This is a genomic window from Bacillus sp. K2I17 (assembly GCF_002209985.1).
In the GTDB taxonomy this organism is placed as follows: Bacteria; Bacillota; Bacilli; order Bacillales; family Bacillaceae_G; genus Bacillus_A; species Bacillus_A wiedmannii.
Genome location: NZ_NJGF01000025.1, coordinates 1 through 56582, shown reverse-complemented (window position 1 = coordinate 56582; position 56582 = coordinate 1). Strand labels below are relative to the sequence as shown.

The 56582-nt window shown below is 31.2% G+C and carries 74 protein-coding genes and 2 pseudogenes (1 of these 76 running past the window's edge); 35 read left to right on the top strand and 41 right to left on the bottom strand.

Annotation, left to right across the window (positions count from 1 at the left end; all coding sequences use genetic code 11):
• The 6 genes from CER22_RS22960 to CER22_RS22940 all read left to right on the top strand — a co-directional run.
• Positions 1-84: the end of a hypothetical protein gene (locus CER22_RS22960; RefSeq protein ID WP_085313600.1), read on the top strand. It extends 123 nt beyond the left edge of the window; the window shows 84 of its 207 coding nt (coding positions 124-207); its start codon lies off the left edge, out of view; it ends in the stop codon at positions 82-84.
• Positions 85-151: 67 nt separating this feature from the next.
• Positions 152-334, top strand: a complete 183-nt coding sequence (locus tag CER22_RS22955; RefSeq protein WP_085313601.1) for a hypothetical protein — start codon at positions 152-154, stop codon at positions 332-334.
• 64 nt (positions 335-398) lie between these two features.
• Positions 399-554, top strand: coding sequence for a BH0509 family protein (locus CER22_RS32645; protein WP_142293540.1), 156 nt, complete (start codon positions 399-401; stop codon positions 552-554).
• A 71-nt stretch (positions 555-625) separates the two neighbouring features.
• Positions 626-1402, top strand: coding sequence for a ParA family protein (locus tag CER22_RS22950; RefSeq protein ID WP_085313602.1), 777 nt, complete (start codon positions 626-628; stop codon positions 1400-1402).
• Positions 1399-1689, top strand: a complete 291-nt coding sequence (locus CER22_RS22945) for a hypothetical protein (RefSeq protein ID WP_085313603.1) — start codon at positions 1399-1401, stop codon at positions 1687-1689. The genes CER22_RS22950 and CER22_RS22945 overlap by 4 nt, the downstream gene beginning before the upstream one ends.
• Positions 1690-1762: 73 nt before the next feature.
• Complete coding sequence (locus tag CER22_RS22940; protein ID WP_088609671.1) at positions 1763-2047, top strand: hypothetical protein; 285 nt, start codon at positions 1763-1765, stop codon at positions 2045-2047.
• A gap of 25 nt (positions 2048-2072) precedes the next feature.
• On the opposite strand, the gene CER22_RS33720 is transcribed toward CER22_RS22940, so the two are convergent.
• Entirely contained in the window at positions 2073-2195 is a 123-nt protein-coding gene (locus CER22_RS33720) for a hypothetical protein (protein WP_256943726.1), read from the bottom strand.
• Positions 2196-2344: 149 nt separating this feature from the next.
• Here CER22_RS33720 and CER22_RS22935 point away from each other — a divergent pair, with 149 nt between their 5' ends.
• The 3 genes from CER22_RS22935 (at position 2345) to CER22_RS22925 (ending at position 4968) form a co-directional block, all read left to right on the top strand.
• Positions 2345-2971, top strand: coding sequence for a hypothetical protein (locus CER22_RS22935; RefSeq protein WP_088609670.1), 627 nt, complete (start codon positions 2345-2347; stop codon positions 2969-2971).
• A gap of 86 nt (positions 2972-3057) precedes the next feature.
• A complete protein-coding gene (locus CER22_RS22930; RefSeq protein ID WP_000235453.1) occupies positions 3058-3426 on the top strand; it encodes a hypothetical protein in 369 nt (122 codons plus the stop codon).
• 93 nt (positions 3427-3519) lie between these two features.
• Positions 3520-4968: a DNA cytosine methyltransferase gene (locus tag CER22_RS22925; RefSeq protein WP_088609669.1), complete on the top strand. Its 1449-nt coding sequence runs from the start codon at positions 3520-3522 to the stop codon at positions 4966-4968.
• 307 nt (positions 4969-5275) lie between these two features.
• Here CER22_RS22925 and CER22_RS22920 read toward each other — a convergent pair whose 3' ends face one another.
• The gene (locus CER22_RS22920; RefSeq protein ID WP_088609668.1) at positions 5276-6817 is read right to left on the bottom strand and encodes an SIR2 family protein; all 1542 of its coding nucleotides are present in this window, start codon (positions 6815-6817) and stop codon (positions 5276-5278) included.
• Between the two features lie 414 nt (positions 6818-7231).
• On the opposite strand from CER22_RS22920, the gene CER22_RS22915 reads away from it, so the two are divergent.
• From CER22_RS22915 to CER22_RS22885, 5 genes are all read left to right on the top strand, one after another.
• Positions 7232-7507: an ArsR/SmtB family transcription factor gene (locus tag CER22_RS22915; protein ID WP_088609667.1), complete on the top strand. Its 276-nt coding sequence runs from the start codon at positions 7232-7234 to the stop codon at positions 7505-7507.
• 18 nt (positions 7508-7525) lie between these two features.
• On the top strand, positions 7526-7783 hold the full coding sequence (locus CER22_RS22910) for a hypothetical protein (protein WP_088609666.1): 258 nt from the start codon (positions 7526-7528) through the stop codon (positions 7781-7783).
• Between the two features lie 2 nt (positions 7784-7785).
• On the top strand, positions 7786-8229 hold the full coding sequence (locus CER22_RS22905; RefSeq protein ID WP_088609665.1) for a hypothetical protein: 444 nt from the start codon (positions 7786-7788) through the stop codon (positions 8227-8229).
• Between the two features lie 655 nt (positions 8230-8884).
• Positions 8885-9820, top strand: a complete 936-nt coding sequence (locus tag CER22_RS22890) for a tyrosine-type recombinase/integrase (protein WP_088609662.1) — start codon at positions 8885-8887, stop codon at positions 9818-9820.
• A 195-nt stretch (positions 9821-10015) separates the two neighbouring features.
• Positions 10016-10741, top strand: coding sequence for a SprT-like domain-containing protein (locus tag CER22_RS22885; protein ID WP_088609661.1), 726 nt, complete (start codon positions 10016-10018; stop codon positions 10739-10741).
• A 415-nt stretch (positions 10742-11156) separates the two neighbouring features.
• On the opposite strand, the gene CER22_RS22880 is transcribed toward CER22_RS22885, so the two are convergent.
• From CER22_RS22880 to CER22_RS33180, 4 genes are all read right to left on the bottom strand, one after another.
• A protein-coding gene (locus tag CER22_RS22880) for an IS3-like element ISBce15 family transposase (RefSeq protein ID WP_088609675.1) occupies positions 11157-12517 on the bottom strand; the annotation gives its coding sequence in 2 pieces (ribosomal slippage) (positions 11157-12061 and positions 12061-12517; 1362 coding nt in all).
• A gap of 381 nt (positions 12518-12898) precedes the next feature.
• Positions 12899-13243: a DNA cytosine methyltransferase gene (locus CER22_RS22875; protein ID WP_088609660.1), complete on the bottom strand. Its 345-nt coding sequence runs from the start codon at positions 13241-13243 to the stop codon at positions 12899-12901.
• 36 nt (positions 13244-13279) lie between these two features.
• Positions 13280-13990, bottom strand: a complete 711-nt coding sequence (locus CER22_RS22870) for a DNA cytosine methyltransferase (RefSeq protein ID WP_088609659.1) — start codon at positions 13988-13990, stop codon at positions 13280-13282.
• A gap of 75 nt (positions 13991-14065) precedes the next feature.
• On the bottom strand, positions 14066-14242 hold the full coding sequence (locus CER22_RS33180; RefSeq protein WP_179211927.1) for a hypothetical protein: 177 nt from the start codon (positions 14240-14242) through the stop codon (positions 14066-14068).
• A gap of 185 nt (positions 14243-14427) precedes the next feature.
• Here CER22_RS33180 and CER22_RS22865 point away from each other — a divergent pair, with 185 nt between their 5' ends.
• The 5 genes from CER22_RS22865 (at position 14428) to CER22_RS22840 (ending at position 17119) form a co-directional block, all read left to right on the top strand.
• Entirely contained in the window at positions 14428-15276 is an 849-nt protein-coding gene (locus CER22_RS22865) for a hypothetical protein (protein ID WP_088609658.1), read from the top strand.
• 466 nt (positions 15277-15742) lie between these two features.
• Positions 15743-15979, top strand: coding sequence for a hypothetical protein (locus CER22_RS22855; protein ID WP_088609656.1), 237 nt, complete (start codon positions 15743-15745; stop codon positions 15977-15979).
• 85 nt (positions 15980-16064) lie between these two features.
• A complete protein-coding gene (locus CER22_RS22850; protein ID WP_088609655.1) occupies positions 16065-16319 on the top strand; it encodes a hypothetical protein in 255 nt (84 codons plus the stop codon).
• A 222-nt stretch (positions 16320-16541) separates the two neighbouring features.
• Positions 16542-16802, top strand: coding sequence for a hypothetical protein (locus CER22_RS22845; RefSeq protein WP_088609654.1), 261 nt, complete (start codon positions 16542-16544; stop codon positions 16800-16802).
• A 62-nt stretch (positions 16803-16864) separates the two neighbouring features.
• Complete coding sequence (locus CER22_RS22840) at positions 16865-17119, top strand: hypothetical protein (RefSeq protein WP_088609653.1); 255 nt, start codon at positions 16865-16867, stop codon at positions 17117-17119.
• Positions 17120-18364: 1245 nt separating this feature from the next.
• Here the strand turns inward: CER22_RS22840 and CER22_RS22825 are convergent.
• A complete protein-coding gene (locus CER22_RS22825; protein WP_088609651.1) occupies positions 18365-18751 on the bottom strand; it encodes a hypothetical protein in 387 nt (128 codons plus the stop codon).
• Positions 18752-18904: 153 nt separating this feature from the next.
• Positions 18905-19546 (bottom strand): DUF3967 domain-containing protein, encoded by a 642-nt coding sequence (locus CER22_RS22820; protein ID WP_142293539.1) that lies wholly within the window; start codon positions 19544-19546, stop codon positions 18905-18907.
• Between the two features lie 399 nt (positions 19547-19945).
• Here CER22_RS22820 and CER22_RS22815 point away from each other — a divergent pair, with 399 nt between their 5' ends.
• Genes CER22_RS22815 through CER22_RS22805 form a run of 3 tightly spaced genes read left to right on the top strand, consistent with a single transcriptional unit; the run spans position 19946 to position 21971 of the window.
• Positions 19946-21211, top strand: coding sequence for a Y-family DNA polymerase (locus CER22_RS22815; RefSeq protein ID WP_088609649.1), 1266 nt, complete (start codon positions 19946-19948; stop codon positions 21209-21211).
• On the top strand, positions 21208-21549 hold the full coding sequence (locus tag CER22_RS22810; protein WP_088609648.1) for a YolD-like family protein: 342 nt from the start codon (positions 21208-21210) through the stop codon (positions 21547-21549). Before CER22_RS22815 ends, CER22_RS22810 begins: the two co-directional genes overlap by 4 nt.
• A gap of 47 nt (positions 21550-21596) precedes the next feature.
• Positions 21597-21971, top strand: a complete 375-nt coding sequence (locus tag CER22_RS22805; protein ID WP_088609647.1) for a hypothetical protein — start codon at positions 21597-21599, stop codon at positions 21969-21971.
• A 220-nt stretch (positions 21972-22191) separates the two neighbouring features.
• On the opposite strand, the gene CER22_RS22795 is transcribed toward CER22_RS22805, so the two are convergent.
• Positions 22192-22443 carry a hypothetical protein gene (locus CER22_RS22795; RefSeq protein WP_088609646.1) on the bottom strand — a complete coding sequence of 84 codons (252 nt, stop codon included), beginning with the start codon at positions 22441-22443 and terminating at the stop codon, positions 22192-22194.
• Positions 22444-22526: 83 nt separating this feature from the next.
• The gene (locus CER22_RS22790) at positions 22527-22766 is read right to left on the bottom strand and encodes a helix-turn-helix domain-containing protein (protein ID WP_088609645.1); all 240 of its coding nucleotides are present in this window, start codon (positions 22764-22766) and stop codon (positions 22527-22529) included.
• A 245-nt stretch (positions 22767-23011) separates the two neighbouring features.
• On the opposite strand from CER22_RS22790, the gene CER22_RS22785 reads away from it, so the two are divergent.
• Together CER22_RS22785 and CER22_RS22780 are read left to right on the top strand one after the other, a co-directional pair.
• A complete protein-coding gene (locus CER22_RS22785; RefSeq protein WP_088609644.1) occupies positions 23012-24085 on the top strand; it encodes a Rap family tetratricopeptide repeat protein in 1074 nt (357 codons plus the stop codon).
• A gap of 677 nt (positions 24086-24762) precedes the next feature.
• On the top strand, positions 24763-25407 hold the full coding sequence (locus tag CER22_RS22780; protein WP_256943725.1) for a hypothetical protein: 645 nt from the start codon (positions 24763-24765) through the stop codon (positions 25405-25407).
• A gap of 116 nt (positions 25408-25523) precedes the next feature.
• Here the strand turns inward: CER22_RS22780 and CER22_RS22775 are convergent, their stop codons facing one another.
• Positions 25524-25703, bottom strand: coding sequence for a hypothetical protein (locus CER22_RS22775; RefSeq protein WP_088609642.1), 180 nt, complete (start codon positions 25701-25703; stop codon positions 25524-25526).
• A 356-nt stretch (positions 25704-26059) separates the two neighbouring features.
• On the opposite strand from CER22_RS22775, the gene CER22_RS22770 reads away from it, so the two are divergent.
• Together CER22_RS22770 and CER22_RS22765 are read left to right on the top strand one after the other, a co-directional pair.
• On the top strand, positions 26060-26671 hold the full coding sequence (locus tag CER22_RS22770; RefSeq protein WP_088609641.1) for a recombinase family protein: 612 nt from the start codon (positions 26060-26062) through the stop codon (positions 26669-26671).
• Positions 26672-26712: 41 nt separating this feature from the next.
• Positions 26713-27309 carry a hypothetical protein gene (locus CER22_RS22765; RefSeq protein WP_088609640.1) on the top strand — a complete coding sequence of 199 codons (597 nt, stop codon included), beginning with the start codon at positions 26713-26715 and terminating at the stop codon, positions 27307-27309.
• A 121-nt stretch (positions 27310-27430) separates the two neighbouring features.
• Here CER22_RS22765 and CER22_RS22760 read toward each other — a convergent pair whose 3' ends face one another.
• Positions 27431-28237, bottom strand: a complete 807-nt coding sequence (locus CER22_RS22760) for a hypothetical protein (protein WP_088609639.1) — start codon at positions 28235-28237, stop codon at positions 27431-27433.
• A gap of 91 nt (positions 28238-28328) precedes the next feature.
• Here CER22_RS22760 and CER22_RS22755 point away from each other — a divergent pair, with 91 nt between their 5' ends.
• The 9 genes and pseudogenes from CER22_RS22755 (at position 28329) to CER22_RS22715 (ending at position 33761) form a co-directional block, all read left to right on the top strand.
• The gene (locus tag CER22_RS22755; protein WP_088609638.1) at positions 28329-28511 is read left to right on the top strand and encodes a hypothetical protein; all 183 of its coding nucleotides are present in this window, start codon (positions 28329-28331) and stop codon (positions 28509-28511) included.
• A gap of 160 nt (positions 28512-28671) precedes the next feature.
• Positions 28672-29382 carry a hypothetical protein gene (locus tag CER22_RS22750; RefSeq protein WP_088609637.1) on the top strand — a complete coding sequence of 237 codons (711 nt, stop codon included), beginning with the start codon at positions 28672-28674 and terminating at the stop codon, positions 29380-29382.
• Positions 29383-29400: 18 nt separating this feature from the next.
• Complete coding sequence (locus CER22_RS22745; protein ID WP_088609636.1) at positions 29401-30642, top strand: glutathionylspermidine synthase family protein; 1242 nt, start codon at positions 29401-29403, stop codon at positions 30640-30642.
• A gap of 56 nt (positions 30643-30698) precedes the next feature.
• Positions 30699-31211, top strand: a complete 513-nt coding sequence (locus tag CER22_RS22740) for a hypothetical protein (protein WP_088609635.1) — start codon at positions 30699-30701, stop codon at positions 31209-31211.
• Positions 31212-31228: 17 nt separating this feature from the next.
• Positions 31229-31612: a hypothetical protein gene (locus tag CER22_RS22735; RefSeq protein WP_256943724.1), complete on the top strand. Its 384-nt coding sequence runs from the start codon at positions 31229-31231 to the stop codon at positions 31610-31612.
• Positions 31613-31817: 205 nt separating this feature from the next.
• Positions 31818-32114: a hypothetical protein gene (locus CER22_RS22730; protein ID WP_088609633.1), complete on the top strand. Its 297-nt coding sequence runs from the start codon at positions 31818-31820 to the stop codon at positions 32112-32114.
• A 24-nt stretch (positions 32115-32138) separates the two neighbouring features.
• Positions 32139-32368: pseudogene (locus CER22_RS22725) on the top strand (hypothetical protein).
• Positions 32369-32652: 284 nt separating this feature from the next.
• A complete protein-coding gene (locus tag CER22_RS22720; RefSeq protein WP_088609632.1) occupies positions 32653-32928 on the top strand; it encodes a hypothetical protein in 276 nt (91 codons plus the stop codon).
• 374 nt (positions 32929-33302) lie between these two features.
• Positions 33303-33761, top strand: a complete 459-nt coding sequence (locus CER22_RS22715; RefSeq protein ID WP_088609631.1) for a hypothetical protein — start codon at positions 33303-33305, stop codon at positions 33759-33761.
• Positions 33762-34100: 339 nt separating this feature from the next.
• Here the strand turns inward: CER22_RS22715 and CER22_RS22710 are convergent, their stop codons facing one another.
• From CER22_RS22710 to CER22_RS33175, 29 genes and pseudogenes are all read right to left on the bottom strand, one after another.
• Positions 34101-35645, bottom strand: coding sequence for a PcfJ domain-containing protein (locus tag CER22_RS22710; RefSeq protein ID WP_088609630.1), 1545 nt, complete (start codon positions 35643-35645; stop codon positions 34101-34103).
• Between the two features lie 69 nt (positions 35646-35714).
• A complete protein-coding gene (locus CER22_RS22705) occupies positions 35715-37790 on the bottom strand; it encodes a DNA topoisomerase (RefSeq protein ID WP_088609629.1) in 2076 nt (691 codons plus the stop codon).
• Positions 37791-37837: 47 nt separating this feature from the next.
• Positions 37838-37963, bottom strand: coding sequence for a hypothetical protein (locus tag CER22_RS33715; protein WP_256943723.1), 126 nt, complete (start codon positions 37961-37963; stop codon positions 37838-37840).
• Between the two features lie 16 nt (positions 37964-37979).
• Positions 37980-38744 carry a hypothetical protein gene (locus tag CER22_RS22700; protein ID WP_088609628.1) on the bottom strand — a complete coding sequence of 255 codons (765 nt, stop codon included), beginning with the start codon at positions 38742-38744 and terminating at the stop codon, positions 37980-37982.
• Between the two features lie 292 nt (positions 38745-39036).
• Positions 39037-39237: a hypothetical protein gene (locus CER22_RS22695; protein ID WP_088609627.1), complete on the bottom strand. Its 201-nt coding sequence runs from the start codon at positions 39235-39237 to the stop codon at positions 39037-39039.
• A gap of 65 nt (positions 39238-39302) precedes the next feature.
• On the bottom strand, positions 39303-39485 hold the full coding sequence (locus CER22_RS22690) for a hypothetical protein (RefSeq protein WP_088609626.1): 183 nt from the start codon (positions 39483-39485) through the stop codon (positions 39303-39305).
• Positions 39486-39663: 178 nt separating this feature from the next.
• Positions 39664-40152, bottom strand: coding sequence for a hypothetical protein (locus tag CER22_RS22685; protein ID WP_088609625.1), 489 nt, complete (start codon positions 40150-40152; stop codon positions 39664-39666).
• Positions 40153-40216: 64 nt separating this feature from the next.
• Positions 40217-40774, bottom strand: coding sequence for a hypothetical protein (locus CER22_RS22680; protein WP_088609624.1), 558 nt, complete (start codon positions 40772-40774; stop codon positions 40217-40219).
• 60 nt (positions 40775-40834) lie between these two features.
• Positions 40835-41227 (bottom strand): hypothetical protein, encoded by a 393-nt coding sequence (locus CER22_RS22675; RefSeq protein ID WP_256943722.1) that lies wholly within the window; start codon positions 41225-41227, stop codon positions 40835-40837.
• Positions 41228-41435: 208 nt separating this feature from the next.
• Positions 41436-41636, bottom strand: coding sequence for a hypothetical protein (locus CER22_RS22670; protein WP_088609623.1), 201 nt, complete (start codon positions 41634-41636; stop codon positions 41436-41438).
• 23 nt (positions 41637-41659) lie between these two features.
• Positions 41660-43288, bottom strand: coding sequence for an LPD25 domain-containing protein (locus CER22_RS22665; protein ID WP_088609622.1), 1629 nt, complete (start codon positions 43286-43288; stop codon positions 41660-41662).
• 2 nt (positions 43289-43290) lie between these two features.
• Positions 43291-43554: a hypothetical protein gene (locus CER22_RS22660; RefSeq protein ID WP_000532996.1), complete on the bottom strand. Its 264-nt coding sequence runs from the start codon at positions 43552-43554 to the stop codon at positions 43291-43293.
• A 17-nt stretch (positions 43555-43571) separates the two neighbouring features.
• A complete protein-coding gene (locus CER22_RS22655) occupies positions 43572-44207 on the bottom strand; it encodes a restriction endonuclease (protein ID WP_000924385.1) in 636 nt (211 codons plus the stop codon).
• Positions 44208-44292: 85 nt separating this feature from the next.
• A complete protein-coding gene (locus CER22_RS22650) occupies positions 44293-45159 on the bottom strand; it encodes a hypothetical protein (protein ID WP_088609621.1) in 867 nt (288 codons plus the stop codon).
• A gap of 17 nt (positions 45160-45176) precedes the next feature.
• A complete protein-coding gene (locus CER22_RS22645) occupies positions 45177-45422 on the bottom strand; it encodes a hypothetical protein (protein ID WP_088609620.1) in 246 nt (81 codons plus the stop codon).
• Positions 45423-45511: 89 nt separating this feature from the next.
• Positions 45512-46231 carry a hypothetical protein gene (locus CER22_RS22640; protein ID WP_088609619.1) on the bottom strand — a complete coding sequence of 240 codons (720 nt, stop codon included), beginning with the start codon at positions 46229-46231 and terminating at the stop codon, positions 45512-45514.
• Positions 46232-46440: 209 nt separating this feature from the next.
• Positions 46441-47190 carry a hypothetical protein gene (locus tag CER22_RS22635; RefSeq protein ID WP_088609618.1) on the bottom strand — a complete coding sequence of 250 codons (750 nt, stop codon included), beginning with the start codon at positions 47188-47190 and terminating at the stop codon, positions 46441-46443.
• A 115-nt stretch (positions 47191-47305) separates the two neighbouring features.
• A complete protein-coding gene (locus CER22_RS22630) occupies positions 47306-47782 on the bottom strand; it encodes a macro domain-containing protein (RefSeq protein WP_088609617.1) in 477 nt (158 codons plus the stop codon).
• Positions 47783-47847: 65 nt separating this feature from the next.
• A complete protein-coding gene (locus CER22_RS22625; protein ID WP_088609616.1) occupies positions 47848-48330 on the bottom strand; it encodes a hypothetical protein in 483 nt (160 codons plus the stop codon).
• A gap of 58 nt (positions 48331-48388) precedes the next feature.
• The gene (locus CER22_RS22620; protein ID WP_088609615.1) at positions 48389-48811 is read right to left on the bottom strand and encodes a hypothetical protein; all 423 of its coding nucleotides are present in this window, start codon (positions 48809-48811) and stop codon (positions 48389-48391) included.
• A gap of 115 nt (positions 48812-48926) precedes the next feature.
• Positions 48927-50150 carry a MobP2 family relaxase gene (gene mobP2 / locus CER22_RS22615; RefSeq protein WP_088609614.1) on the bottom strand — a complete coding sequence of 408 codons (1224 nt, stop codon included), beginning with the start codon at positions 50148-50150 and terminating at the stop codon, positions 48927-48929.
• 11 nt (positions 50151-50161) lie between these two features.
• Positions 50162-50578: a hypothetical protein gene (locus CER22_RS22610; RefSeq protein WP_088609613.1), complete on the bottom strand. Its 417-nt coding sequence runs from the start codon at positions 50576-50578 to the stop codon at positions 50162-50164.
• A gap of 26 nt (positions 50579-50604) precedes the next feature.
• Positions 50605-50859, bottom strand: a complete 255-nt coding sequence (locus tag CER22_RS22605) for a ribbon-helix-helix protein, CopG family (protein WP_001101622.1) — start codon at positions 50857-50859, stop codon at positions 50605-50607.
• A 327-nt stretch (positions 50860-51186) separates the two neighbouring features.
• A complete protein-coding gene (locus CER22_RS22600; RefSeq protein WP_001272167.1) occupies positions 51187-52071 on the bottom strand; it encodes a hypothetical protein in 885 nt (294 codons plus the stop codon).
• A gap of 18 nt (positions 52072-52089) precedes the next feature.
• Positions 52090-53172: a peptidoglycan DD-metalloendopeptidase family protein gene (locus CER22_RS22595; RefSeq protein ID WP_088609612.1), complete on the bottom strand. Its 1083-nt coding sequence runs from the start codon at positions 53170-53172 to the stop codon at positions 52090-52092.
• 3 nt (positions 53173-53175) lie between these two features.
• Positions 53176-55161 (bottom strand): VirB4 family type IV secretion system protein, encoded by a 1986-nt coding sequence (locus tag CER22_RS22590; RefSeq protein WP_088609611.1) that lies wholly within the window; start codon positions 55159-55161, stop codon positions 53176-53178.
• A gap of 12 nt (positions 55162-55173) precedes the next feature.
• On the bottom strand, positions 55174-55848 hold the full coding sequence (locus tag CER22_RS22585) for a hypothetical protein (RefSeq protein ID WP_088609610.1): 675 nt from the start codon (positions 55846-55848) through the stop codon (positions 55174-55176).
• Positions 55823-56182, bottom strand: coding sequence for a DUF5592 family protein (locus CER22_RS22580; protein WP_088609609.1), 360 nt, complete (start codon positions 56180-56182; stop codon positions 55823-55825). The genes CER22_RS22585 and CER22_RS22580 overlap by 26 nt, the downstream gene beginning before the upstream one ends.
• Positions 56183-56220: 38 nt before the next feature.
• Positions 56221-56582 (bottom strand): annotated as a pseudogene (locus CER22_RS33175) (hypothetical protein); the annotation flags it as partial.

Sequence of the window (56582 nt, the reverse complement as noted above, 5' to 3'; positions counted from 1 at the left end):
GATTCCATTTTAAAAGCTATTATAGTCGCAACCTCTATTTGTTTAGTTGGTTTCGGTATAAAAACATTTAGTATAGAGGAATAAATAGGTGATATTATCAGTAAAGTGTAAAAAAATAAAAGTGTAAAAGTGTAAAGAAAGGCGTTCAAATATGATTAAAGAAGTAAGTCTTAGTTTGAGTAAATTTGAAATAGTATATGAAATACATAAAAGTTTAGAGGTATCAAGCGGATCATGTTTGGTTTATGCATCATCAAGAGAAATTGCTAAGATAAAAGTGGAGAAAGAAATTAAACGTAGGTTTAAAGGGGCAAAAAAAATAGTTATTTTCTAATATTAAATAGTATAAAAGTGTAAAAGTATAAAAGTGTAAAATTATTCGTAGGAGTGAGAACCAAGTGGTTGAAACAGAAAGACTACATCTTATAGAGTGGATTGTTCTAATTGATGAAATCCATTTGAATGCCCTCATGCAATTATCAGATGAAGAACTTGAAAAAAGATATATGCTATCAATGCAGAAGGTTAGTGGCGAAATTAAAGATGATTATTAAATGTTTTTACACTTTTTTACTTGTGTAAAAGTGTAAAATTAAGTAGAATAACACAAAAGGAGAAATGAAAAATGACAGTAATTACAATTTCTAATTTCAAAGGTGGAGTTGGTAAAACAACTTTTGCAACTATTTTTGCATACTTATTACAAGAGCAAGGAAAAAAGGTTGGATTAATTGACTTTGATCCACAAGCCAATGCTACTGAAATTATGTTTAATACATTCAAGATGGGTTCAAAGGTAAAAACTAGTCTTTTTGAGGCAATTCAACAAGAAGATTTGCTTAAGTGTGTTGTCAAAGCAAATGCAGAGTTAGATATTTTCCCAAGTGATTTGGATTTAGTAGGTTTTCCAGCACATTTATATGACTTAACTAATGATAAAACAAAGAGATTTTATCTATTAAAATATCTAATAGATCAAATCAAAGAAAATTACGATTATATTATTATTGATGTTCCACCAACAATCAGTGAATTTACTAATAATGCAATTGTAGCTAGTGATTATGTGGCTCTTATTATGCAAACTCATCAACAGTCCTTTGCATCATCGGTAAAATTTATCGAGTATTTAAAAGATCTTCTTGACTATAATGAGAATATTAAGTTAGCTGGAGTTATTCCTTATTTGGTAACTAAAAAAGGAAAAGTGGATAATGAAGTACTTGAAGACTCTAAGAAGATATTTAATGATCACTTATTTAATTCACAAATAATGAAACGTGAACGTATAAAATTGTTTAGTAAAAATGGTATTACTAATGAAGATATGCACGATAAAGCGGTATTAGAAATGTATCAAAATGTAGTTAATGAGTTACTAGAAAGGATTGGGAAAGAATGAGCTTTCAAGATATTGACACAAAAGAGTTTAAATCAGGAAAATCAAACCCTTTAACAAAAGATGAGCAAAAGCCAAAGACTGTATATGCTACACAGACAACTAAGGTTTTAGAAGAAGATCATGCCCGTCTTAAAAAATATGCTTATGAAGATGACAAAAAGATGTTTGAGGTTGCTCATGATGGACTAAAAATGTATGAAATGTTCCATCATGAGGGGAAAAGGTTAGGTCTTTCAACGAACGAGGCTTTTGCTAAGGCAATTGAATTGTTAAAAAATAGTAAATAACCGTTTCAAGGTATAAGATACAGGTTTGATCTTATACCTTATTTAATAATAAATGATGGGAGATTTACTTAATATGATGACATTCGCAATATCCATGTGTATTTTCTCTTTATTAGTTATTTTAATAAATGCTATATCATGGTGGAAAAATAAAGAATTAGATTATGTTGGAGCGAAAAGGATTATTGGAGCAATTATTTGTTTTATTAGTTCATGTATATTGCTTATTTTGATGAAATTATTTGAACCTGCCTATGATATTTTTACAATAGAGGTATTTGGATTATCTTTTAATGAATTGTTATTAAGCTTTTTAGGAGCTGCGCTATTATTATCATTTATTAGAGCTATTAGGTAATAAAAAATAACACAATAATGTTGTGTTATTTTTTATTGTTTAAAATAGTTTTATATTGCTTTTTATTCTTTCCTGGTAAATTATATTTCTTCCTCGCTTCAATACCTATCTTTGCGATTTTTTTAGCTTCTTCTTTTGATAATCGCATAAAGAACCTCTCCCCTTCCGTATTTATATCCATGTTTAACAGATTAGTAAAAATTTATACATACCCCTCTTCCCTACCACATATACATAAAATAAATCTAGGACACTAGGACACTGGTTAAAACTTAAAGTATGAAAGTGGAGGTCAAAATGAAAACAGAAGAAAAAAAAAGGAAGACACGTTCAGATAAAAAAAAGGACATTAAGCCAACGGTTTCTATTAATCTTAAAGAAACAATTTCACGTATTTCCTATATAACTACTACTCCAGTAAAAGATGTGTCGGAGCATATTTGTTCAATTGGTTTATATTCTAAACAAGTAATGGATCTTTTATCAGAATACTTTAGAAGGGATTTAGTATTTGGAAATACATGCTATGTTGGGAATTTAGAAAGAACATCTTTACAACGTCAAAAGATAGCCGGTCTGACAGATCGTATTACAATTCGTTTTACACAGGAAATAGCTGAAAAGATAAATAGTTTGGCTTATGCATTAGATGTAACACCTTCTAAGGCTACAGCAATATTGTTGGAAGTGAGTTTGAAAAACTCAACTATTACAAACAAGTATTTAAAAATGTATTTACAAGAACAATTAGATCCTGGAAGGCTAAGGGAGTTAAAAAAGATTATAAAGTTTATTAATCAAAATAATCCATATGAAGAAGAGTTTTCTTGGACAGAATTTATGTCTTATATTTTTGAAGAGGTAAAAAGTAATACAAAGAATATCCCTGGAGCTATAAATGAATGGATAGATAAATATAAATAGTTTTTTACACTTTTACACTTGTGTAAAAGTGTAAAAGTGTTATAATGAATATATCATAATCTTAATAATTAGTTGGGAGAGTTATTATGGCAACGCAATATCATTTAGATGAAAAAATATATACAGATCACGCAGAATGGAAAAAGGCTATTGCTAATGATTGGTTTAAAAAATACAACCAATATATGATTAAAGAATTTTTCTATCTTGGACGGAAATTTGAATTTGAAGGTCATGTACATGAGGTATTAAACAATGATGCTGAAGAGGATAAAATGAAGGGCTGGTTAAAATTAAAAGTTTCTGGGAATAAATCTTATGAAGTTTATATTCACCCTAGAAAAATATTACGAGATAAACCCGAATTAAGAAATGAGCTTGATCTTAGCTTAGAAGGAAAGACGGTCATTTCTAACATAAGTGAAAATCATGAACAAATGAAATTGTTTTTGTGAGTTTGATAGATATATAGATTTTTTACACTTTTACACTATCTTCAGAGTGTAAAAGTGTAAAAGTGTAAAAGTATAAAAACGGGAGTGAAAATCATGCAACTTAATCTTTTTAGAGAAATAGTAGTGGACAATTTTGCTGGAGGCGGTGGTGCTAGTACAGGAATAGAAATGGCAACCGGTTTAAGTGTTGATATAGCAATTAATCATGATCCAGCTGCTATTGCTATGCACAAAGTAAATCATCCCGATACAGAACATTATTGTGAATCCGTATGGGAGGTAGATCCAAGAAAAGCAGTTAAAGGACGCAAGGTAGCCTTGTGTTGGTTTAGCCCAGACTGTAAGCACTTTAGTAAGGCAAAAGGCGGAAAACCAGTTGAAAAAAATATAAGAGGTCTTGCATGGGTAGCTGTTCGCTGGGCTGCAACAGTAAGACCACGTGTAATTATTCTAGAGAATGTAGAAGAGTTCAAAACATGGGGACCATTATTAAAAGATGGAAAGCCAGACCCCAGCAAGAAAGGAAAAACATTTCAATCCTTTGTTAATGCATTAAATAAATTAGGATACCAGGTAGATTATAAAGAACTACGAGCATGTGATTATGGAGCACCTACAATTCGCAAACGTTTATTTTTAATAGCACGTTGTGATGGAAAAGAAATAACTTGGCCTAGTCCTACACATGGAAAACCACAGAGCGATTTGGTTAAAAAAGGGTTATTAAAACCTTGGAAAACAGCAGCAGGGATTATTGACTGGTCCATTCCATGCCCTTCTATTTTTGATCGGAAAAAACCTCTTTCAGAAAATACACTTAGAAGAATTGCAAGAGGTGTTAAAAAATTTGTAATTGATACTCCACAACCATTTATTGCAAGAATTGGACAAACTAAATTTGGTGGAGATCGTCTACAGTATTCCCTAAATAAACCTCTAACAACCATAACGACAAAAGCGGAGCATTTACTTATAGCACCAACTTTAATTCAGATGGGATATGGAGATAGCGAAGGAAGAAGAGTATTGGATTTAAACAAACCATTAGGAACTATTACAGCTGGTGGAAATAAGTTTGCTATTGCAACTGCTTTTGTAGCACAACACTTTGGAAATTCGACAGGACATGCTATTAATCAGCCATTATCAACTGTAACTGCTGTTAATAAGGCTAGCTTAGTTACAGCATTTCTTACTAAATACTATGGAACGGATACAGGACAAGATTTAGAATCTCCATTACATACAGTAACAACTAAGGATCGTTTTGGCTTAGTAACTGTTCATGGAAAGGATTATCAGATAGTTGATATTGGAATGAGAATGTTAGAACCAAGTGAACTGTTTCTAGCTCAAGGTTTTCCAGAAGATTACATAATTAATCAAGATAATGAAGGAAATAAGTATTCAAAGGCAAAACAAGTAGCTAGGTGTGGGAATGCTGTACCGCCCCCTTTTGCTGAACATTTAGTAAGAGCGAACTTACCAGAGATTTGTATAGAAAATGAAAAAAATATATTTAAACAGGCTGCTAATATATAAAAATGTACAAAAGCACATAAAGTTTAATAGGTATAGATTTTTAATGAGATACAATTATAGATTGTATAACTTAACCCATAAAGTTGCATGCGAATAACCCATAACTTTGCATAAAATTATCGGTTTTTAAGTCTAATGTTGCAAAAACATCTTTCAAAATAACCCATATAATTGCAGAAAATTTATTTTGGAAGCATATCATTGCATAACAAAAAAGAAGCATAAACCTGCATTTTGTACAAAGTTATGCTTCCTTTTATAAGGTGCGACATTTTAAAACTTAAATTTCTATTTAGATAAATTCCGCTTAGCTTACAGTTGAACCTCCTGAACTAGCTAGATTTATTCTCTCATGTTCATCTGCATAATTTTTATAATCATAGACACACAAAATTTTTCTATAATTCGTAGATTTCTTGTTATCATAATTCCTTAAATACTCTTCAACTGTGTCTAGTGGAATTCTCTCGTTTATTACTCCTAATATTATAGCTAAGTTCTTTTTCGATTGTGATATATCTTCATCTTGTAAAATTCCATTAATACTTGTATGCTGTTGTGCAAAATCCGTTACATTATCAATTATATTAGTTATTTTCTTATTTTGATTGCCTTTCAATACACTAGAACTTTCAAGCTCTGATTGAATTTTACTAAATGCGTATATAGGAAAATATTGAGTCTTTGGAATCCTATGCTTGTCAATTAACTTTAATAATTGATGGTTAGATTCATCTATAATCTTAAAATAATTTTCCATTAGCTCTGAAGTTGTTTGAAAATCATAAGTGATTGTTCTTAATGATCCAATGGCTAAGACCTTTTCGCCATTTTTTAATGAATCTACATCCTCTGTAATACTAACTTGTATATTACCTCCTGCATAAATTTCTTTAGCTATATTTTGTACTTTTCTAATATCCATTGCAGATACGGGCAAGTTTAAATCTGCTAAGTGTTTATAAATTTCTAAAAAATTATCAGTTTTAATTTTATTAATACGGATTGTAGAAAATCCTCTCATATCAATATCATGATCAGTAACTTCTGTACTCTGCGATCCTTCATCATATTCTACGAGTAAAAAGTTTTTCCTGATTTTTTCTGCTTGTTGAGTATTAGGATTTATATATGTAAAAATAGTTTTAAGAATTCCTTTAATGTTATTATCACCTATATTATAACCTAAAAATATTATTGGGTTATGAATAAACAGGGATAATAATTGTGCCCTAATAAGCTCATATTTATCATCAAAATCCTTATAGTCATCATCTGTAATAATAATTTTATTAGGGTCTTTAACACATCCGTGTATTTTGTAAACAGAACCATAAGGATTACTTAATAAAATATTGTTACCAATTAATTGTTCAAATTCAAAAATATCCTCTATAAAACTATCATAATTTGTAGTAATCACTGAGCCAATATTTTTCCTTACTTTCTTCAGTTCAGAAATCTCATGTATTTGGCTATCCTTAATTATATAATCAGATAATATTTGTGAAATATATAATTTAAAACGACTAATATTAATACCATTTTCCATATTATTATAGAAAAGATCGTTAATTTCCTTAAACTCACCATTACGATCACTCTTTAATACTTCGTTAAATTCTAATTCAAGATCTTTCGCAATTTTAGTGTAGTCATACTCTCCATCTTTTTCATATTTTGACTTCAGATCATAATAAAATTCATTTGATCCTTTAATCTTATTTGAAATGTATAAAAGTAGACCATCCCATGTAAAAGAATTTTCTAAATACCTAAGGCTTAGTCCAGTACCCACAAACAGTACTGGATGATTAGTAAAATTTCTAATGAAATCGCTAATATGCATCTAATTCCCTCTTTTCGTTTTATTGATTCAAAATATAATTCCAAGCTCAGTATGTACCTTGATTTTTAAAAATTAATATGTTTTTAAATGATTAATCAAATTATACCATTTAATATAAAACTAAATGTTCTAGCGTACGAATTCTTTCAAGATATAACATCTTAATATCTAATCAATGATGACGATATCATTTCATTCTAAATTAAAATTCCTGTAAAAACTTTACGGAAGCATATCCTTGTACAACAAAGAAGGAAGCATAAACCTGCATTTTATGCAAAGTTATGCTCCCTGTTATAGATTGCACTTAAAGTAAAAAAAATCCTCAAAAGTTTATTATTTTACACTTTTACACTTGTGTAAAAGTGTAAAAGTGTTATAATAGAATTATAAGTTGATAAGGAGAGATTCATTATGATAAATATTGTTCCAGAAAAAGATATTGATATGTTAAAAGCATTAGCACATCCAGTTAGATTAGATATAGTAAATGAACTTATAAAAAAAGGTGGTTGTAATGTTTCACAACTAGTTGAGGAAATTAATATCCCACAGTCAACAGTATCACAGCATTTAACAAAACTAAGAACAACAGGAATTGTTAGGTTCAATAAATTAGGACAGGAATCTTATTATAGAGTGGAAAATGCAAAAGCTAAAGCCATTGTTGAAGTTTTGTTAAAACATTAATAGAGAGGGGATTTACAAGTGAAAAAAACTGAATATGAAAAGCCTCACTGTCAATGTGGGGCTGATCTTAGATTTATAGGTGATTTATCAGTTATTGCATCAATTGATAGTAACGGTCGCCCAAGTCAAGTTGGCCTGTCTATAGGAAAGGATCATAGGGTTTTCCGTTTATGGTGTCCTCTATGTAACTTCGAATATAGGGGATCAGTAGATGAAACAGGTAGAATTATTAGGGGAAAGAAATTCATGTCAGAAATTAATTATAAGGTGATTTAGATATGAATAAAGTGAAAATAAAAGCGAAAGATAAAAAATTAATTAAATTCTTGATTTGTATTCTAATGTTAATTGCAATTGGTTTAGCGGTAATGTCGATTGCTAATTGGGGAGAAAATTGTCTTAACGAAAGTAATAAAGAGTCTGCTATAACGATAGAACAGAGTAGAGAAAATGTGAAGATAGCGGAAAAAATGGTTGAAAAAGAACTGAATACTAGTAGTAAGTATTTTCAAATGATAAATAGAACAGGTAACTATTTCTTGTTTGGGACATACCTAAATTCAAATACAGGGTCGTATTGGATAGATAAAGATTTACAAGCTGAAGTACAACTGAATGGTGAGTGTTATATGGTATCTTTTGAAACCAAAAGAGTAGATTCAAAAAATGAAGAAATAGAAATGTATGAACCAGTAAAAATTATTAAGCTTATTAAACAGTAACCTTAATATATAAGCCTATAGCGTTGACAAAAGCGAAAGTGTAAAAGTAGAAAAATAGTTTAGGAGGAAAAGAGATGGTCTATATATTAGAAAGATCTTATTCATGTATAAAAGTACTATTAGTAAGTATCATATTAATAAAGTTTTCATTTGTTTTTCCTCAATTTAGTTTTAATATTTTTAAATTTATATTTTGCATAATTTGTTTATACTTTTTTCTAAATGCAATTTGGAAACTTATAAAATGGGTTATTGCCCCTATCATTATTTTTTTCGGAATTATAGCGATAATGAACGGTAAAACAGATATTTTTCTGAATGGTATTCTAGAATTTTTGAAAAGCGTGTTTATGTTTTAAGTGGAGGAAGAAATAATGTTTGCCTCAGTATTATGGATCTTAAGTATTTCTTGTATGTGCTTCTTTATTTTATATATATTTTTTAGCTTATTATATGTAGTGCTGGAACTTCCAGATCCCTTAGAAAAGGTAATAAGAATTGTATTTCCAGCAATTTTCACATGTATGATAATGTTGAGCATAGTAGAAAGAACTTTATAGAAGGAAATACCCGAACCAAGAATCCCCTATGGCTTGGTTTCTTTTTTTTATGTTATAATACGGTACACGATTTTGACTAAAAAGGAGTATATAAAATGACTTTTGACCATCTAACAGAGGAATACCATTTATATATGCGAAAAAATGGACGTAAAGATTCTTCAATTACTCGTTACCTTTATGATATTAATTCATTTTTTAATTGGCTTCAAACTCACCAGAATGTCTCAAAATCACTTTTAAAAGAATTAGATAGTAATGATATTGAACAGTATTTATCCTCTCTTAAATCGTTAAAAAGATACAAAAATTCAACACTGAAACAAAAATATATACATATTAAAAGCTGCTTAGATTATTTCAATGCAAAAATAGAAGTAAACAAAGATCCTTCATCTAATTTAAAAGAAAATAACTTTGCAACTGATGAAGAAATACATAAGCTCTTATCCATTATAAAAAGCTACGATGGGCTTTCAGAAAACCAAGCAACAGGAAGACCTTATATTATAAATAGAAATACGCTATTAGTACATTTCATGCTTTATTACGGACTTTCTGTTAATGATTTGGTAACTTTGACAATGAAAAATGTAAATTTAGGTACAGGTGTGATTACACCTGGTAAAGATTCATTGCTTGCTAGACAAATACAACTTTCAAAGGACGATCAAAAGCTGTTATTCGCCTATTACAAAGAGATTCCAGATATATTAAGACCTCAACAGCATTCTGATCATTCCCTGTTTATTGCCTTTGATTTCGCACGTAAAGCATTTCGATGGGATTATGGTCTAGATGCACCAAAACCTTTTACAAAGGTTGCTATACAGCGGATGCTTCAAAAAGAGAATAAAAGAGCTAATATACATGTTACTCCAACCACTTTAAGAAACCGTTTTATATTAAACGCTCTTCGTGATGGAATAGATCCGCTTCAAATCAAATTAATGTTAGGTTTAAAAAGTCCCAAATCTCTATACCCTTACATCAAATTTTTCCATGAATTGGTAAGTAAAAATAAAATTTAAAACACGAACAATATTTCTTGGCCAAAATTCCTGAATACACCAAATTACGAACTTTATCTAGCCCTAGTATCCAGGTAACAGCTGCTAAATCCGAATAATAAAATTGAATACTAGTATTCAATTTATAATTTCAGAAAGCAAAAAACTATAATATTTTTGAATACTAGTATTCAAAAATAAAAGGAGATTCTACTTATGATTACAATTGATAAAATTAATGCTGAATTATATAGAGCTTATAATATCTTTAATCATCATTTTTTTGAAGGAACATTACCTTCTGCAGCAATTACAATTCAAAGCTCTTATCATCATAAATTGGCAATGGGATGGTGTACTACAAAGGAAATATGGGGCGATAAAGAAGGAAACAATAAATTATACGAGATTAACATTAGCGCAGAATACATAGATTACGAATTCTATGAAACTATGGATACACTTCTCCATGAAATGGTTCACTTGTACAACAAAGTACATGATATTCAAGATACTTCAAGAAATAATACCTATCATAATAAAAATTTTAAGGAAAGGGCTATTAAGAGTGGATTTATGTATGAAACGGATAAACCTGATCCAGTTTATGGTTGGTCCTTTGCAAAACTTAGTGATGAAACAAAAAAAATTATTTCAAAGATGGAGATTGACCAATCTATTTTTACTATTTCTCGGAAGGGACGAGAACAATTTCAACGCATTCAAGAAATAAGTGATACTATTAACTCAATAGAAGCTGCATTAATAGATTCAAATAATAATGTTGCTGTTGCTACAACACCAGCAACCCAGGAAAAAAAGAAAAAAAAGTCTTATTACAGATGGACCTGTCCTGGTTGCGATCTCATTGTAAGAACTACTAAATTAAGTGCAAATATTAAATGTGGTGATTGTAATGAAACTCTGGAAGTAGATGAATAAAAGCAAATGAAAAATCCCTAATGTAATTATTAAAAAACGGATTCTCAGATTCAGTTTTAACAGCGCTTTTACAACTTTTTAATGTATTTATATTAAAGGAACATATAATGCTATATATAGGCTAATAACAATCTTATAATTAAGATCTATGCAAACTATTAAAATAACAATCATAAATATAAGAATTTCAAACAAATTGATTAACAATTATTATATTAGTTGATATAATAATTATTAGCAGCTAGTATATTTTTAAACAGTGTGTATAAACTAATAAAGACAGGATGCGTCAACATCCTGTCCAAGTAACTGCTACCGCAAGGTGGTCGGTTGCTAAATTAAATTATCTTTTTTTAGAACCGCCCTTTCGCTTGCAGGCATTTTTTGAACTGGACCCGAAAAGTTAGACACATATTTAAGCAGCTAATAAGGATTGAATTCTGTATTTTACAGGAGGCAATCCTTTTAATTTTGCCTTAATCCTTTTATTATTGTAATAATAAATATAATTCTCTAGTTCTTCCCTAAAGTGTTCCATACTTTCAAAATCTTTAAGATAAAGTAATTCAGATTTTAATAAGCCAAAGAAATTTTCAATGACTGCATTATCTAAGCAATTTCCCTTACGGGACATACTTTGAGTTATATTATTTTCTCTTAAAATATATTGATACCTATCCATTTGATAGTGCCAACCTTGATCTGAATGAAGGATAGGAGTATCTTCTTTATCCAAGCATTTTAAAGCCTTATCTAACATCCTTTCGACTAGAAGGAATGTAGGGCGTTTCTCAATATTATAGGAAATAATCTCACCATTAAACAAGTCTAGAATAGGAGATAGGTAGAGTTTTTCACCAAACAAATGAACTTCAGTAACATCTGTAACCCACTTTTCATTAGGCTTAGAGGCCTTGAAATCACGCTTTAAGACATTTGGCGCTACCTTCCCAACCTTCCCACGATAAGAGCGGTATTTAGTGATTCTTACCAACGATTTTAACCCTAATTGATTCATTAAGCGAAGGACGGTTTTGTGGTTAATGGTATAGCCCTGATTACGTAATTCAAGTGTGATACGCCTATAGCCATATCGCCCTTGGTGTTCCTGAAAAATCTGCTTAATCCTTTCTTTAACCTCGTTATATTTATCTTCACGACTCATTTGTTTCACCCAGTAATAATATGTACTACGAGCCATTTCAGCCGCTTTAATCAAGTCGATAATTTTATATTCATGCCTTAACTCATATATTATGTGTGCTTTGTCTTTTTCAGAGATTGTTGTTTTTGTTGAATTAAGGCGTGTAACTTTTTTAAATAAGCATTTTCCATGCGTAAGTATTCAATTTCTTTTTGTAAATCATTTTGAGAGTTAATATTTTGTTTTTTCTTAGGTGCAATAGCCTGTTTCTTCTTCACAGTGGAGTACCCCTTACTTGTTTTACGAAGAGCATCTATCCCCTGTGATTCTAGCATTGATCGCCACTTCCTAACGGTACGAGGAGATGGAACGTTGAACATAGCGGCCGCTTGTAGGGGCGAAGCTCCTGTATTGTTCATAAAATTCAATACTTCCATTTTAAACTGCATGTCATACCTTGTACATTTAGAGTTTAAGGACTCTATTCCTTGTTCTCTAGTACGTGCCACCCACTCTTTTAATAACGATATACTGACTTGATATTTTTTGGCAGTCACTTTAAAAGAATCATTTGTATTTAAATAATGTTCAACGGCATTTCTTTTTAATTCGAATTTATATTTTCTAGACATAATAAAACCGCACCTCCAATTGTTAGTTATTTGTCTAACAAATTGGGTGCGGTTCATTTTAGGGGCGGTTCTTTTACGTTTACTGCCGATCTTTTTGACAAGCTTATTTGCATAAGCTGTCACAAATACTGTAAAAAAGATTTTTACAGCATCTTGCAATAAATTAAGTAAAAAATCCATGTAAAGTCACCTCCTTTCTCTCTTAAATAAGAGAAAGGATAGCAACTCGACCGCCCTCACAATATACAATTACTTATTTAAGTTTACCATTTTTATCCCCATACCATCTACTAATTTATCTATTTCAAGTGAAATTCAATAGAAAAATACAAAGATCCTATCTATACCTTGCAACAGGTACAAATAGAATCTCACAAGTAATTATTTTAAGTTTTTCGCTATCGCATATATAACTGGGACACTAACAGAATTACCAGCCTGTTTAAATAGTTGAGTATCTGAATTTACCTGTCTAGCTTTCTCAAATTGTTCATCACTGAATCCCTGTAGTCTCCAACATTCTTTTGGAGTAAGTCGTCTAATTCTATGATTTTTTGTGAGTACTGCTTGATTACAAGCAGTATCTAATGTTTGAGCAACCCTTTTCCCCACTCTGCCTCTCCTAGTTGTACTACCAGGTACAGAAAAATTAATGCTATCACCCATTTTTGCCTCACTATACCCTTTTTTTGTCGCTTCTCTAATACGTACTTTATATGTTTCCATAATACTCTTCCTCCCTTTATCTCTATTTTAAGCTTATTATTTAACTAAAATTTTAGGAGAATCCCCACATGTAAGGGTAGGTGATAGCTTTTTAGGATCATATATATGTCCACTTTTCCCCCACCCACTAGGATTTACATTTCCTAGTTTTCTAATACGAGTCTTTGAGTGATTTTGTCTGACAGGAAATACTTTTCTGGTACTTTGTCGCTGTCTTCTAGAATGTCCAATAATGAATACTCGTTCTCTATTTTGTGGCACTGGTCTTTCTGGAGTTGAGAAATCTTTTGTGTTAAGCAAAGTCCATGCAGCATCATACCCTGCTTCATCCAGGCTAATGAGAATTCTGGAAAAGTCCCATCCTCCGTTAACTGAAAAGAGGTTTTTAACGTTTTCAATGAACAAGTACTTAGGTTTATCCTCTTCTTTTTGGCTTTTGAGAAGTTCAATCGTTTTGTAAAATAGTCCAGATCTTGCTCCTGCAAGTCCGGTTGCTCTTCCTGATGCAATGGAAATATCGGTACAAGGAAATCCGAACGTCCACACATCTGCTTTTGGTATTGCTCCTGGTTTAATATTGTTAATGTCATTTTCTGTCCATTCCCCTTCCGTATTATGTATAGCTTGATATGATTTTCTAGCAAATTTATTCCATTCCACATATCCAATACATTTATGGGATGCTTCCTCCATTCCTACCCTAAAGCCGCCAATACCAGCGAAAAAATCTATAAATGTTAATGACACACAAATCCACTCCTTTACAAATCAATAAGTTAAAAAATGATTGAAACAAAAAAGGCTGCAAACTAGTATTGTGTACTAGCTTGCAGCCTTCGATTTTTTCGTTTCGGCTAACCTTAATGTTTTGGTTTCTCTCATCATAATAGGAATTGAATTACAATATTGTATTTGAATTTCTCCAAAACCTGTGTCCGGTGGAGAAAAAAATGTTGCATCACCCTTCGAATCAATTATGTATATTCCTTCCTTCTTCATTTATCCATCCTCCTTTTAAGAACATGTGTTCTTAAATAATAGTACAATATTTTTACTAAAAGTGCAAATATTTTATTTTAAGTTAAATTTTACATTACTTTTACACTTTTACACTTGTGTAAAAGTATAAAAAGGTGTATTATCTTATTAGAGCTTCTTATACCTAACTTGAAAGGTGGGATTCTATGAATCATAAAGAAAAACAACAATCAAATACGATAGAGGGATACAGTAGGGAAGAACTAGTAAAGCTAAATGAAGACGTATTGTGTTATGCACAAGCAATCAATGGCTTACCAGCTGATCACAAAGATTCTCTACAGAAAAGAGGTTGGTTACTACCTTTTTTATACGGATATGATAGTCTACTTTGGAAAAGGTGGGATTATTGGTTTGATATTATTCACGCTGGTACAATAGAGAGTGCTGGTCCAATACCACAAATTGAATGGGTAACCTCTAATAATAAAGGGTTTGAAACAACTATAAAAATGATTCAAAAGTGTTTAGATTATCATGAAGCAAGTATGAGTACATTTATTCAGTGGTTACACTGGGGATTGGCGTTAACTAAAACCTCCCCAAAAATAACAGAAAAATTGAGTCAGCACTATTATAAACACTTTAATATTTTCTTAATGCAAAAATACCCAAGTGATTATATGTCGATTATCCTATGTGAACAAACAGGAAAGGGATATAAAGAAGGTTTAGGCTACTTTCCAACCCCTTTTCAGCTAAGTATTATGATGACCTACGTAGTATATAAAGACATAAATAACCCTTTAAAACGAGAAGAATATAAACAAAAGACTGTATATGATCCGTGTGTTGGCTGCGGTTCAACATTTCTCCCTGCTTCAAACTATTCTTTAAAAGGGTTTGCTCAAGATGTGAGTAGAACTGCTTTAGACTTACTTAAAATACAATGTATGTTATATGCCCCCTGGTTTGCTTTTCATCCAGAACATATACAAGGCTTTGAGAATAAATCTTTAATGAGTAACGAAAAGCAACTAGAATTTATTTTTTAGATTTTAATTTTACACTTTTACAAAAGTGTAAAAGTGTAAAATTAAAACGTTGAAATCTATTAAATATGAGGTGTCCGTATGAAAAAATACTTAACTCTATATCTAATAATCTTTTGTACCCTATACAGTACTATAACCTTAATAGAGTTCTCACAAACACCTATACTGACAGAAATATTACAAAGAATATTAGCCCCTCTTTCTAAATGGTATATTGGTATTCCTATTGTTTTATGCTCTATAAGTTTTGGTATTTGTAGAATTTTTCAACCTAAATACTCTAAAATCTTCCCGTTTATCGGAATAATGATTTATATGATATATAGCCTTCTAGGGCCAATGTTTAAGCTCTATATGAAACTATAATTTATAACATAAAAACAAATAAAAAAAGAAAGTTCCTTGTTAGCTTGGCGGCACACAGGAACTCTCTTTAAACGATAAAAGATGATAAGGATGATTAAAAATGGCTAACACCCTATATAAGTTAACTACTAGTGAGATTATTTTATCACAAAATCAAAGTAAAAGTGAATCATTCAAAACTTTCTTTTCTTCTGCTTTGAGAAATCAATACCGAAAGTTAAATCTATGGTTTGGAATTGAAGAATGTTTATCTGATCGTATTATTTATTATGGCACTCTATTTCTTATGTCCCTTATTCCAGCTGTTACTTACTTCATTTCCGAACTACTATACTAAATACTTTTTACACTTTTACACTTGTGTAAAAGTGTAAAAAGTATTATAATGTATTTAACAAGACAATAACTAAGGGTGAAAAATAATGAAACACGTTGATACAATAGAAACAGACGGCTGGAACATTTCAGTAAATGAGATCTTTACTAATGGACGTATGCCATATCGTTTAAAAGTAACAAAAATTGAAATTGAAAATGAACAAGCAAATCCAAATGATGCAAAAATTTATTGTGTTGCAGTCGATTTAAAAAATGAAAAAAAATTATTTCATACTGTCGATGTACCAGAAGGTGATTCAAATAGAGCCTGGTATATTAATGAATTCTGGTCTAAATAAAGTGAAACTTTAATCAGTGGGGTTTTTTTTCATCCCCCACCTAACTTCTTTGATTCCGCTGAATTTTGAGGTGGGAGTCTTACTGCCCGTTAGTGCGGGATAAAGATACAAATTATATTCACCTCCCTTCTCAGGTGATGAAAAAAACACTTTAGAGCTTTTAAACTATACAAGTATTAATGTAATAGATTTTGAATTTTGTCGAAAAACGAGGTGATCGATATGCATTTACACATTGCAAGATTTAAAAAGATTGGAAATTTAACAGTTAGGTTTGTAAATGAAAAAGACCAACTTGAAATCAAAGTACACATTAATCATCACTATTACAAGGAAGCAAATATTCAAATCGATCAGCAGCTTCTTATCGATAAGGGAGCTATGAAAAGAAGAGGGGCATTAAAACAAGCTCAGAGTTGGTTACAACGTAATAAACAGTTCGTCGTGGATGTTATCGATAAACAATTTTCAACGTTTTGGTGATTTTATAACAAAAGCATTATTGTATTACAATTTGAATTTTATTAAGAAATGGGGAATGAGAAATGGCTATTGAAGCACATAAATGCAACGTTAAAGGATGTAATGGTCTTGTAGTTTTTGAAAATGCTGATTTTGATTTGCAAAATCCTGACACAATTAAAGGAGTTTATGCACTTGATGATCCTAGTTGTAACGTTTGCGGAAAAGAATTTTTAGTAGTACCTAGCTATTCTGTCATTGAGCTTGATGCAGAAACACAAGAATTTGAAGAAATTGAACCAGCTTGTATTACTGAATGGCAGAATCAAAAATTTTAATCAAAGCGTTAATTGGTAGAGTTTCATCAAATTTGAATTTTGTACAGAAATGAGGGGATAAAATGAATGAGGTCAAAGCGCCAATAGATGAATGCCCTCATTGTGGCTCTAGGGAAGGATATTATACGAAAGTACAAATATCTGGTTCGTCTATTTGGAGACACAATTTCGATGGGAGCGAACGTGAGAACGGAGATTTTCATGATTCTCTAAATTATAAGGGCAGTAAATTTTCGTATTGTATTGATTGTAATAAAAGAATTTTTAAAATGGCTGATTTATAACAAAATAATTATTTAAAAGAGTTCAACCCCTAACGGTGCGTGCAAAGGGGCTGTGATTAACAAACTCTTACTAAAAACACACGAGATTGATGAAGAAAAATAACAATTTATCTATTGCATTATACCACTAAACTAATTTAAATTTCAACTTGATAAATTTTCGTATTTATTCACTTTATCAAAATACCTCTTGTCTGTTCAAAAGCCACTAAAACTTTAAAATAATAGACGCATATTTATAGACCTATATTTGATTGTTCATGTAAAATAAGAACGTACAGAATACCCTATTTTGTATGTGATCCTGCAAGATATAACTTGTGGGATTTTTTATTTTCTTATAATCACATTATCCATAGTTAGAATTACCACATAAAACCCTTCTGTGAAAATATTACATTTAATTACACCCAAACCAACTGGTAACTTTTTATTTTGCTTCTGATGTAAATATTAAATTCAAAATCTCAGCTAAGATTATATCTGATGGAATCATAAATTTATTGGAATTTGATGTACGTCTTGGAGAAAAATTTCTAATAATACCCTTTTGATAATGATCATTAAATATAGCGTATCCTTAACTTTTATATAGCAAATAGATATAGGTTACCACAAACACGAATAGCCCAGTATCAATTTAGGGAAACTGAACCAGGCAATTTTCACATATGTATTGTTAACAAATTAAAAAACAATAATATCCCTATTGTGACATTTTTTCAAACACTTGATGTATATAGGCGCACCAGGCTATGTATGTGTTGATTATTCGTGACGATCTCCTGTTCCTTCTCGACTGAATACACTATGATCAGTAGTTTAACCAATCGAAATTTATGCATAAAAAAGTTTCATTTAACCGCATTATAATTATTCTCAATTTTCTTTCGTTTTATACGTCTAAATTTTAGATGCGGTAAGTTATGGGTAATTTGATAACACAAATACATATTATTGTTTACAAATTCGCTTCTACCAATTCTTTTATAACTTGCAATTCCGCCTCTTGCTGGAATTCTTCTAACTTTGCAAAAATGGTTTCTTCCGTGAATTTTATTTCAGTGCCTTTCATTTCTTTCATCCACATTTGAAACATATTAATAGAACGATTCCGTGATTCTTCAAAAATATAATTTTTATTCTCTTCTAACAAATCATCAAACTCTCTTTTCCATTGCTCATCTAAAGATTTTTGAACCTTTCCAGGAGTTAGACCCAAATGTTCCAATAATCCAACAGCCTTATCTCCTAAAATTAAACGCTCTATTCCATTAACTATTTCTTTTATTTCAGGATCTTTATCCATTTGCTTATATTTAATATTGATAACATCATTATCTTTCATCAAAAAGAACGCCCCCTTCTTGATTAATAGTTCAACATACAAATGTAAATCTCCTATATTAGAATCTCTTTTCAAGATAAATTAAAAACGATCCACAAGAGAGTATTGTATAATTTCTTCCTACAAATTCTGCACATTCATTACCAAAGGTACTCATTTCCAAAACATCCACCATGACTTCTTTTTCAAACTAACTGCTGCTATTTCTTTCTGTGCCGATACAATAGTACGTTTTGCTCCTTGTATCTCTCTGACCATCTTCATAAGATTATCGTCCCTTAACTCTAACCTTTTTTCTATCCTTTCTTCTCGTTCCTCCCGATCTTTCATATCTTCCTTTATTAATCTATTTCTTTCTTTAATGTCCTCTTCAATTAATTTATTCTTTTGATCTATACGATCACCTAGTCTTTTTTCCACTTCTAATAGATTTGCTTGCTGCACCTTATTAATTTCTTCTATCATAGCGCTATATTGTTGTTGATATTGATATTGCATTTGATAAGGACCGGGATCTGATCCCTGGGACTCCTCTTTCTTATTAGCGATTCCAAACTGCTTTGCAATCATTTTCGCAGCTTTTTCTAAAGTCATACCATCTTGCTTACTCAATTCTACTAACTGTTCAATAAGTACAACGTCAAACTCTGTATATTCCCTTCTACCTCGACTATTCTTTCTTACATCATACCCTTCACGTTCAAGGACATCCGAATACTTTCTAAGTGTGCTACCACTCACCCCTAAACGACTATAGACCTCATTGCTGGTATATACTATCTCCGCTTCTGACATAGCGCTACGCCACCTCCTATAAGGAGAATTCCATATTAAAGCTCCAATACCTCTTAATATTCATTGACGAAGCTCGCACAGTCTTTGCTATGTTTTGTCGGAATAAAGGAATTTGAAAATAAATAAAATTTCTTTAGATATTTACTTAAAATATAAGGTCAGGATGAGTATAATCCGAAACATGCAGTAAAAAAAGGAGGATATATTATGAAAAAGAAAAAGAAAAAAGCACATAAAAGAAAGAACAAATCTAGCTTAAAGATTCGTTTTTGGGGTTTTGAACTCTTCTTCAAACATATTTCTTAAATAAACATTTATATTTTTAAAACCTCTTTATAAAAGAACGCAAGTTCGTATATAATAAGAACAGACGTTCTTTTGTTTTAAGGAGGAATCACAGTGTATGACTATTCAATCCTACCGAATAGAATCATCTTATGTGTTGATTTACGTAGCTTTTATGCTTCAGTAAGTTGCATTAAAATGGGTTTAGACCCTATGCATACAAAGTTGGCTGTAGTCGGCGATGTAAATAGAAATGGTTCAATCGTTCTTGCTGCAACACCACCCTTAAAAGCCCTGGGCGTAAAGAAGATGGCAAGGCTCTACGAGATTCCTCGAAGAAAAGATATTCTTGTTGTGAATCCGATTATGGGAACATATATAAAATGCTCTAATTACATAACAAAACTAGCTTTACAATACGTCCCTTATGAGGATTTCCACCAATATTCATGCGATGAATTTCTGTTGGACGTTACTGATAGCATTCATTTATTTGCTAACGACCCATACGAATTCGCTTTGAAATTCAAACGTGAAATATATGAACATACACGCATTGAATGTACGATCGGAATTGGTCCGAACCCTTTAATGAGTAAGGTAGCTTTAGATATTGAAGCAAAGAAAAACAAAGAAGGAATCGCACATTGGAAGTATGAAGATGTCCCAACAAAATTATGGAGCATACGACCACTCAATAAATTTTGGGGCATTTCGTACAAAACAGAAGAAAAATTGAATCGAAAGGGGATACATTCTATTGGGGATTTAGCCAATTACCCCCTTAAATACTTAAAACAAAGCTTCGGCAAGATCGGGGAGGAATTGCACTTACATAGCAACGGTATCGACTTCAGCCGTATTTCGGAGAAATACGTCCCTGCTACAACTTCAATCGGAAAAAGCCAAATTCTAATGCGTGACTATACAATAGAGGAATTCCCAATTGTTCTATTGGAACATATTGAAGAAGTCTGTTATCGCCTTAGAAGACAAAACAAACTTGCTCAAACCGTTCAATTCTCTGTCGGTTATAGCAAGAGTTATAACGGTGGTATTAGAAAAACACATACTTTAAATCGTCCGACTAACCTAACAATGGATATTTATAAGATTTGTACATACTTTTTGCATCAACAATATACTGGAGAACCCATCCGCAGCATAAACATATCCTTAACAAACCTAATCCAAGAAGGGGAAGAACAAATTTCTCTTTTTGATAATGTTACGAAACGAGAACAAGAAGTTAAGTTAACAAAAGTAATGGATGAAATACGAACAAAGTTTGGGAAGAACAGTATTTTACGAGGGATTTCCTACACGCATAGCGCTACAGCTAGACATAGAAACACACTAATTGGAGGCCACAAATCATGAATAATGCTAATATGCCAAAAGGAAGAAAAATGGTCAAATGGACTCCATTTGCCGCATTGACATCTCAATTTGACGGGATACGTGAAATGATTAAGGAGCAAAACAAGGTAACCCGTCCAATCTTAACAACTGAAGAAAAGGAACGAATTGAAAACATGTTATTATGTTCCTTAGTATCTGAAGAGGAAATAATGATTACATATTATGAGGACGGTTATTTGCTCTCTAGTTATATGACCGTTGTTGATATTGACTCGTCAAATAGCGCTGTTGTATGTACAGATGCTTTTCATAACAAGATGAAACTGCTATTCTCTAATATAATAGATGTAAAATAGAATGAATTGATGTAATCACGTTTGCATAATTAAAAAGGAGTGTAAAAATGCAAGGGAATCAGATAAGAAAGGACACAGCAAGAGCAGTTATTCATAATGATATAAATAACTATCCCTTACTAAATATACCTATGATCATTAATGAGAAAGATGGAATGATTTACGAAGTTTTCAGCACTGGTTTTCACATTAATGATTCAGTAGGAATAATTACAACAGACGATTTTTCTACAGCTAGGGTAAACACACCGATCATAACAGTAAAAAACAATGATGGTAGTATTCAAGCATATCGCTTACCTTTAGAATTGGATTATTGGGTACTTTCCTGTATGCAAGCTGCTACTACAGAAAACAACCCATTTCCATGTAAAGTCACTTTCGGAATTATTGACAATAAATTTTATGTAGAATTCAAATAAAAAAGGTCTGCTTATTCAGCAAACCTACCATCAATTATAGCCTTATATTTTTTTGCCTGTTTCAATGTCCAAATAGGTGTAGAAGCAAGGATTTGGATTGGCTCAGGTAATAATGGTCTTACTTTCTTCCCATCTCGTTGTCGAGAAAACTTTGTGCTTAAACGTGCTTTATCCCAACCTAGTATCTCAGCAAACTCTTTTAAACCAACGAGAGGGGGAATTACTCCCCCAGTTCATCGCTCCACGTTTGATAAAAGCCACCGCCAACCGTTTCAAGTACATTATCATCCTCTTGCGGGGGTATTCCATACCAATATGCGGTTGTTATTACTTCGCCATCTAAAGTTTCAATTGTAATTTTTTCTTGCGTGTAAGCTATACCTTCTTCAGCAACTTTTTTAGCTTCACTTAAATCACTTACTTCAACTTCTTCTGTAACACCAGTATGATAGTTTACAATGTATTTTTCCATTTATAACATCCCCTTTAAAAGTGATAACTTTGTTATCTTTATTATAACAGAAATAGATAACTTTGTTAACACTTTAGAGAAATTCATTTAACTATTTCCTTTCTTTTAGGAAAGAGCAAATCCATAGCTTCTACCGTTAAAATCCATTCTCCACGTTGTTTCCCTTCAGGTTTGTAGTATTTAATTTTTCCACCTTTAATTAATTCATCTACTAATTTATTATCTTTACCTCTCTTCAATTTCATCCTCAGAGCATCTTGTGTAATCCCCCAACGATCGCACGCTTCCCTCGGTGTCATAATTTCATCTAGCATAAATAACATCCCCATCACCTCTCGTTACTTATAGGTAACACATAATTTTATTATACGTTACCTATAAGTAACGTTCAACCGAATAAAAAACACGATGAATTCCACATGCGAAAATCAAGCAAATGAAGAACTAACACCCCCTTCTTAAAAACTGAATAATCAGTTTTTTATTTTTCAACAACAACACCTCCTTCAGATAAAACTAATATGGTAAAATTATGGAAATATATACTAATAGGGTGAGGGGATTAATTATGAATGTGCAAACTGTCTCCAAAGGAGAAATAACAAATCTACTAAACAATTGGTATCAATCCATCATTTCACAACATGTACTAAAATCCACGAATTACAAGAAAGAAATTGATAGTAAGATTCATCAAATCGAAGAAGATCAAAATATACTTATCTATTATTCATTACTTGATTTTAGATATAAGTTACTTACACATGACGTTAAAAACTATAAAGATAGTTTAGAAAAGATAAATCGTATACCTGATCAAGCAGATACCTTCCTAAAATACTATCATTGTTTTTTTAAGGCAATTTATTCAATCAATATGGGAGATTACACTTCTGCTAAAGAACAATACGAAGAAGCTGAAACAATATTAAAAGATATTCCAGATGAACTTGAAATAGCTGAATTTAATTATATGTTCGGTTCTTTCCACTATCATATTTATCAGCCACTACCAGCAATCAAATATACTACAAAGGCAAAGGAATTATTTTCAAAGCATACAGGGTATGAAATCAAAGTTGCAGCTTGTAATAACACACTAGGTCTTGCTTGTACTTCCCTCGGTCAGTATGAAAGTGCGGAAGAACACTTCCTTGCGGCTTTAAATACTTTCAACAAACATAACGAGGATAAACTATCTGCGAAAGTGAAACATAATTTAGGATTATTGTATGCAGATCAAAATCTTTCCGAACTAGCAATTAAATACCTAAATGGATCACTTGTAAATAACCAAAAAACATTGTTCTTATTAGCACAGGAGTATTTCAAATTAAATGATACAAACACTGTCAGATTGCATATTGAAAATGGATTAAAAATTTCAAATGAAGAGTACACTCATCATTTCAATATTCTAAAAGGATTAAATGACAATATAAGTACAGATGAATTAGAAGACATCATTTTGGCAGGGATTTGTTATTTTAAGAAAGAAGAGTTATGGAAATACGTAAAAGATTATTCAGCTGTTCTAGGTAATAAGTTTTACGAGTTAAAATCGTATGAAAAAGCGAGCAAATATCTACATATGACAAATGAAGCTGATAAAAAGGCTTCAGAGAAAGGAGCTTTAAAATAATGAAAAAATCTCTATTAATTTTTGCTATTGTCACAGGTTTTTTATCTTTCAGCTTCAGTAACACTACAAATTTACAATCTGTATCAAAAGAAAAAGTAGATTTTGTTCAATATGCACATGGTGAAACTATTTAACAAAATGAAGTGCTAAAAAGTTATGTCATTACCCCCTTATAATGCGTAACACAAATAATCATTATTAAAATAAAAAGAACCCAATATAGGTTCTTTTTATTTTTGCTTGCTATTTTTAACCATTAATCTAACTTTCACTTATTAGTAATGAACAAGAATGTGAGATTACAAATTACAAAACAAACCAATCCACCATAATATTCCAATTGTAAGTAAAATATTGAAATATTTTACAATTAATTATAATATATGTATGAATTTACGGATTTGCTAACTTCCCTAAAATGAATGATAATTTATTAATAGAGAACAAGAAAAGAGGTGTAAAAGTTGAAACTATTTACAAAAAAACAAAAAGCAATAATTATCATTTTTATAGTTTTTGTTGTATTAATTTTCTTAGGGATAATAACAATCAAAACTACTTTATCTGGGGGGAGCATTTACGTAAATTAACAAAATATAGGGGGAATAATGTTGAAAAAACTAGTAAAACCAATCATCTACCTTTTAGCCTTCATACTAACGTTCACAGGTCTTTTTGTGAACCAGTCTTTCGCCGCAACAGAAACAACAACTAACACCATCGAACAACAACAAATCGAATTCGAAAACCACATCAAGCATTTAGCTACAACCGATCCAGAAGCAAAAAAATCATATGAACAATATGCTCAATTAAGTGATGAAGAAAAGAAAGAGTTTGTAAAAGCACTTAATAGTGAAGAGTTTGTAAAAGCACTTCAAGCTACTACAACTTTAAATCCAGGTGAATCAAGATCTTTCAGTAATGGCTCTATCATAGCAAGCGTTGTCGAAGAAGTTAAGCCTCAAAATGAGGCCCCATTTAACACTCTTGCAAGTTATGCAGTTAAAGAAAGAAACGTAACACAAAAGGTAGTTATATTTGGTATTTTCGCTAGTATCTATTGGGTGAAAGTTAGATTTCAACATCCATTAGGCTCAAGAGATGTAACGAAAACATTAAGTGCTGATGTTGGACACACTAATATTAATCCATCAATTATTGTAACCGACATAGGGGCAAACCATTGGGCATCTGCTGGGTGGGCTTTTGCAACTGGTAAATTTAGAATTGCAGCTTCAGGTACTATAGGGACCTGGTCATTTACACATGTTTTAAATTTAAAAGCTGATCCAGAATATACAACTGGTTGGCTTAACTAATATTTTTATAAAAAGCAAAAAAGAGTCCTATTAAATTAGGACTCTTTTACTTATCTCATAGAAACAAATTCACAAATTCTATTAACATTCTTCATCATTTCAATACCTCACTTAAATTAAAACAGATTTAAAAGCTCTTTCATTGCCATTACGCACTTTCCCATCGCCAATAAAAGTTTTGTCATTTCTTCCACAACGTTTGTCATGTTTGACAAAACGAATGCTAGACCCCCTAAACTACCTATCACTGCAAATTTAAATTTAACTACTTTTTTTACAAATCCTTTTAATTTCATAATGAAACCTCACTTTATCGATCAAGTACAAGAAAGGACTAAGTTTTTCTTGCCTAACCTTTTATAGGGAGTTTCACTTGCCACTTCATTTCACTTAATTGTTTTAATTCCCAATAAAATTATGAATTTTTTAAAATTAAAAGTGTCGAGTGTGCATTCGAGTTCGAACCTTCAGTTCGATGTAAAATTTTAACATTCCTAAAAGGTACACTTTAAAGTACAGTATTAATACATACAAAAACAACGTTCATAAAAGCCTTCAACTTATAATAACGAACGTCCTTTTTTTGAACAGGAATTAACGAACGTAAAATGATATAATTAATGAAAAAGAGAGTGATAGGAGAAAGAATATAATGAGTATTAAGAAATTTGGTTATGTTCGTGTAAGTACCAAAGACCAAAATGAGGGAAGACAAATTGAAGATATAAAAAAACATGTAGATAGTGAACGTGATATTTTTATAGATAAAAAGAGTGGTAAAGATTATAACAGAGATCAGTATCAATTAGTAAAAAGGATGTTAAGAGAAGGCGATATTTTATATATTCACTCATTAGATAGGTTTGGAAGAAATAAAGAAGCGATTTTAAAAGAATGGAAAGAAATCACACAAGATATTAAGGCACATATTATCGTATTGGATATGCCATTGCTTGATACAACAAAATATAAAGATAGTCTCGGTAATTTGATTACAGATTTAGTACTACAAATATTATCTTGGCTTGCAGAAGAAGAGCGAACAAAAAACAAAGTACGCCAAAGGCAAGGAATTGAACTAGCAAAAAAAGAAGGTAGACCGTTAGGGAGAAAGCCAAAGGAGATTCCAGAAGAATTTTATGAAGCATACCGTTTGTGGAAAGCTTGTAATATTACAGCAGTACAAGCTATGCAGATGTGTAATATGAAAAAAACTCATTTTTACAAAGTTGTTAAGGAATACGAGGGACAATTTAAAAAATAAATGGGCTTTTTATATCAAAGTTGCTAAAGGAGATTTATTAGATGTTTTATCGATCAAAACACTTTGCACCAGTAATACGTTTTGCTAATGAAGGTTTTTTATCAAAACCTTATAATGCCTCTAATGTATTTCATCATGTACTGCCATTCATAAATATGGAAGTTACAGATTTACAAACAAGTCATCAAATTTTAGAAAATGATACATATATTATTAAGCCAAAAATTGATGATAAACATTGGTCAGGTTGTTTTGCATTTTTAAATGAATATAATCCTAATCTATTTAATGGCCCAATGCAATTCCGTAAAGGCCATAAACGGAATATAAAATATATAAACAAAAATCAGCTTGTATGGGTGAGAAATATTAATTATAAAGATGAACCCTTTTTCTCCAAGTATTATAAAACCTTTATTCATGAAGGAAAGGTATATAAACCTCAAGAATATATATATACAACCCGACAATTTAATAAATTGTGTTGGGTAAAAATGTCTCTACATTTAGCACTAGAAAGAACCCAGCTATATAAAGAGCATTTTAGCAGTGATCTTCCTGAGCGTATTACTGAAATTTACTTAATAGACGAGCAAATTAACAAACTAGTAAAGCCTTATCAAGTGTTTAACTTCTAATTTAACAAAAAATCATAAAAAAAGACGAGAGTTTTTCACTCTCGTCTTCTCTTATTATAACCATTAATAATGACTACAATATACCCATTAATAATATATTACACATTAATTACATTTAGAACTAATCTAACAATGAGAAGTTCATATTATCAATAATCTCTTCTAAAGTAACACCTGAAAGTCTAGTGTATTCCCTAATATCACGCCATATATCCCAAAGACCATCCCATTGAACAAAGTAGCTTATAAGCAAACCGCGATCATTATAGTCTAATTCTTCAATGAAATTTTTTTCTTCTAAGATTCTTATGTGCATAGAAATAGTTTGATCTGCTACTCCTGTCACACCTGGAAGTTCCTCTATATTTATGTATGTACTTTGAGGTTTTTGTCTTTGTAGCATTATTTTAAAAATCGCTCTAGTCTCTGGGGATAATTCCCTTAAATCATCAACTAACTTATTAAATACATTTGCATTTCCTTTAGCGTCTTCCGCAATATATTTCCAATTCATAAATTTGTAGAAGCTCTTTAATGTAGTACAGTATTGATAATCTTGATGTTGTGTTTGATCTGCAATAGTACTAAACAGCTTATTTGCTACATCCCCATATGTTTGTTCGTGTGCTTTTTTTATAGATTGCATACGCTCTACTGGAAATGCTTCTACATCATTTGTTTCAATGTGATGCTCGTAGCATAATAATAATAAATTACTTGCTTGTCTTCGTTCATCGTTTGTTTGATTAGGATTAAATCTCTCACCACCTCGGCTAGCCGCTTCTATGTGACATATTTGTCCTACGACGTTTCCTTTATCATTCAAAATTGTTCTCTCACAACCAGGAAATGCACATCTATTTCCTGATTTTAGATATAATTCTCTTAGGGTTTCTTTTTCTATCGCTAACCTTTTGACTTCTTCCATTTAACTTCTCCCCTTTATATAAATATTCTTACTTTCTAGATTCTATAAATTAAATTATACCAAATATATGAAATTACAGGAGGTAACACAAATGAATAATAATAAGCACGAACAGAGTTATATTAGAATCTATACATTGCGAGATAAAACAGAAAAATCTATCAAGGTTCAGCCGTGGCGAAGTTTTAAAGAAGAAATGCGTGTTCTCGGAATAACAGAATATGATATTTTCCAAGTTCAGTTAGTAAAATCCCCAAATAATAATAAAATTTGATTCACAACTTACCCGTACTTGTTATGCTTCTTTTTTATACTTAAAGTGAAAAATAGAAGCATAAGTTATTATTTTTACACTTTTACACTTGTGTAAAAGTGTAAAAGAGTTTATAATTACTATAAAGACATAAAAATTTTATATAGGAGGTTCTTTCTTAATGAAAATGAGTAACAAAAAATTCATGAAAATAGCTGCCAATCTTGGTATATCTACTGCATTATTAACAGGATGTGTAAGTGATGATGAGATTAATTCACTTGCAACCGATCAAGACACAACTAATGATGTAGGATCTCAAAAACAGTGTTCTTCTAATCAAGTAGATGAAAATGGAAATGAATGTTTTGAAGAGATTCCCACAGAGGGACCCGTAAACCATGCTAATAACAAAGATAAACAGGATAACCCTAGTATTGAACATGATAATGGTTGGAGTTCTGCTTTAGTTCCTTTTGCTGCTGGGTCTGCTGGAATGATGTTAGCCAATTCACTAAATAAAAAAAATCCTGGGCATATAAATAATAATAACAATCATACATATAGACCCCCAATGACACAAAGACCTGCACCAGAAGCTCCAAAGGAAAAAGATAAAGGGCGAGGTTCAAATACAAGTGCTGTTACAAGTGGTGGAGGTGCAAGTAATAAAGGGAACTCAAATAAAAATAATTCAACTAACACCCCTCCTTCTACAAGTAAAAACAGCACAAATGATAAAGTGAATCTAAATAAGGACAGTGCAAATAAAAATAACACATCAACACCTAAAACAAATAATCCTAATCAGTCATCAAAACCATCCACATCAAGTAAAGTATCTAGTGGTTCAAGTGGAATCGGAAATGCAAAAGCCCCAGCTGGATCTTAATTTATAGGAGGTAAAAGAATGTTAAACGAACAACAGCAACAGGACTATATGAAAAAATGGTTTACTTTATCTGAACAAGCTAGTATGCATGGTTTTACTTGGCCGAGCTTATTAGAGAACGATGAATGGTGTCAATACATGTCTACAAGCATAAAGAAAATCAATAAAAAGGAATATTATGATATTATAGAAGCGACAGATTTAGTAAAAACAATCTTCCAACGGATTTATGAATACTTATTAGAAAGCTATGAGGGATTCTTACAATTAAAATTACCTACAGAATTATGGGAAGTAACTAGAACACATTATGAAGGTTTATTCTCTTATTTCACTAGATTTGATTTCATCGTTAACAATGGCGAAATCAAACTAATAGAAATTAATGCAGATACCCCAACTGGCTATTTAGAACCGTCTGTAGCAAATCAAGTATTATGTGATCATCACAATGTTATAAATCCAAACTGCTTAGAAGAGAAACTGCATAAAGCATGGAATAAAATTATAACTGACTATCAATTAAAGCCCAATGATCTTATACACTTTACTAGCTATGATTGGCACGAAGAAGATTTTCAAACGGTAAAATTTATTCAGCAGCATTGTCCACAACCAAATGATTATGTAGGCATACAAAGTATAGTTGTAAAGGACGATGGGCTATATACACCAGGTGGAATTAAAATTGAATATTTATATCGCCTGTATCCATTAGAGTACTTATTGGATGATAAGGATTCAAGTGGAAAACGAATTGGGCTTATGTTTTTAGATCACATTGCGCAGCGAAGAGTAAAAATTATTAATCCACCATCTGCCTTTCTTATTCAAAACAAAGGTGTCTTAGCATTGATTTGGCAACTCTATGAGCAAAATAAATGGTTTACAGAACAGGAACATGCCATTATTGAAAAGTACTTCTTACCAACTTACTTCTCAAAAGACAAATTTGAAGAAAATAATATAGACTATGTGAAAAAGGCAACTTTTGGAAGAGAAGGAGCCGGTGTTTCAATCATCAATCAAGGGAAAGAAGTAGCCGCAGATAAAACACCTTACTATGATCAACAGCATAAAATCTATCAAAAGTATATAGAAATGCCTGATTGTAAAATTGATACCTGGGATGGTGACTACACAGGTAAACTATTAATTGGTTCACATCTAATTGGTGGTGAAGCTGCTGGGCTATTCTTACGAGTAGGTGAAAAAATAACAGGGAACTTATCAATGTTTATAGGCATTACAACAGAATAAAAAGTTGTAATGACCGGTTATCAATTACAAAATGCTTATCATTATTGGAGGAAAACATGAGCTATATTAGATTAGAATTAGAAATCAACTTAGATCAACATAAACTAACAGAAAAGGATTTTTGCAAGGTAGTAGATAAGTTTTTTAAAAAATTATTTAGATTAACAAGAGCAGAGTCCTCCGAAGAAAAGATGGGATTTAATATAGTCAATAGACACATTACCGTTGATGTATCTATTGACCTAAAAGAAAAGTTTTTTAATATATTCCCTAAGTTTAACTCCACCGAATTAATAAAAGCTTTAGATGTTATTACAAAATACATCAAATATGAAAATTGTGAAAAGGTAGGTAGTATATATATTAACCAATACAATACTCATAAAGACCTATTTGCATACCAGAACAAACTTTATTTATCAGAAATAACACATGAAGAGAATCAAAAGATTCAAACCGTTAGAGGGCTAAATGAAGGCGAGGTTTCCTTTAAAATTTCTAATGAAATAGAAGAAATTCCAGTAGAAACAAACGTGGTCCTTGCACATATGAGCTTAGAAAGAAACTAATAAAAGGGAGTGACATGATGTTAAAAAAAATTAATAATGTAATTAACAATATACAAGAGGATATTAGCTGTAACCGTGCATTATACATAATTGAATGTATAAAAAAACATCAAGATAATGTCACAACATTAATAACTGTTGGACCTTTAACCAAATCTATTTTAGTTAATACTCAAGATTTAAACATTACGGAAATCAATAAAGAAAAATACTTAATAGCATTTAGTGATTATTTCTTTTCCTTTAAAACAATGGGTTTTTCAACAGATTTTTCAACTTTAAAATGGGTAAATGATACAAAATTTAAGCTTGAACTTACATCTAATCATAAAATACCAGTACAAATTTGCTTTCTCGTAGAACTTAATGGCATTTCAAAAGAAGAGTACTTTACTAAATGAATCCAACATTGAAAGGAATAATATTTTGAAAAAAGCTAATTCAAGTTTATTATTTGGATCCCGTAAGCTTTCCGAATTAGGTAAGCTATATAAAGTGATGGAAATACAAAATCAACTAAATAATATCATTAACATTCCTAAAAACCCTAGTGAAATTATATATCCTCAAAACAAGAAATATTAAATAATTTAAGGAGTAAAATATATGAAGTATTTAAGAATGTTACCTGTATATATATTTCTTGGCTGGTCTGTATTTTTAGCAACACTTATAGTTACTAATAAAATTTCAGATTTACCTGGAATTCTACAACTATTCCTAGTTATGATAACTATACTAGGTCTAATATTTGGTATTGCTTTATTTTTCCAATCAGATATTGATAAGTTCAATTCTTTCTTTTTACGGACATTATTTTTAATAGGAATCCCTTTAATAATGTACTACATTACTAGCACTGGCTTGCTAGATGAACTCTTGGATTATCTAGTAACTAATTAATCTTTTAAAAGGAGCTACTATACTATGATCGAATTTCAATCAGGAAAAAGAGAAGGTTATATTTATGGTTATATATTTCTTTCAGGAAATAAAGGTTTAGTTTTAGACGAAGGTCCAAATGAGTACCCAATAGATTCTGCTGAACTACTAATCAATGGAGAATTTGTTTTATTGGAAAATTTAACATTAGATTTATTGAAGAAAAAAATCTATATGGTTCTAAAGCAAGGATTAAAGAAAGTCTTATATCATAGTTCTGAAATTAAAGGACATTATTATTTTAAGAAAGAGATATTCAGAAACAATAATGTCCTTTAAACGTAAATATGGATTATCAAAACAAGATAATCAGTGAGAACAAAGTGGAAGCATAATTTTGCATAAATGCAAGGATATGCTTCTTCATTGTTTTTCACGCTTTAAAAATTCACTTAAAGTTTATTTTTTACACTTTTACACTTGTGTAAAAGTGTAAAAGTGTTATAATAAAGGTAGGCATAAAGCCATATGCCAACACAAATAAAAGGAGTGTAAAACTATGCAAACAATGTTAATTAGTACAGAGTCAGATCCGTTTTTCCAAAAATTCTTTAGTGAACATCCTGTAAAAAACAATGTAATTGTAATTAATTTCAACAAGAAATATTTCATTTTTGAAAGTGAAAATATCATTTCAATGATGAAACAATTCGCACCTAAAGAACGTGAATACGCTAAACGTCAGTTACAATTATATGCGGCTCAAAAACGTGATATTAATAGCTGTCTAGAGGAAATTGCATCTGATTATGTGAGACGACATTATGCAAACTAATGACCTCATAAAAGGTTTCCAAAACAAAAAAATAGAATGCGAGATCCTACCCTCACATTCTAGGTGTTGAAGTATATTGTAAAGGGCAAGACTCTCCTTGTCCTTTAACCCATTGTATACAAATTATTATACTCTCAAAAAATGAAACTGTAAAATCGTCCAAAATATATTCTAAAATGAACGATCAGGAGGGTTTGCTATATGCTGCTTAACTTAAATAAAATGTTATTGGCTTCATTTATTCAAATAATAATTTTTTATTTACTAATTAATATTTTATAATAAACTAGAAGAATTATTGCTTCTTAAACGATACTGCATTAGTACATAACATAAATTATTTAAAACAAGAAATATATAAAGGAGGGTTTAGAATGTTTAAAAAGGTTAAAGAATGGCTCTTTGAATATACATTTACCAAATATTTAGTGCAATTAAATAAACAAAAGTATAACTCTCACGTACCTCTTGATTCACTACAGCAATTAAAAATCATTAAATTACTTAAATATCTTGGTGTTCAAGATTGTAAATTGGAAATATACCAAAAGCCCCAAAAAGAATCCTATAATTTAAAAATGTCTGACTTACAAATAACCAATACTTCGATTACTGTTAATTTAGAAAAAAAACGTACATTTGAATTAAATTATAAAATCGATGGAGGCTCAACAATTCTACTAAGTGATGATAGTACAATGGTATTCGAGCTATCAGACTCTACATTTAATATTAAACTGACCGTACTATTACCTTTCACAATAGAACATCTCATTGAAGAATCGAAAAGATTATCTAAAGAGCGACAAGATCCGTTCAATTATAACGAATGATTTATTACAGAAATATCCCTATTCAAAAATGCAAATTACTTTAAATAGGGATTTTTTATTTTACTTAAAATCACTATAAACAAACAAGCCCCTTACATCATTTAAATGAGGATTTTTAGCTATAAAGTCTTATTGTATTACAAACACCCTTAAAGTCCTTTACAATTAAATCTGACGCTTCATTTTTTTAATACATATTAATTTTTTATAAAAAGTGTTCACCAGCTACTAAAAACATGATTAACCAAAAACAGACTATCATTAGACATACAGTCCTACATTTCTGGCAAAGCTTTTTAGCACTTTCTAGTACATATTTCATATTATCTGAACTCCTTATTAGCTTGCTAATTCCATTCGAATATCATAAGTGTCTATTAAAATTTTCTTTCTCTTACAATAACTTATAAGCATTCTAGTAACCTCTTCTGATGGACAATCATTATACTTTGCTTTTGCTTGTACAATTTTCCACCTGCGATCATAATTAATTTCCAAGCAATGAGTAATTTTACCTTCTACTTTATCCTCTACCAAAACAATGAATAATTTTTTGTTTATAGCAGCATCAGCATATGATCCAACACATATCCCTAACCGAGAGCCTACATCTATTAATTGGTGATTACTCTTAGCTAATACTAACTTATGTGTATCTGTTTCCATTTCTAATTTTTTCTGTTCTTCATTGGTGTATTGTATTTCAATATACTTTTCCTTAATTTTTTTATAATCCCTAGCTAATTGATCATGAAAAGAGCCGATGCTTCTAACCTTCGGAACTTGATAATCAGCAATTTCTTTAATTAATTTCTTTTTCATATTGAAAATATCTTTCACTATTGTAAAAAATTCTGATGGGCTATGATAAAATTCTGTTACTAAATCTTTCATGAAATCAATGAGTGCATTTGCATATTTCTTTTCACTCGAAAAATACATTTTTAAATCTAAAAATTCCTTTAAATATCTCTTTTTAAACATACTCTCAATAAACATCCAGTAACCACCATTACGCATAACCTTCTCAAATTCTCGCAAGAAGTACTGTCTAATATCTACATTTTTAAATAATGATAAAGTAAATTTATATAAAAATAGCATTTTCGGGTTATCAGCTATATATTTCCTTTCTTTTTTTGTAGATGATTCCCCGGTTAACCACTCTAATATTTTTTCTTGTTTGTACCCAACCTCTAAAAGCTGTTTTCTCTTTTCTTTTGCTTTTTTAAATTCATTACGGAAATTGCTATTTAAAGCGAACTCTATAGGTAACGAAGTTAACTGCGGATACATTATAAACAACGGAAAATCACTTAAACTTAAAGGCTGTTTTTGAATTAACCATGAAGGCAAAAGAGCCCCCATAAATTCATTGCAAGCTGGATCTTGCTGCATATACTGTAAATGTTCAAAAATAAAAGCCCATCCTTTAGGAATACAGCCAAATGTCAAATTTGCAATTCTATTGTTTTTAGGATTTTTAGCTTTTCTTACTAAATAAGTATGTTTGGTCTTCTTGTTATGAGTAACATTGTATTTATATAACAAAGACATTTTTTGCATCTTTCTGCTCTTAAAATGAAACTTTAAAATATGATGGTGAAATGCACAGCTATATACTATCTTATCCTGATAATCAAAAACCTTTCCGTACACTTTAGTAATATAAGTTGCTTTTTTAAAATGTTTAATTATTCTTTTCTTACAAATAGGACAACAGTATTTATGTCTTCCCGTTTCTAGCTCAAAAGCATCCGAAATCTTATTGCAATTACTACAAAACACTAAATTTCTCTGTTCCCAAGTATAAACATCCTGTGAATTTATACGAAAGCTTTCTTTAAATGGATTCTTAAAAATAATTTTTTCATTGCCACTCATTAATCTTCTCCCCCAAATTAACGATAGAAAAAGGGATTTCTTTAAATTTAAGAGATCCCCTTTTCCTAATTATTTAGCAAATTCAATCCAGCACTTTTCTAGGTTAAAACGAACTTCTTTACTATATGAATTACCTGTATTAGCACTTTTTAATTTAACTTTAATTACTTGGCCAGATAAAAGTTTTGCCGCTTCATTTTTAGTAATATTTTTTTTACCTAATTTCTCTAACCCATTTTTCCATAAAGATACTTTGCACCCATCTTTATATCCACTACATGAGAATGATTTAGTATTTTCATAGATTGGCTTTCCGCATTTCGGACATTTCGCAATAACCTCTCTGGCTGTAGCTGCTTTTACTGCGCCTTGAACGTTCTTGATATTTGCCTTAATTTCAGTTGCAATACGACCAATTAAGCTCTCTAAATCATCATAAAATTCTTGCTCTGTTTTCTCATTTCGTTCTATTTGAGCTAAAGAAGTTTCGAATTCTGCTGTTAATTCCGCACTATATAAGCAGAATGACGGTGGCATCATCATAATAACTGTTCTACCTAATTTTGTTGAGATCAAGTGCTTTCCTTTTTCTTCAATAAAATTCCGTTTTTTTAATGTCTCAAGAATTTGTGCTCTTGTTGCAGGAGTACCTACACCTTCTGCCGCTTTTAATATTGCCTTACTTTCTTTACTTTCAACATACTTCCCAGCCTTCTCCATGTCTTCAAGTATTGTACCCTCACTATACCTAGCTGGTGGCTTAGTTTCTTTTTCTTTTAAAGTGTAATCTCCAATACTATCTAATGTAGTTTTTTGTAATACACTCTCTTGTACTTCTTTATTTTCTAAAACTAACCAACCTTGTTCACGCAATACTTTCTCGGTTGCTTTAAATGTTTCTGGACCATCTTGAAAAGATGCTGTTACTTTCTCAAAAACTGCTGGAGGATAAAATGCACTCACAAAACGTAAGAAAATTTCATCATATAGCTTTCTTTCATCTGAAACTAGACTACTAGGTTTTTCAGTGGTAATAATAACAGCTTCATGGTCCGATACTTTGCTTGGATCTACAAACGTTTGTTCAATTTCCCACTCATTATCTATAATGGATTTAACCCATTCATTTGATGAATGACACGCTAATAGTCCTGGTAACTCTTCGTCATTTGCTAGATATTCGCTGCTAGTACGTGGATACGATACAAATTTTTTATCATATAATTTTTGTAATACTTCTAATGTTTTTGATGCACTCCATCCTACTTTTTTGTTCATATATACCTGTAAGGACGTTAAACTAAAGAGCTTACGAGGTTTTTCCTTTACTCGTTCCGATTTAACCGAGTAGCCTGTACGATTCCCCAGCACCTCTAATCTAGCTTGAGCATCCGCTTGTGTCAGCTGCTCGTCCTTTTCTAATACCATTTCAAATAATTTTGTTGCATCCTTTCCTAAATTCATTACTGGAGCAACAATGGTAAAATGTTTTACCTTTTTGAAGTTTTCGATTATATAATCTCTTTTTACAATCATAGCCAATGTAGGTGTTTGTACTCGCCCAAGTGATAAAACAGAAGGGCTGTTACTTAATTTCGTAAGCAGTTGTGTTGCATTTAAACCGATTAACATGTCACTCTCTTCACGAAGCTTACCAGCAAGAACTAGACCAGCATACTCACTATTATCTTTTGCCTCTTGAAAAGCTTTTTTAATACCACTCTCCGTTTGATCACGGACCCAAAGTCGCATTACTTTTTTATTGCCGATATTTCCTTTCTTAAAAATTTTAGAAAATATATGCTGTCCCTCTCTTCCAGCATCTGTTGAGCAATATATTAATTCTGCTTGCTTCATCAAATCTACAACAATCTTATACTGTTTTCTAACTCCTGCATCATCCTTTACTTGTAAAGGAATATCTCTTAAAAAGAATGGTAAATTTGATGGATCACCCTTCCAACCAAAATCAGGATTAATCTGATCTGGGTTTACACATTCAACTAAATGTCCAAATGCATATGTATATATCCGTCCATCATTACCTTCATAATAACCATTCTTCCTTGTAGAACCACCACTTAAGGCTTTTGCATAATCCTCCGCTTGCGACGGTTTTTCACAGACAAATAATTCTTTCACCATAATTCACTCCTTATTACATTTAAATTTATTTATTTTCAATTAGAGATTTAAAACAAATTCCAATAAACGACTAAAAATACTACTAACCAAAAGGGTAATACTAAGAAAAAGGCATTAATACATCCTTCTATAAAAGCAAATGGAGTTTCTTCAATTCGCACTATGTTTTCCATATAATGTTCTCCCTTCCTAACCCCAGCATCTATTCTTAATAAGCATCCAAATGGAGTTAAATATTAAAAATACAAAAGTAATTCGCGAAGCCCCTAATGCCAATTCTGGAAGTGTACAATTCCCTAATCCCTTAATAATAGGAACGGAGAGATCTGCTTTGTCTAAAAGCGCACAAAACAGTAATATGAATAAAACTTGTACATATGATTTAACAATAAAGCTCGCTACTCTTGGAATTTCTTTTCCTAATGAAAAAGATTCTGTTTTAACCTTTTGTAACAACAATTTTTTCCGATATTCAAATTCATATCGAAATTTTTGTTTTACTTCTGGATTTTTCTTTTTTCTTTCCGAACATTCTATTTTAAATAGACCCTTAAGATTCTCTATTTGCCACCTTGGTCTAACATCCATAAAACCTTCCTGTACGCATATTTCCTCAGCCTTTTCCCATAATAATTTTTGATAAAAATACGATTGATTTCCTAGCAATTCAGCTATTATTTTCACTCTTTTTTTCTGGCATATATATAATTCATAACCTGCTAATGCCCAGGCTAAATCAATAACTTGTACAGTGTCATTTGCATCACTAAATTTTGGTATAGTAATAACTCCACTATATTTTCCCCCTTTGTCGCTCTGACTATCTCCACCAAATTGATAGCCTGTTAGACCACCCATTTCTACAGAGAGAACCGAATGTATAAAACTCTCTTTAATATGAATTTCTTTCTCTGCAATCCGTTGTAAAATCTTTTCTTTTGGTGTAAGACTCATCTATACCCTCCCCTTCTCTAAATTTTTTTGTTTTACCATACTACTAGGTTAACTCTTCATTTCCCATGCTGCCGACCAATTAACTAGCCAAAAACTCCCGTAAAACTCTCATTTTTATTCATAAATAAAAATAGACCTTCACTAACATAAGTGAAAGTCTATCTTTAAATCCTTTTAATTAAAGAAAAATGTCTATTTGGCTTATACAAACTCTTGGTTGTATCAACTGAAAATATGTTCAAAATAAAGAGGTTATTCACATTCAGGACAACACGGCGTCAAGCATTTCGATTTATTTCTTTTTATCTTGATAAAGCATCATAAGAGCTATTATAATTACTGATAAACTAAAAGTAACGCCACTAATCTTTTCAATTGTTTTATAAGTAACTACTCTACATAAACCAGCTAATGCACCGCTAGTAATAAGTACCCCTACAAATATAGCTATAACCCCATCTAATTTTGGAATTAATTCATTCTTTATTTTCATTTTCTATCTCCTTTTTGTACACGATCTTTACTTCTTACTTATAATAAAATTCAAATTTGTTTAAACTATTTATGCTGTTCTTCGTCCATTACTCGTTTTTGTCTATCTAAATATGATTCTGCCATTCCGTTCAGAAAACATCTATAACAAATTTTCAATTCGAATTCTTTGGTCCCAGTTATCGCCAAAAAATCACACTCACAACTTTTACATTCGCAACTTACCGTTTTATTTTTTTCATTATCCATCTACCGTCCCCTCATTTCTTAATAAAATTCAAATTTGATTAAACATGTAATATTCGACTAAAAGCCAAACTAAAATACCAGAACCAATTAAAACTAAAAACTTTATATAGTCCTCATTAAACTTCAAGTTATCCACATTCCCTTTTTCGCTGCTTTTGCAGATACTTCAACTTTCTTTTTATTGAGTTGTAAGTAATCCCCCTTCTGGATTTAATAAAGGTTCTATTACAACGCCACCATCCATTCCTGCATTTCGAATTACTTTTAAATATTGAACTTTTGTTTCTTCATCAGTGATAATAAAAGTATGATCATCTAATTTTTTTGTAGAAAAACGATTATCTTTTACTTCGTCACCTACATATGGTTTACCATTCGCTTGAAATAAAGTTACAATATCTAATCCACCATCAAATCCTGCATTTCGAACTACTTTTAAATATTGAACTTTTGTTTTCTTATCAATTAAGACAAGTGTATATTTATCAAGCTCTTTTGCCTTGAATCTTGAATTTGAATATTCGCTTTCTTTTGGTGATTGTGATTTAATCCCAACAGAATTTTGTACTGTTGATTCTTTATTAGATATGTTAAAGCTAGAGCATCCTCCTATCATAGAAAGTGCTATAACACATGACAATTTCATAAAAATTTTTCTATTTTTCATTAGATAATCCCCTTATGTACAAAATTAAAATTTGATTACAATCTATAAAATAATGCCTAATCCTTTAGCATTCTCCATCACACATATAAATAGGTCTTTCACACTTGTTACAGATATAACTATACCTTGATGTTCCTACGATCTTATTTACAACTGTTTTATCAAACTCATATCCTACGGATTCATAGTCCCATTCTTGGTAGTATTCTTCCACTCGTATAATACGATCGACTACTTTCGTTAAAACCATATCAATAAAGGAAGCAATTGGTGTTTTATTAAACTGTTTTCTGTCTGGATAATCTCTTACACAGGTAATAAAACTCCACTCTAACCCTTGTAAATCCGTGAAATAACTTTTATCCTCTGCCCAATAACTAGGATCTGCTTCTAAATCTAATTCTCCATATAGACTTCCGCTTAACTCTAGATTAGTTAAATCATTAATAGTATTTTTACTAAACGGAATAAGTTTACTCCCTTCAATTGCATAATAATCTTTTAAAAATGGATATTGGATAACTGCATCTTCCCATTTTCCATTATTAATTAAATTAATTAACCCTTTATACTCTTCTTTAATAACTACCTTTCCACGTAAAGCCGTGTACTTAGTTGACATTCTCTCCATCCCCCTTCTCGACAAAATTCAAATACTATAGCAATCTATTAAATAAAGCATTTATTGATCTGCTATTATTTTTTCTAACAATTCATTATCGGCTTCTCCCAAATCTAATCCTTTGCTCAAAACAGGAATACCTTGAATTTCTGCCAACAGTTTATGTAAAATGTCATACTCATCAATCTTATGTGGTTCACTTTTAAAAGAGGATTCCCTTAAAAGGTCGGAAATAAACGTTTTTAAATTAAAGTTAATAAATCCGTTCTCACACAATGTATTGTATACATCTAATACCATATGCATAACATTTTGTATCCCTACATCCTCTAAACCCAAACCATATAATTTAGCAGTAAATAGTTTTATATCATTTTTGTAATCAATACGTTTAAAATGTCCTTTTGTATATAAAATAAGTTGTTTTTCCCAATAATATAGTTCCATTTTCATCCCTACTTTCCTATAAAATTCAAATTGTATTAACTTCTATTTTCATCTAACATTTTTATACATTAATTAATTTTAACTCGACATTACGTATGATGCCGATCACATGGCTATCAAAATACTCCCATAAAACTCTCATTTTTATATATAAAAAATGGTCCCTTACCTATAAAGGAAAGGGACCATTACTATGATAGTTTATTATTTAGTTTCAGTTTTTTTCAATATCACAAATGGATTTGTGAAAAATACTTTTGTCATTATTGCAACCAAACATACAGTGATTTATGACATGTACACCGAAGTTATCATAACCATGTTTTAAGTAACGACTATCTTTTTCACAAAGATCACATTCCCCAATTTCATCGTAATCTAACGGAATTCTTATATCTTCTTTTCCTTCACACATCTAATCACCCTGCTATTTTTAATTTATCTAGAAAACTCCAGTTCTCGTTTTTCCCTTTCTAACTTGCCATGTTTTAAATCCTCTTTAACATCTAACTTTGAGTTTTCGTTTTGGTATACAATTTCATTTAATAAAATACTTCTTTGATCATTTGTTAAGTACTGAATTCCATACTGTTCCTGGTCTTTCACTATTTGTTCCATTGGTCCAGAATAAAAATAATCCCCAATGTCATATCGCTGGGGATTAATAATAGAAACTTTATCTTCTTGAGGAACTAACACATTGTAACGAGTCTTGTAATAACTAAGTTCTTCCCTTCCAGCCTCTTTACCCAGCTGCACTTCTTTTTCTAATCTTGAAATTAATTCATTTGCCTGTCCAAAAGGCATAGCTGAATTACCGGAGAGCTGATGATGTTCAGACCACTTTACCAACATTAGAGGACGTTTGATATTATTTTGTGTAGTCGGCCAATCCTCTTCGTTGATCGCAAAGAATTTTTCTTTATTCTTTCCATTAAAACGTTTAATTAGAAGATCATGTTTATCTTTAAACATTTCTGGAGCATACTCATTTTTTATTGACCAGTTTACAAATTGCTCCTTCTCCATTTCCTCAATTCGAGCGCTGTCTATCCCCTCATAACGCACTAAGTATACTTTATTACCTGTTTGGGCATTTATACGCTCTGCTTCTATTTCTTTAGCTTTTACAAGCTCTTTCTCAATGATTTCAATAAATTCCACACTAGCTGCTCGAACTTCTTTTAATAGTTTTTCTTTATTATCTAATGTTTGGTCTTTCGTCCAGTTATAGATATATTGAAGACTCTTCTCTTCTTTATCTTCACCACCCAAACCAAAATAAGCAGAAACGGCATAAGATACCATTTCTGCTTGAAATTCTGCTTCATGTGTTTCAATATTAAAGACTTTCATTCCAGAATGAAGCTTAGCATGAGCTAATTCATGTATAAGAGTTGTAGCATTTTGCACTTCTGAATTACGATGATTTAACTCGATAGCGTTCTCCATCGGATAAAATACGCCTTTTGCAGCCCCTATATCTGTTCTACACGGTTGTATTTTAACACCAATATGATCTGCCACTTTCTCTAATCCCTTTTGAAATACCTCATAATTATCTACCTTTCCATCTAGCCACCTATTTGGAAAAATTTTAGGTAAATCACTAGCTGGGGCATTTGTTTGACTAATATCATAAACATGCCCTATAGAGTACTTCATATAATCTGGATAACTTTTAAACTCTTTACTTTTTATTTTCTTTTTTTCATCTGGTTTTGCTTCCTTTAAAAGTTTCCAATTTCCTTCTGCATCTTGAAAACGCCCTTTAACAGGGCATGGAGTTAGGATTTTAATACCTTTCTCACCTTTTTGGACCGAATAACCTTTATCCTTCCAAAATTTAAATGAACCTACAGCACTTGCCCCTCTAAACTGATTTTGAATCAAAGATACATTATTTGGTGAGTATTGATAAAATTGTGCCATAAATTGAAGGTATTCTTTTAGATTTTCTGGCGATAAAAAGTGTCCCTCTATAGCTTTATCCATATTCTCGGTTAAAGCCGCTACTTCTGCTTTCTGCTGCTCTGGTGTCTTTTTCTTATAAGTTGCCTTCGCCATTACTATTTCCCCTCTCCAAATGGATTATCCGCTCTTAGAAGGGCTATATTTTCTATTTCTCTTTCATGATGAATTATTTGTTCATGAAAACCTACTAATCTCTTCTTTTCAATATCTACTTCTAACATAATTGGTTCACCTGCTGTTAGTTGTTGCTCCAGGTGATCAATTGCAAAATCTCCAATTGGTATTGAAACTTTCTCACCCCTCGTGGAAAATACCATTTCTTTTGATGTAATTTCTTCTAACAAACAAAGTCTTCCCATTCTAATACCTCCGAATATTAATTTGCCACTTTTTCAGTGTGTCTGCATTTTGGAAATGATGAACAACCTAAAAACATTCGTCCATCATGAGTCCGAGATACCAATACCTCTCCACATTTCGGACACTTTCTTGTTGCTGGTTCTACTGATTTTCTTATATCAGCGGGTTTCTGTTCTGGATTTACTTGTACAATAAATTCTTGTAAAGATGATCTATCCAGTAGTTTCACATCACATGCTCTTGCTAATTGTTTTGCTGATGATGTATATGTACTATTTGTGATTACCCATGCTTCATTAGCTTTATAGAAGGCTTTAGCTGCATAAATTTCTTGTATAGCTTTAATTCCTACTCTGTTCTTAAAACCATATCTTTTCGCTTGAATAACAACTCTATTTTCTCCTTCAAATATTAGATCTGCTCCAAAATCATGACTACCGTTCGTAACAGCTGCCTTATATCCCAGCTTTGTAAATATAGCCTCAAGAAAGAATTCAAATTGTCGTCCATCCATTTGATCAATGTCTCTGATCCCTGACTTTAAGAATATATTTTTCACTTTACGCTTTTGCATTACCTTATAAAGCATCAACAGCACAAATAATATGATGCTGCAATAAAACATATACGGTGAAACATCTATGAGAAGCATCTCTACACCTCCTTTTAAAAAAGAAATAATAAAAAAAGACCAACTCTATCAGTTGCTCTAGACTTAATTTAGTATTAGATTCCTTTTATCTTTCCATAGCATTTTCTAACGTATTTTTGCGGAATAAAGAAAAAGCTTTATATTTATTAGGGTGTGGATTCGGTGGCTCTTTAAACACCTTACTAATATCCTTTTGTAGATTATAAAACCTTTCATCTTCTTTTAACCAATCAACAGCTGTTTTTGGCTTTCCCCATTCTCTGGCAACCTGTTTAGGCTGCTTCATTGTAGCAATGCTATAAAAAAAAGAATCCATATTTTCTTCATCTGTTAATTCAACAGCGTAGAAATGGATTCTTTTTTTTGTATCTGATTTTCCTAATGGTTGTATTTTATTTACTTTAAGCATTTTATCTTCCATATGCTCATATTTACATTCCCCTAGATCTGTAGTTAAAAAACTTAGCTTTTCAGCGATAATCGCACGTTCAAAACATTGCATTGCTTCCAAATGACCTGGTGATTCTTCATTTAATACTTCTACAAAGTTCCTCTTTTTCAAAAGATCTTTGTAATTGTTAAGTACAGCAATTTTTGTATCTAAACCTACGCTAGTTAATGGCCTTGATATTTCATCATCATCAAAAAACTCAATTCTTTCGGTCTTAATTACTCCATATACAGGAACTTTTCCTTGAGCTGAACGTTTGTAATATGTAACACTTTCTGGAACTTTAATTTCATCTGCTCTCAACTTATAATTAGTTTGCTCTGTTCTACCTCCATGCGAAGTTATTTGAAGAATTGGTAAAGCTAGAGTTCTGTTATTTCCAGCGTTTATAATAAGACCGAATCTTCTTTTTCCTACCTGCTCCTCATTATCATCACTTAATGCTTTAGATTTAAAAGGATAAAATACCCTTACAATATCACCTGAATTATATATTTCCATTTGATTCACCTATTCCTTTATCTGATATAAACAACATCATTTTCATCAAAATCATCTTCATCTTCATGCATATCAATTAGTAAAAGAATTCTTCTATCCAGATCGTATCCAGTATATTTTCCTTCTGCCGCTAATTCTTTCATTGCTTGATCTAGATATTTTTGTTCGTAATCTTCAAGTTCCATTTGCTTAATAATTTGTTCTCTATCTTTCCCTTTCCATGTATAATCCGATAAAAAATCAATTGATTTTTTGTTTTCCATGCTAAAACCCCCAATTTTTTGATAAAATAATTATATCACCTTTACACTTTTACACAAGTGTAAAAGTGTAAATTTAATCTTTTTACTCTTTACAAATCCCCATATAATCCGGATAAACAAAAAGATAATGTTTCATGCCATGATTCAATTCCACTACTAGGTAAATGCTTTCGAACTTCACACAAGATCTTTGCTAACTCGTTTATTGGGTAAGTTTCTGAATGAAGCCTTGTCATAATCGCACGTTTATTACTACTGTCTAAATCAATAATTTCAGAAATTTTATTAATCAACTCGTTAGCATCAATGGTCTTAGATTGATTCAGAAATGTTACTGATTCATATAATAGGCTATATGCCATTCCCTTAAACATCTCAATCTTATATTCCAAAGGATCTACGATATGTTTTAAATCTTTATGATCAGGATGATATATAACCAGGTAATTTTTGAATACTCCCTGATAGTAGATATACTGCATTTGTATTTCTTCTATTTTTGCTAAAAAGTTAAATTCATGAGTATTTATTGCATGACTTCTTACTCGTATTAACTCATTTTGCATTTTATATAAAATTTCATTCCACGTTACTATGTCTTTCTTTTCACCAAAACCAGAATAAAATTTTTGAGACAGATTACCCAATTCTTCTGTATTTTTTGCGATTCTCTTCATTGTATTTCCATTTAAAAATAACCATGTAGTAAATCTAAATATTAAATTAGATACATAATACAAAGAAAAAATCACTATAAAAATTAGCGCTATAATTATTAGAATGTTCCAATGCATATTAATTAAGCTCATGCTCTATGCGCCCTCCTCTTTCTACTTTTCTTCCGATTTTTCTTAAGCAACCTACCCCCTTTAATAAAAAATGAAACAATTACATTTAAAGCACACGCAACAGCTACCATGCATAACGCAAATAACCAATTATTCACTTATTCACCTCCTTTCAAATTTTTGATACGTTCTTGTAATTGCTTATTCATTTTCAAACCGTTCACTTCCAGCTATAACTTCCTATTTTCTTGGTTAAGCTTACACTCTCTTATGCTACTTCTAATAAATTCGTTCATATTTCTAAACCTTCCACTTTCCTCCATACCTTCTTGAACAAAAAGTGGAAAGTCCTCAAACTGAGAATAATATTTCTTAACTGGATGTTTTTCGGGATAACTTAATAATAACCATTCGTAGTTACGTAAACTAAAACACTCACAAATATCTTTTGGATTTAAAATATGCAAAGATAAAAGAGATTTATATAATGCTTCTGTTCCCTCTACAACAAGAGAACTATTATTATACAAATACGTTTCCTTGTAACTTAAAAATCTATCCAAAGAAAAGCTAAAGATTTCTTTTTCCGTTTTTGTAAATTCAATTCTCTTTCTTCTTTTGTAATTATCTATCTTTTCAATTCTGTATACGATCCAGTAATAACTTACATACACTAAATTAAAAATACCAATACCTATTAACGGAATTGATACATACGTGATCATTGAATTATGCATTTCAACAAATAATGAGTAGCTTTGAGGAAGTTTATCGTAAATTAGCCACGAAATTAAAAATATCGGTAAAGACATTGGTATTACAAATGCATTTATTGCTGGTTCCATTTGTACATATCTATAGTTATAGATTACAAGAATTAGAAGATAACAAGCATACATAATAATTGATAAAAATAATATTTCTAGAGTCTCTTGACTAGTATAATAATTTATAATCCCTTGCATCTTATCCCCTATCATTTGTATCTCCTTCTTTTAAATAAGTAATTTAAAATTCATACATTTGCTCGTTACATAAAGTAAATACCTATTCTTCGCCTCCTTTCAAATCCTACTTACGAAACTAATAGACCGACTAGGAAGCATAAAAATCTATAATATATACATCTAATTCATGATGAATAAACTTCTTACATTCATCTTTAATAATCGCTAAACACTTTTCTTTTTTTAATCCTCCTGTACCGCTGCCTATAATCGGCATTGCAACGGAACTATATTTTTTCTTTATTACTAATTGCAATGCGTTATAAGTTGACTGCCTAATTGAATACTCTGTTGCTTTCCACAAAGCATTAATGCCAGCTACATGAATTAATGCTTTGCAATTTAAAAAGCCAGATGAAGTAATAACCGCCTCACCTAGCTTTAATAGACCTTCTTTTTTCAATTGTTTAAATGGTTCATGACCTGCCTTTTTCCTAATTGCTTTTGAAACACCAGCTTCATTTAACAAATAACGTGGTAAAAAGTTTCTATTCCATGCATTAACTATTACATCAACTTTACTATCATATTTTGTAATATCACCATTTTTAATGAAGATCCTCATGAATTATCGCCTTCCAATATTTATTTGCCTTATAAACTTTTAAAGTGCTAATTTAAAAATTTCTATTAGTATTTTATTACTTCTTGTATAAATACAGCATAGTTACTACCCCAACCAATCGTATCAAGGTATTTACTAAACTTTTTCGATTTGAACCATCCCTCATTTGGATTCGGCTTTAACGATTTCATAGAACACCATTCATAATAAAGATGTTTTACTGCATAATAACGTGCTTCTACTACCCCTTCAAAGATTGAATTATTATTATATCCGCTTTCTTTTTCAACATCATAAAGTAGATGATAAACTTTATATCCATTCGCTTCGCCTAATAATTTTCCTGTTTCTTTATCCTTTAAAAGAAGTGTTTCTGATATACAAGCCCTTTTTTCATTAGGGAAACATTCATTGATTTTTTGTATTAGTTTTTCGCTAATTTCATTTTGAAAAACGACCCACTTTTCTTTATTCATAATCATATTCCACTCCAAAGGAGTGACGAGTAATATATTTTCTGTTTGAATCATATTCATTACTTTTTGCATTTTAGTTCCTCCTAATTTCCCATATAAAAAGGAGACTTTCACATTAAAAGTCTCCTACTTAACTATATTTACTTAAAAGGCCATCAATATTTGTTGTTGAAATCACTATATAACTTTTATCTATTTGAGATTCTTTTAAAGAGTATAGCGTCATAATGGTTTGTGCTAACTCTTCTTTTAAATGACTAACTTCTTTTTCTTTTAATTTACCTGGAATATTATGAACATCATTGCTAATAAAGTACATCCATGAAGCAAAATCTTTCCCAAGTAAAGTATCTTCTCCATAGGATAAATTTCTTATGTTAAGAATAGCATCCATAAGAACACTGTATCCTAATTCAAATAAAATCTCTTCTGAAAACGAGTCTAACTTATTTTTCACTTCTGGATAATTTTTTAGTTTTTTCCCAACAGAATCATAACCACATGTTAAATAAACATCGTCCTTAACATTCTTGTTTTTAAAGAAAGCTAACATTATATTTCCCCTTCTAATTTATTTAAAAGAAATTATTAGTTTAAACCTCATAATATAATTATATCTTTAAAAACAGGTACTTCCCTTTCACCATACTCCCAATAAACTCTCATTTTTATCTCTCGTATCCATTTTCAATTTGTTCTTGTAATTGTTCATATTGTCGTTGGTTCTTCCATTTTTCATATTCATTATTCATATGGTAGTTCATATTTTTTAGGCTTCTAATAATGTTGGTACGTTGTTTAAAACCAGACCGTATACGTTTACCACGAGAAAAAATATTTTTTCTCTTTTGAAATTTAGCTTGTTGTTGTTCTTTTGCTACCTGCTTCATTTCTTTTAAGACAGCGTTCCCCAATCTAGTATATAAATCATTAACCTTTGTATCACCAAATTGGCTATAACGTTTTTTATCTTCTTCACTCCCCCCATAAGCTTCTTTCATAATCTTCATTTCTTCTTCTAATTTCTCTTTTAATTCTTTAAACTCTTTCTTATGGTATTTCTCTATGTACATATCACTTAATTGATCTATCTTATCCCTTACATGGCTAATAGAATTATAGTTATACTGCCACTGTTTTTTATCTTCAGGTAGCTCTTTCATAATTTCGACAAACAACTTTTTCATTTTTCTTTTTTCAGAAAGCTGCACATCTTTTTTACTTTTAACAATTTTATTTCGTATTAAATCATTAATTTTTTTGTACTCTTCGCTACGATCCATAATGCTATTTACTACTTTTGATTTCATTGCATCAATTGATTTTTGTTTTCTTTTTCCTCGATGCATTCCTTTAAATCTGCCTTTTGAAATTATCCTTCCAGCACTCGGTACAGGTTCGACCATTGCTACATGAACATGAATATTATCCGTATTATAATGAATGGCTGCCGACCAAATTGCTGTATCACGTAATCGTTCTTTTGTCGTCATAACATCCATTGCTTTTCTTGTTACATCTTTTAATTTCTCTTCATCTAACGTTTTAGTTTTTGAATCATAAATACCGTGTTTCTCTAGCCATTCATTGTTAAAACTAATTACATCCTGCCATAAAACACTTTTATTTTTTTGTGCCTTTTTAAAAGCTTCTTTTAATCTATTCTTACCGTCTAATGAAACTACGTCTTCCTCTTTTGTAAAAAGCGAAGACGTTTTTTCCTCATTCCCCATATAATCTTGATAGGAACTAAATTCATTTCTTTCTTTTTCAATAGCATCTTTTCTTCCGATATAATCAATATAATCCCCGAATTCTTTATCTTGATTTTTACTAAAATCATTTTTGGAATATACGAATTGACTTTTAATTACTACACCAGGCGTATTCATATATTACCTCCCTAATTTGAATCACTTGTTCCTTTTTGTCTTTCTAACTTTTTCATCCGAGCATTTGAAATTTGGTCTTTAACAAACTCTTCTGCTTGTACCATGCCTTTAGACATAAACTGATTTGTTGTAGCCAATCGTTCAAATTTATTCACTGTAAAATAGTGATTTGCAAATTGTAATAACATCCTTGTATGTTTATCAGCTAAATTTGTACCAGCTCTAATTCTTCCTAAATCTTCATGAACAACCTCTTTAACTGCTCCTTTAATTTGTTCTAATAAATCATGATTTTGGTTTTGATGTTCAGCAATAATTCTTTCTAGTGCATGACTAGGCTTGATTCCTTTTTCTTCTGCATAATCTTTTATATATGCCACCGTATTTTCGTTTAAATAATAAATCTTATCCATCTTTTTCTTAGTCATATTTAAACCCCTTTCAATATTTTTATTTATTCATTCTCCAATTCAATCTCTTCAATAACTCGCAACATACGATTCATTGTTTGTGTGTTTTGTTTTATAAGGATCATGCTTTGTTTTTGTAATTCTATATGTTTATCTTGTAAGTCTTTCATATCTTGAAGTACTGCAAGATTACTAATGTATCTATGCAAAAATTCTTGTCTAGAAATCTTTTTTGCCTTTGCTAGTTCGTCAATTCGTTTCACTAAACTAGCATCAAGATCACGGATTAACACATTCATAGGGGAAACCTCCAAATTAGTGATTTTAATTGCAAGAGCATAAGGGTTTTTTGCTATCACCGAAGGTGACAGGTTAGGCAGAGCCTAACAAAAACGTGATATCATGAGAAAGAGAAATTCAATGTGGTTTCAGTGTGGTTTCAATGTAGTTTCAATGTACAATCCAATGTAGTTTCAATGTACTTTTTCCAATCTATTTTTGAACCACAACACTCTTTATAACGGCAAAAAAAATTATCTGATAACTTTTTAATACAATCAAAAAATTATCAGATAATTATATTCGTAATGTTTATACTTCTTTCTAACTTCTAAAATCTTTTAATTTCATTCTGCTAGATTAAACTTTTTACGCTGATCTTCTAATTTCTTCTGAAGATTTTTCTCTTTTGCTTCTAGCTCTTTTATTTTGCTTTCTAGCTCTAATTTTCTCTTTTTATACTGTTCTATTTGAAGCTTTCTTTTTTGAATTTCTGATTCACTTTTTTCTTTTTCCTCCTCAGTTTGATATGCCTTATTAGCTTCAATCCTTTCAATCTCATTTACAATTTTATCTGATAATTCATCTTGTAATGGGATTGTTTTCTTTACATTTTTTATTTCTATCTTTACAGATTGTAATTCTTCTTCCGTTTCATCTTGAGCATACTCATTAGCATTTTTTCTTAATAGTTCTTTGTTTGTTTTTATCTTTCGATAATCTCCTGTTAAAACGATTTTCTTTTCTTTTAGATTATTATTTTCTTCTTTTTGAATTGTTCCACCTTCGTTAGTTGTGCTACTTTCAAATGAATCAATCTCTGCTTTTTCATTTACAAATAAACCTATGACATTATATTCTTTTGGCACTTCACTGATTTGGATAACATACATATCCCCTTGATTAAACACAACTTTCGTTGGTAATTCTTTAGCATTTCCTTTTTGTTTAGCTGTAAAAGATAATTTTGTACTTACATACGTTCCACTTTTTTCTCCTGTTTTAAGGTGAACTTGCATTATGTCTTTATCTGGATTGTACTCCCACTTTTTTAGATAAATAGTAGTATAATTCAGCCCAGGTAACGGACGATTAAATTCAGTTTGAACAATAGGATCGTCATTAAACATAAACTCTTTTGATGTTAAACAAATGGTTAAAACAGCAACAATTCCTATCATAATAGCATAGTAAATTTTATTTTTATTACTTCCAACTTTAAATGCAGACAAGCGAAAACCTCCTTTTATTTAGTGATTGGCAGATTGACTTGGTGGAAATGGCAATAGCTGTCTTGGATCAAAAGAGGTTCCTTGTTTATAATCATTTCCTCTCCTAGCTTCAAAGTGCAGATGTGTTCCAGTTGAGTGTCCTGTATTTCCCTGTATCCCAATCTGTTGTCCTTTTTTTACATCTTGTCCAGTTGATACATTTAATCCATCCATGTGCGCATAACGTGTAAACACTCCATTAGGATGTTGAATTGTAACCATGTTTCCATACGAATCAGATAAACGAGCATCTACAACTTTTCCATCCCCTACAGCACTAACCGGAGCTCCACGATACGCCACTAAATCTATCCCTGCATGAAGTGTTCCCCAACGACCGCCATAATCACTTGTAACAACATAATTGATTCCCACAAAGGGAAATTGAAAGTCTCCTTTCATATTTTCATCAACTTTAATTTCTCCTGTTCCTCCACCCTCTACAACCTCACATTGCATTGCTCCACCTAATTCTTGAGCAATTTTTGTAACAGTTGGAACCCAATACTTATTAAGCTGACCAGGATCATTGTCTGCTCCTATCGGTGCATACTTCCCACCGATTTGATCAATAGTTGTTAGCCCTTGTGAGATATAAAGTCTATTTAAGTTCCCCGCCATATATACAAGCCCTTCCTCCAAACTTGAGAAGATCTGTAAGGTTTGCCAGTTCGTTTTTGGGTCCATTAATCCTCCAGGATTATTTTTATTAACGACTGCATTTGACTTCCCATACCCCGTTTCATGAAGTGCAATTGCTGCTAATAGTACTGGATCAATCTTTGCTGATTCAGCTGCTTTCATAAATCCATCTGCATGATTAGCAAACGCTCCAGATTGATTTATTTTTGCATCAAACTTCGCACGATCAACCTGTCCTGTTAATTTACAACCAGCCCCTATAATTAATCCAGAACCCCCTCCACTTCCGCTGGAGGACTTATGAGAACTAGATATGGATATTGCTGATATGGCCCCAATAAAAAGGACTCCTAGCATTAAAACTCCAGGAATCCCAAGCCATAAAAAAATCTTTTTAATTATTATTTTTTTAATATCCATGCATTATAAACCACCTTCAAAGAGGTTTATTTCATCTTCGGAGGCTTCTACTGTCATTGTTAAGTTCTGCACACCTTTAATGGCTAAAACGCATTCTCCCTGCTGTAATAATGGAATTTGCCTTAGCTCACTTTCGGATAACTGACCTTGGAAAATGTACCTTAACGTATCTAATGAGTTCGCATCTTGCTGTAAAACAAACTTATACTGCGTTAATTCAAATAGTGTTTTAATTTTGTTTGCTACTTCACTATCAGCTGTTTTCGTATCCGAAACATAATCTCGAATTGATTGCGAAGCAAAAAGAAGCCCACCAAAATACTTACGGGCTTCACGTGCAAATTCCAATATAAAGTCTACTGCAATCGGGTTACTCGTATTAATCGTTAAATGCGATTCATCTAAAATAACTAACAAACGTCTTATAAGATCAAAGTCAAAACCGTCTTTATAAACAGCTTTACGTTGTGGTTCACCAATTTGAATTAGGTGATCCCAAATTAGACTAAATGCATTATACATCTGAGCATTGAATACTTTTTTCTCCAAACTACGTAATGATTTTACAGAGAAGAATACAACTTGTTCATTTGTTAAATCTTCTAAAGTTGTATGCCCGTTAAATAAATGACCATATCCATTTACAATATCATCGAGTGCTAATTCAATCTTCTCTAGACGAGCCGATCTAGAAAGAGATAATGTTGGGTTAATAATTCTTTCTTCTACATTCGAATACAACTCTTTCTTAACGTATTCAAGTAACTGTGAGAAGATAGGATACTCTTCATTTTTTAGGTTAGTTATACCTGTTGTTTTTATTTTCTCTAAGAACCCTAATGATTCATAGAATTCTCTAAGTACTTTTTTATATTCTTGAATATCTGCATCTGTAACTTGTGGAGATAACAGGCAATAGAAAGTAGCTGCCTTAGAAAGATGCTGTAAGAAAGAATGATTTTCTATTTCTGCCTTTGTTTTTTTATCTTCATCGTCTATCCTTGAACGATAAATTTGCAACGGGTTAATTAAACCTTGTGTACCATCAAGTGCTACCATTTGCCCGTTTACTTCTTTAATTAACGTCTCAAATTCTCCTGTTACATCAAATCCCCTAATAAAGTTATTTCTAATTTTATTATCTAAAAACAACTTTTTAAGAAGTGTACTTTTCCCTGAACCCATTTCTCCAATAAGTACACCGTTATAGTATCTACGTTGCTTATCTTTATGAAACAAATCAAATAACACGCTACCACCAGTAAATGTAGTCCCTAAATAAGATCCTCTTGGATCACGTAATTGTGCATAATGAAAGGGAAGGCCAGCAGCTAATGTAAGCCCAGGCATTCCCTTTCCTTCTCTCTTATTAGCGTATGTAATTTGTTCTTCATACGGGCTAAACAAAGCTTTCCACTCATGCTCTTGTTCATTTAAAAGTACAGTCCCCTTGAAGCTTTGTGCCTCTAGTTCCGTTAAAACATCCCCAACACTCTTTTCTAATTCCAAAGTCGTTTTTCCATGAACGTATAAACGAATTTGAACTAACTTAATGACTTCTCCTAATTGTGATATTTGATGATATAGTTTGGTTAATTCATCATGTTTTTGAACTGCATCCAATTGAGCAATCCCTTGTTTTTCATTACTAAAGCGCATTTTTTGTTCCAACATGGACTTATTAATATTCGTCACCGACTCACTTCTCTCCATTGTAGAACCATCTGTAGCCACTATAACATTCTTCATTGTAGCTATTGTTTTCATCCACTTCGCATCTACATTAGTAGGATAGTCCACTATATGAATAATAGCTTCATAACCATCTCCTTTTTTTACAAAGTTATCACCAAACTTTATGCCACCTCTCGGCTGAATTTTTGCAAGAAATTCTAAATCATGTTTCTGTTTTTGTTTACTTTCGTCTTGATCCCCCTTTTTTTTCTTTTTATCTAACATAGGAATGATATTAGCTAATTCAAACGCCATGATTAGTCCTCCTTACAATTTAGAATTTTGGTTATTTAATACACACAGCACATCTATTTTCTTCTCTTTTGTGATTCTTACTAGTGGAAAAGAATTTTTAAAATGGTTCTCTGCCATTCTACGTCTTTCTGATAATTGTTCTTTATTACTACCATAGATAAATAGGAAAAACTCCCTATCCGTTCTCTTTTCTTCTAAAAAGTTCAATTCAAATAATTTACGATCAATATATTTATGATTAATAGGATCTTGCGTTTCTTCTCTTTTTTTCCTCCAATACTCTTGTTGGATAGATGTATTAGAAGGGAAATTTAAAGATACTTCTTTATAATCATACGCATAACTCCGCATGAACCTAACTCTTTGGTAGATCATAAGCATTTCGTCCGATTCATTCAGTGTATTTAAGTCCGTAGTAGTAATTTGTAAAATATCCATAACGCCATTTTTTAAAACAATATGATTCCCCTCATACCTTACAAAAGGAAGCATATTTATAGTTTGGTTTGGCACTCGAACCTTTGGCTTTTTTTCTTTTTTTTCGCTCTTTATATTCTTTTTCGGTTTCTTTTCTTTCTTCTTTATAGAAAAAAAACCAGATTTCTCTGGTTTTTCTTCATCTGTTATTACAGGTACAACTATTGTTGGAACACCTGCAGCATCATTTAATTTTTGCTCTGTACTCATTTCTCTTTTCCTCCTTATTTTCATTTGAGTATTTAATTTCATTTTCTATCGCATTAGCATCAATAGGATGATAAGTAGTTTTATTACGTTTAATTAAAAAATATAATGCAACATAATTTCGTTTTCCTGGATTGGTGGAAGAACTCATAACCATAAAAAGCAGAGCGCCAAACCCTACAATGTAGTAGGGAATGGCAAACCAATTATGAACAAATTCACTGCCCACATTTAAAAGGAACAATGTTCCTACTCCAATAATGGATAAATCCTTTGCGTACAGCGAAAACATCAACTTGATAGGTGATTTTATTTCTTTAGGAATTTCATAACTCAATTAGACCCTCACCTTTCCTTTATTTAATTGCTCTATAATCATAAATTTTCATGAACGCCAGGCGTTTTTTCAGCGTTATCATCTAAATGCTCACTTTCCAATACAGTTCGTTTATTATTCTCTTGTAATGCATTCTCTGTTTCTTGCTTCACATGATTTCTTTGAATTACCTCTGTCTCTTGTACAATCTCAGTCTTTTGAATAACCTTATTTTCTTGCTGAACGACTTTCTTTCGACTCACTGTCGGTGCTGGACCTTGTGCCGCTGGCGCTGCTTGGCTCACTGTCGGTGTTGAGCCTTGTACCGCTGGCGCTGGTTGGCTTACTGTCGGTATTGAGCCTTGTACCCTCGGTGCTGCTTGGCTCACTGTCGGTGTTGAGCCTTGTACCCTCGGTGCTG

Coding starts and splice junctions, on each gene's coding strand:
- CER22_RS22920 (WP_088609668.1), bottom strand. CDS start 6,817: ATGCATATTAGCGATTTCATTAGAAATTTTACTAATCATCCAGTACTG.
- CER22_RS22660 (WP_000532996.1), bottom strand. CDS start 43,554: ATGGGAAGACTTTGTTTGTTAGAAGAAATTACATCAAAAGAAATGGTA.
- CER22_RS22630 (WP_088609617.1), bottom strand. CDS start 47,782: ATGAGGATCTTCATTAAAAATGGTGATATTACAAAATATGATAGTAAA.
- CER22_RS22770 (WP_088609641.1), top strand. CDS start 26,060: ATGAGTATTAAGAAATTTGGTTATGTTCGTGTAAGTACCAAAGACCAA.
- CER22_RS22915 (WP_088609667.1), top strand. CDS start 7,232: ATGATAAATATTGTTCCAGAAAAAGATATTGATATGTTAAAAGCATTA.
- CER22_RS22715 (WP_088609631.1), top strand. CDS start 33,303: ATGTTTAAAAAGGTTAAAGAATGGCTCTTTGAATATACATTTACCAAA.
- CER22_RS22595 (WP_088609612.1), bottom strand. CDS start 53,172: ATGGATATTAAAAAAATAATAATTAAAAAGATTTTTTTATGGCTTGGG.
- CER22_RS22610 (WP_088609613.1), bottom strand. CDS start 50,578: ATGACTAAGAAAAAGATGGATAAGATTTATTATTTAAACGAAAATACG.
- CER22_RS22840 (WP_088609653.1), top strand. CDS start 16,865: ATGGCTATTGAAGCACATAAATGCAACGTTAAAGGATGTAATGGTCTT.
- CER22_RS22930 (WP_000235453.1), top strand. CDS start 3,058: ATGGCAACGCAATATCATTTAGATGAAAAAATATATACAGATCACGCA.
- CER22_RS22675 (WP_256943722.1), bottom strand. CDS start 41,227: ATGAAAATGGAACTATATTATTGGGAAAAACAACTTATTTTATATACA.
- CER22_RS22890 (WP_088609662.1), top strand. CDS start 8,885: ATGACTTTTGACCATCTAACAGAGGAATACCATTTATATATGCGAAAA.
- CER22_RS22670 (WP_088609623.1), bottom strand. CDS start 41,636: ATGTGTGAAGGAAAAGAAGATATAAGAATTCCGTTAGATTACGATGAA.
- CER22_RS22805 (WP_088609647.1), top strand. CDS start 21,597: ATGCAAGGGAATCAGATAAGAAAGGACACAGCAAGAGCAGTTATTCAT.
- CER22_RS22705 (WP_088609629.1), bottom strand. CDS start 37,790: ATGGTGAAAGAATTATTTGTCTGTGAAAAACCGTCGCAAGCGGAGGAT.
- CER22_RS22620 (WP_088609615.1), bottom strand. CDS start 48,811: ATGTTAGCTTTCTTTAAAAACAAGAATGTTAAGGACGATGTTTATTTA.
- CER22_RS22940 (WP_088609671.1), top strand. CDS start 1,763: ATGATGACATTCGCAATATCCATGTGTATTTTCTCTTTATTAGTTATT.
- CER22_RS22680 (WP_088609624.1), bottom strand. CDS start 40,774: ATGTCAACTAAGTACACGGCTTTACGTGGAAAGGTAGTTATTAAAGAA.
- CER22_RS22720 (WP_088609632.1), top strand. CDS start 32,653: ATGCAAACAATGTTAATTAGTACAGAGTCAGATCCGTTTTTCCAAAAA.
- CER22_RS22810 (WP_088609648.1), top strand. CDS start 21,208: ATGAATAATGCTAATATGCCAAAAGGAAGAAAAATGGTCAAATGGACT.
- CER22_RS22845 (WP_088609654.1), top strand. CDS start 16,542: ATGCATTTACACATTGCAAGATTTAAAAAGATTGGAAATTTAACAGTT.
- CER22_RS22795 (WP_088609646.1), bottom strand. CDS start 22,443: ATGGAAAAATACATTGTAAACTATCATACTGGTGTTACAGAAGAAGTT.
- CER22_RS22905 (WP_088609665.1), top strand. CDS start 7,786: ATGAATAAAGTGAAAATAAAAGCGAAAGATAAAAAATTAATTAAATTC.
- CER22_RS22885 (WP_088609661.1), top strand. CDS start 10,016: ATGATTACAATTGATAAAATTAATGCTGAATTATATAGAGCTTATAAT.
- CER22_RS22955 (WP_085313601.1), top strand. CDS start 152: ATGATTAAAGAAGTAAGTCTTAGTTTGAGTAAATTTGAAATAGTATAT.
- CER22_RS22735 (WP_256943724.1), top strand. CDS start 31,229: ATGTTAAAAAAAATTAATAATGTAATTAACAATATACAAGAGGATATT.
- CER22_RS22760 (WP_088609639.1), bottom strand. CDS start 28,237: ATGGAAGAAGTCAAAAGGTTAGCGATAGAAAAAGAAACCCTAAGAGAA.
- CER22_RS22765 (WP_088609640.1), top strand. CDS start 26,713: ATGTTTTATCGATCAAAACACTTTGCACCAGTAATACGTTTTGCTAAT.
- CER22_RS22650 (WP_088609621.1), bottom strand. CDS start 45,159: ATGGAAATATATAATTCAGGTGATATTGTAAGGGTATTTTATCCTTTT.
- CER22_RS22935 (WP_088609670.1), top strand. CDS start 2,345: ATGAAAACAGAAGAAAAAAAAAGGAAGACACGTTCAGATAAAAAAAAG.
- CER22_RS22875 (WP_088609660.1), bottom strand. CDS start 13,243: ATGGAAACATATAAAGTACGTATTAGAGAAGCGACAAAAAAAGGGTAT.
- CER22_RS22925 (WP_088609669.1), top strand. CDS start 3,520: ATGCAACTTAATCTTTTTAGAGAAATAGTAGTGGACAATTTTGCTGGA.
- CER22_RS22655 (WP_000924385.1), bottom strand. CDS start 44,207: ATGCTTCTCATAGATGTTTCACCGTATATGTTTTATTGCAGCATCATA.
- CER22_RS22640 (WP_088609619.1), bottom strand. CDS start 46,231: ATGAGCTTAATTAATATGCATTGGAACATTCTAATAATTATAGCGCTA.
- CER22_RS33720 (WP_256943726.1), bottom strand. CDS start 2,195: ATGCGATTATCAAAAGAAGAAGCTAAAAAAATCGCAAAGATAGGTATT.
- CER22_RS22730 (WP_088609633.1), top strand. CDS start 31,818: ATGAAGTATTTAAGAATGTTACCTGTATATATATTTCTTGGCTGGTCT.
- mobP2 (WP_088609614.1), bottom strand. CDS start 50,150: ATGAATACGCCTGGTGTAGTAATTAAAAGTCAATTCGTATATTCCAAA.
- CER22_RS22665 (WP_088609622.1), bottom strand. CDS start 43,288: ATGGCGAAGGCAACTTATAAGAAAAAGACACCAGAGCAGCAGAAAGCA.
- CER22_RS22865 (WP_088609658.1), top strand. CDS start 14,428: ATGAATCATAAAGAAAAACAACAATCAAATACGATAGAGGGATACAGT.
- CER22_RS22745 (WP_088609636.1), top strand. CDS start 29,401: ATGTTAAACGAACAACAGCAACAGGACTATATGAAAAAATGGTTTACT.
- CER22_RS22585 (WP_088609610.1), bottom strand. CDS start 55,848: ATGAGTACAGAGCAAAAATTAAATGATGCTGCAGGTGTTCCAACAATA.
- CER22_RS22775 (WP_088609642.1), bottom strand. CDS start 25,703: ATGAAATTAAAAGGATTTGTAAAAAAAGTAGTTAAATTTAAATTTGCA.
- CER22_RS22825 (WP_088609651.1), bottom strand. CDS start 18,751: ATGAAAGATAATGATGTTATCAATATTAAATATAAGCAAATGGATAAA.
- CER22_RS22685 (WP_088609625.1), bottom strand. CDS start 40,152: ATGAAAAATAGAAAAATTTTTATGAAATTGTCATGTGTTATAGCACTT.
- CER22_RS22820 (WP_142293539.1), bottom strand. CDS start 19,546: ATGTCAGAAGCGGAGATAGTATATACCAGCAATGAGGTCTATAGTCGT.
- CER22_RS22790 (WP_088609645.1), bottom strand. CDS start 22,766: ATGTTATTTATGCTAGATGAAATTATGACACCGAGGGAAGCGTGCGAT.
- CER22_RS22945 (WP_085313603.1), top strand. CDS start 1,399: ATGAGCTTTCAAGATATTGACACAAAAGAGTTTAAATCAGGAAAATCA.
- CER22_RS33180 (WP_179211927.1), bottom strand. CDS start 14,242: ATGAAGAAGGAAGGAATATACATAATTGATTCGAAGGGTGATGCAACA.
- CER22_RS22625 (WP_088609616.1), bottom strand. CDS start 48,330: ATGCAAAAAGTAATGAATATGATTCAAACAGAAAATATATTACTCGTC.
- CER22_RS33715 (WP_256943723.1), bottom strand. CDS start 37,963: ATGGAAAACATAGTGCGAATTGAAGAAACTCCATTTGCTTTTATAGAA.
- CER22_RS22850 (WP_088609655.1), top strand. CDS start 16,065: ATGAAACACGTTGATACAATAGAAACAGACGGCTGGAACATTTCAGTA.
- CER22_RS22740 (WP_088609635.1), top strand. CDS start 30,699: ATGAGCTATATTAGATTAGAATTAGAAATCAACTTAGATCAACATAAA.
- CER22_RS22700 (WP_088609628.1), bottom strand. CDS start 38,744: ATGAGTCTTACACCAAAAGAAAAGATTTTACAACGGATTGCAGAGAAA.
- CER22_RS22605 (WP_001101622.1), bottom strand. CDS start 50,859: ATGAATGTGTTAATCCGTGATCTTGATGCTAGTTTAGTGAAACGAATT.
- CER22_RS22645 (WP_088609620.1), bottom strand. CDS start 45,422: ATGGAAAACAAAAAATCAATTGATTTTTTATCGGATTATACATGGAAA.
- CER22_RS22785 (WP_088609644.1), top strand. CDS start 23,012: ATGAATGTGCAAACTGTCTCCAAAGGAGAAATAACAAATCTACTAAAC.
- CER22_RS22855 (WP_088609656.1), top strand. CDS start 15,743: ATGGCTAACACCCTATATAAGTTAACTACTAGTGAGATTATTTTATCA.
- CER22_RS22590 (WP_088609611.1), bottom strand. CDS start 55,161: ATGGCGTTTGAATTAGCTAATATCATTCCTATGTTAGATAAAAAGAAA.
- CER22_RS22950 (WP_085313602.1), top strand. CDS start 626: ATGACAGTAATTACAATTTCTAATTTCAAAGGTGGAGTTGGTAAAACA.
- CER22_RS22635 (WP_088609618.1), bottom strand. CDS start 47,190: ATGATAGGGGATAAGATGCAAGGGATTATAAATTATTATACTAGTCAA.
- CER22_RS22755 (WP_088609638.1), top strand. CDS start 28,329: ATGAATAATAATAAGCACGAACAGAGTTATATTAGAATCTATACATTG.
- CER22_RS22695 (WP_088609627.1), bottom strand. CDS start 39,237: ATGAAAATAAAGAATGAATTAATTCCAAAATTAGATGGGGTTATAGCT.
- CER22_RS22750 (WP_088609637.1), top strand. CDS start 28,672: ATGAAAATGAGTAACAAAAAATTCATGAAAATAGCTGCCAATCTTGGT.
- CER22_RS22690 (WP_088609626.1), bottom strand. CDS start 39,485: ATGGATAATGAAAAAAATAAAACGGTAAGTTGCGAATGTAAAAGTTGT.
- CER22_RS22710 (WP_088609630.1), bottom strand. CDS start 35,645: ATGAGTGGCAATGAAAAAATTATTTTTAAGAATCCATTTAAAGAAAGC.